Source organism: Pseudomonas sp. UBA6699, from assembly GCF_002454615.1.
In the GTDB taxonomy this organism is placed as follows: Bacteria; Pseudomonadota; Gammaproteobacteria; order Pseudomonadales; family Pseudomonadaceae; genus Aquipseudomonas; species Aquipseudomonas juntendi.
The window spans coordinates 1-54,649 of record NZ_DKJF01000100.1 but is presented as its reverse complement, the minus strand read 5'-3'; the positions used below and the strand labels follow the sequence as shown (position 1 = coordinate 54,649).

The 54,649-nt window shown below is 57.9% G+C and carries 59 protein-coding genes and 5 pseudogenes (1 of these 64 cut by a window edge); 35 read left to right on the top strand and 29 right to left on the bottom strand.

What is annotated here, in order from left to right; genetic code table 11:
• The 7 genes and pseudogenes from ccmI to B3361_RS19375 all read left to right on the top strand — a co-directional run.
• Window positions 1-232: the final stretch of a c-type cytochrome biogenesis protein CcmI gene (ccmI, locus tag B3361_RS19405; RefSeq protein WP_054904660.1), read on the top strand. The gene continues 965 nt to the left of window position 1, outside the view; 232 of the gene's 1,197 nt are visible here — the last part of the coding sequence; the start codon falls outside the window, past its left edge; it ends in the stop codon at window positions 230-232.
• A gap of 12 nt (window positions 233-244) precedes the next feature.
• Window positions 245-661 (top strand): hypothetical protein, encoded by a 417-nt coding sequence (locus tag B3361_RS19400; protein ID WP_054881300.1) that lies wholly within the window; start codon window positions 245-247, stop codon window positions 659-661.
• Window positions 662-780: 119 nt separating this feature from the next.
• Window positions 781-936: pseudogene (locus tag B3361_RS19395) on the top strand (2-hydroxyacid dehydrogenase); the annotation flags it as partial.
• A gap of 104 nt (window positions 937-1,040) precedes the next feature.
• Window positions 1,041-1,829, top strand: coding sequence for a PhzF family phenazine biosynthesis protein (locus tag B3361_RS19390; RefSeq protein ID WP_054904658.1), 789 nt, complete (start codon window positions 1,041-1,043; stop codon window positions 1,827-1,829).
• A 163-nt stretch (window positions 1,830-1,992) separates the two neighbouring features.
• A complete protein-coding gene (locus B3361_RS19385; RefSeq protein ID WP_054904680.1) occupies window positions 1,993-2,400 on the top strand; it encodes a GFA family protein in 408 nt (135 codons plus the stop codon).
• Window positions 2,401-2,545: 145 nt separating this feature from the next.
• Entirely contained in the window at window positions 2,546-2,884 is a 339-nt protein-coding gene (locus B3361_RS19380; RefSeq protein ID WP_009681945.1) for an FKBP-type peptidyl-prolyl cis-trans isomerase, read from the top strand.
• A gap of 10 nt (window positions 2,885-2,894) precedes the next feature.
• Window positions 2,895-2,999, top strand: a pseudogene (locus B3361_RS19375) (histidine phosphatase family protein); the annotation flags it as partial.
• A gap of 178 nt (window positions 3,000-3,177) precedes the next feature.
• On the opposite strand, the gene B3361_RS19370 reads toward B3361_RS19375, so the two are convergent.
• From B3361_RS19370 to B3361_RS19360, 3 genes are all read right to left on the bottom strand, one after another.
• Window positions 3,178-3,906 carry an aspartate/glutamate racemase family protein gene (locus B3361_RS19370; RefSeq protein WP_054904657.1) on the bottom strand — a complete coding sequence of 243 codons (729 nt, stop codon included), beginning with the start codon at window positions 3,904-3,906 and terminating at the stop codon, window positions 3,178-3,180.
• Window positions 3,907-3,922: 16 nt separating this feature from the next.
• Window positions 3,923-5,455 (bottom strand): NCS1 family nucleobase:cation symporter-1, encoded by a 1,533-nt coding sequence (locus tag B3361_RS19365; RefSeq protein WP_054881305.1) that lies wholly within the window; start codon window positions 5,453-5,455, stop codon window positions 3,923-3,925.
• Between the two features lie 469 nt (window positions 5,456-5,924).
• A complete protein-coding gene (locus tag B3361_RS19360) occupies window positions 5,925-6,374 on the bottom strand; it encodes an Lrp/AsnC family transcriptional regulator (RefSeq protein WP_154211520.1) in 450 nt (149 codons plus the stop codon).
• A 133-nt stretch (window positions 6,375-6,507) separates the two neighbouring features.
• Between B3361_RS19360 and B3361_RS19355 the strand changes: the two genes are divergently transcribed.
• A complete protein-coding gene (locus B3361_RS19355; protein WP_054904655.1) occupies window positions 6,508-7,407 on the top strand; it encodes a DMT family transporter in 900 nt (299 codons plus the stop codon).
• A gap of 136 nt (window positions 7,408-7,543) precedes the next feature.
• Window positions 7,544-8,470: a class I SAM-dependent methyltransferase gene (locus tag B3361_RS19350; RefSeq protein ID WP_054904654.1), complete on the top strand. Its 927-nt coding sequence runs from the start codon at window positions 7,544-7,546 to the stop codon at window positions 8,468-8,470.
• Window positions 8,471-8,589: 119 nt separating this feature from the next.
• Here the strand turns inward: B3361_RS19350 and B3361_RS19345 are convergent, their stop codons facing one another.
• From B3361_RS19345 to gcl, 9 genes and pseudogenes are all read right to left on the bottom strand, one after another.
• Window positions 8,590-10,614, bottom strand: coding sequence for a mechanosensitive ion channel family protein (locus B3361_RS19345; RefSeq protein WP_054904653.1), 2,025 nt, complete (start codon window positions 10,612-10,614; stop codon window positions 8,590-8,592).
• Between the two features lie 146 nt (window positions 10,615-10,760).
• Window positions 10,761-11,762 carry a sulfate ABC transporter substrate-binding protein gene (locus B3361_RS19340; RefSeq protein ID WP_009682682.1) on the bottom strand — a complete coding sequence of 334 codons (1,002 nt, stop codon included), beginning with the start codon at window positions 11,760-11,762 and terminating at the stop codon, window positions 10,761-10,763.
• 220 nt (window positions 11,763-11,982) lie between these two features.
• The gene (locus B3361_RS19335; protein ID WP_054881310.1) at window positions 11,983-12,804 is read right to left on the bottom strand and encodes an ion transporter; all 822 of its coding nucleotides are present in this window, start codon (window positions 12,802-12,804) and stop codon (window positions 11,983-11,985) included.
• Window positions 12,805-12,848: 44 nt separating this feature from the next.
• The gene (locus B3361_RS19330; protein ID WP_054881311.1) at window positions 12,849-13,721 is read right to left on the bottom strand and encodes an urea transporter; all 873 of its coding nucleotides are present in this window, start codon (window positions 13,719-13,721) and stop codon (window positions 12,849-12,851) included.
• A gap of 185 nt (window positions 13,722-13,906) precedes the next feature.
• On the bottom strand, window positions 13,907-15,322 hold the full coding sequence (gene pyk, locus B3361_RS19325; RefSeq protein ID WP_054904652.1) for a pyruvate kinase: 1,416 nt from the start codon (window positions 15,320-15,322) through the stop codon (window positions 13,907-13,909).
• Window positions 15,319-16,593 carry a glycerate kinase type-2 family protein gene (locus tag B3361_RS19320; protein ID WP_054881322.1) on the bottom strand — a complete coding sequence of 425 codons (1,275 nt, stop codon included), beginning with the start codon at window positions 16,591-16,593 and terminating at the stop codon, window positions 15,319-15,321. Before B3361_RS19320 ends, pyk begins: the two co-directional genes overlap by 4 nt.
• A 173-nt stretch (window positions 16,594-16,766) precedes the next feature.
• On the bottom strand, window positions 16,767-17,660 hold the full coding sequence (locus B3361_RS19315) for a 2-hydroxy-3-oxopropionate reductase (protein WP_054881313.1): 894 nt from the start codon (window positions 17,658-17,660) through the stop codon (window positions 16,767-16,769).
• A gap of 158 nt (window positions 17,661-17,818) precedes the next feature.
• Complete coding sequence (gene hyi, locus B3361_RS19310) at window positions 17,819-18,601, bottom strand: hydroxypyruvate isomerase (protein ID WP_054881314.1); 783 nt, start codon at window positions 18,599-18,601, stop codon at window positions 17,819-17,821.
• A gap of 53 nt (window positions 18,602-18,654) precedes the next feature.
• Window positions 18,655-20,430: pseudogene (gcl, locus tag B3361_RS19305) on the bottom strand (glyoxylate carboligase).
• A 256-nt stretch (window positions 20,431-20,686) separates the two neighbouring features.
• On the opposite strand from gcl, the gene B3361_RS19300 reads away from it, so the two are divergent.
• Window positions 20,687-21,127, top strand: a complete 441-nt coding sequence (locus B3361_RS19300; protein ID WP_009683941.1) for a GlcG/HbpS family heme-binding protein — start codon at window positions 20,687-20,689, stop codon at window positions 21,125-21,127.
• Between the two features lie 128 nt (window positions 21,128-21,255).
• On the opposite strand, the gene B3361_RS19295 is transcribed toward B3361_RS19300, so the two are convergent.
• On the bottom strand, window positions 21,256-21,867 hold the full coding sequence (locus B3361_RS19295; RefSeq protein WP_009683940.1) for a TetR/AcrR family transcriptional regulator: 612 nt from the start codon (window positions 21,865-21,867) through the stop codon (window positions 21,256-21,258).
• Between the two features lie 132 nt (window positions 21,868-21,999).
• Here B3361_RS19295 and B3361_RS19290 point away from each other — a divergent pair.
• The 5 genes and pseudogenes from B3361_RS19290 to B3361_RS19270 form a co-directional block, all read left to right on the top strand.
• Window positions 22,000-22,458, top strand: a pseudogene (locus B3361_RS19290) (DUF808 family protein); the annotation flags it as partial.
• A 442-nt stretch (window positions 22,459-22,900) separates the two neighbouring features.
• Window positions 22,901-24,004, top strand: coding sequence for a tyrosine-type recombinase/integrase (locus tag B3361_RS19285; protein ID WP_081741864.1), 1,104 nt, complete (start codon window positions 22,901-22,903; stop codon window positions 24,002-24,004).
• 3 nt (window positions 24,005-24,007) lie between these two features.
• Window positions 24,008-25,825: a site-specific integrase gene (locus B3361_RS19280; protein ID WP_182336534.1), complete on the top strand. Its 1,818-nt coding sequence runs from the start codon at window positions 24,008-24,010 to the stop codon at window positions 25,823-25,825.
• Window positions 25,812-27,695 carry a hypothetical protein gene (locus tag B3361_RS19275; protein ID WP_286920325.1) on the top strand — a complete coding sequence of 628 codons (1,884 nt, stop codon included), beginning with the start codon at window positions 25,812-25,814 and terminating at the stop codon, window positions 27,693-27,695. Before B3361_RS19280 ends, B3361_RS19275 begins: the two co-directional genes overlap by 14 nt.
• Before the next feature lie 4 nt (window positions 27,696-27,699).
• The gene (locus tag B3361_RS19270) at window positions 27,700-28,167 is read left to right on the top strand and encodes a hypothetical protein (RefSeq protein ID WP_027615280.1); all 468 of its coding nucleotides are present in this window, start codon (window positions 27,700-27,702) and stop codon (window positions 28,165-28,167) included.
• Window positions 28,168-28,437: 270 nt separating this feature from the next.
• Here the strand turns inward: B3361_RS19270 and B3361_RS19265 are convergent, their stop codons facing one another.
• A complete protein-coding gene (locus tag B3361_RS19265; RefSeq protein WP_027615279.1) occupies window positions 28,438-28,899 on the bottom strand; it encodes a helix-turn-helix domain-containing protein in 462 nt (153 codons plus the stop codon).
• 119 nt (window positions 28,900-29,018) lie between these two features.
• Here B3361_RS19265 and B3361_RS19260 point away from each other — a divergent pair, with 119 nt between their 5' ends.
• The 4 genes from B3361_RS19260 (at window position 29,019) to B3361_RS19245 (ending at window position 30,990) form a co-directional block, all read left to right on the top strand.
• Window positions 29,019-29,423 carry a DUF6957 family protein gene (locus B3361_RS19260; protein WP_097156141.1) on the top strand — a complete coding sequence of 135 codons (405 nt, stop codon included), beginning with the start codon at window positions 29,019-29,021 and terminating at the stop codon, window positions 29,421-29,423.
• Window positions 29,424-29,472: 49 nt separating this feature from the next.
• Window positions 29,473-29,943, top strand: a complete 471-nt coding sequence (locus B3361_RS19255; protein WP_154211524.1) for a hypothetical protein — start codon at window positions 29,473-29,475, stop codon at window positions 29,941-29,943.
• 2 nt (window positions 29,944-29,945) lie between these two features.
• Window positions 29,946-30,320: a hypothetical protein gene (locus tag B3361_RS19250; protein ID WP_154211525.1), complete on the top strand. Its 375-nt coding sequence runs from the start codon at window positions 29,946-29,948 to the stop codon at window positions 30,318-30,320.
• Window positions 30,321-30,420: 100 nt separating this feature from the next.
• Entirely contained in the window at window positions 30,421-30,990 is a 570-nt protein-coding gene (locus tag B3361_RS19245) for a hypothetical protein (RefSeq protein ID WP_154211526.1), read from the top strand.
• A gap of 236 nt (window positions 30,991-31,226) precedes the next feature.
• On the opposite strand, the gene B3361_RS19240 is transcribed toward B3361_RS19245, so the two are convergent.
• The gene (locus tag B3361_RS19240) at window positions 31,227-31,514 is read right to left on the bottom strand and encodes a DUF3892 domain-containing protein (RefSeq protein ID WP_154211527.1); all 288 of its coding nucleotides are present in this window, start codon (window positions 31,512-31,514) and stop codon (window positions 31,227-31,229) included.
• A gap of 231 nt (window positions 31,515-31,745) precedes the next feature.
• On the opposite strand from B3361_RS19240, the gene B3361_RS19235 reads away from it, so the two are divergent.
• On the top strand, window positions 31,746-33,968 hold the full coding sequence (locus B3361_RS19235; protein WP_182336532.1) for a hypothetical protein: 2,223 nt from the start codon (window positions 31,746-31,748) through the stop codon (window positions 33,966-33,968).
• A 293-nt stretch (window positions 33,969-34,261) separates the two neighbouring features.
• Window positions 34,262-35,401: a glutathione-independent formaldehyde dehydrogenase gene (locus B3361_RS19230; RefSeq protein WP_154211832.1), complete on the top strand. Its 1,140-nt coding sequence runs from the start codon at window positions 34,262-34,264 to the stop codon at window positions 35,399-35,401.
• Between the two features lie 92 nt (window positions 35,402-35,493).
• On the opposite strand, the gene B3361_RS19225 is transcribed toward B3361_RS19230, so the two are convergent.
• From B3361_RS19225 to B3361_RS19215, 3 genes are all read right to left on the bottom strand, one after another.
• Entirely contained in the window at window positions 35,494-35,742 is a 249-nt protein-coding gene (locus tag B3361_RS19225; protein ID WP_154211833.1) for a hypothetical protein, read from the bottom strand.
• Between the two features lie 77 nt (window positions 35,743-35,819).
• Complete coding sequence (locus tag B3361_RS19220) at window positions 35,820-36,284, bottom strand: hemerythrin domain-containing protein (RefSeq protein ID WP_154211834.1); 465 nt, start codon at window positions 36,282-36,284, stop codon at window positions 35,820-35,822.
• A 93-nt stretch (window positions 36,285-36,377) separates the two neighbouring features.
• Window positions 36,378-38,132, bottom strand: coding sequence for a glycoside hydrolase family 15 protein (locus tag B3361_RS19215; RefSeq protein ID WP_154211855.1), 1,755 nt, complete (start codon window positions 38,130-38,132; stop codon window positions 36,378-36,380).
• Between the two features lie 340 nt (window positions 38,133-38,472).
• Between B3361_RS19215 and B3361_RS19210 the strand changes: the two genes are divergently transcribed.
• Window positions 38,473-38,613: a hypothetical protein gene (locus tag B3361_RS19210; protein WP_016711387.1), complete on the top strand. Its 141-nt coding sequence runs from the start codon at window positions 38,473-38,475 to the stop codon at window positions 38,611-38,613.
• A gap of 27 nt (window positions 38,614-38,640) precedes the next feature.
• Here the strand turns inward: B3361_RS19210 and B3361_RS19205 are convergent, their stop codons facing one another.
• Genes B3361_RS19205 through B3361_RS19195 form a run of 3 tightly spaced genes read right to left on the bottom strand, consistent with a single transcriptional unit; the run spans window position 38,641 to window position 40,115 of the window.
• Window positions 38,641-39,084 (bottom strand): DUF421 domain-containing protein, encoded by a 444-nt coding sequence (locus B3361_RS19205; RefSeq protein WP_104886485.1) that lies wholly within the window; start codon window positions 39,082-39,084, stop codon window positions 38,641-38,643.
• A gap of 9 nt (window positions 39,085-39,093) precedes the next feature.
• Window positions 39,094-39,600, bottom strand: coding sequence for a hypothetical protein (locus tag B3361_RS19200; RefSeq protein WP_154211835.1), 507 nt, complete (start codon window positions 39,598-39,600; stop codon window positions 39,094-39,096).
• A gap of 11 nt (window positions 39,601-39,611) precedes the next feature.
• On the bottom strand, window positions 39,612-40,115 hold the full coding sequence (locus B3361_RS19195; RefSeq protein WP_154211836.1) for a CinA family protein: 504 nt from the start codon (window positions 40,113-40,115) through the stop codon (window positions 39,612-39,614).
• Window positions 40,116-40,268: 153 nt separating this feature from the next.
• Between B3361_RS19195 and B3361_RS19190 the strand changes: the two genes are divergently transcribed.
• Window positions 40,269-40,430 (top strand): hypothetical protein, encoded by a 162-nt coding sequence (locus B3361_RS19190; protein WP_166524990.1) that lies wholly within the window; start codon window positions 40,269-40,271, stop codon window positions 40,428-40,430.
• A gap of 53 nt (window positions 40,431-40,483) precedes the next feature.
• Here the strand turns inward: B3361_RS19190 and B3361_RS19185 are convergent, their stop codons facing one another.
• The gene (locus tag B3361_RS19185) at window positions 40,484-41,341 is read right to left on the bottom strand and encodes an SDR family oxidoreductase (protein ID WP_154211837.1); all 858 of its coding nucleotides are present in this window, start codon (window positions 41,339-41,341) and stop codon (window positions 40,484-40,486) included.
• A gap of 196 nt (window positions 41,342-41,537) precedes the next feature.
• Between B3361_RS19185 and B3361_RS19180 the strand changes: the two genes are divergently transcribed.
• The 9 genes from B3361_RS19180 (at window position 41,538) to B3361_RS19140 (ending at window position 47,281) form a co-directional block, all read left to right on the top strand.
• Entirely contained in the window at window positions 41,538-42,062 is a 525-nt protein-coding gene (locus B3361_RS19180) for a hypothetical protein (RefSeq protein WP_004573937.1), read from the top strand.
• A 32-nt stretch (window positions 42,063-42,094) separates the two neighbouring features.
• On the top strand, window positions 42,095-43,168 hold the full coding sequence (locus tag B3361_RS19175; protein ID WP_154211838.1) for a M42 family peptidase: 1,074 nt from the start codon (window positions 42,095-42,097) through the stop codon (window positions 43,166-43,168).
• Between the two features lie 216 nt (window positions 43,169-43,384).
• Complete coding sequence (locus B3361_RS19170; protein WP_238784008.1) at window positions 43,385-44,332, top strand: alpha/beta hydrolase; 948 nt, start codon at window positions 43,385-43,387, stop codon at window positions 44,330-44,332.
• Window positions 44,333-44,387: 55 nt separating this feature from the next.
• Complete coding sequence (locus B3361_RS19165) at window positions 44,388-45,485, top strand: catalase family protein (RefSeq protein WP_154211840.1); 1,098 nt, start codon at window positions 44,388-44,390, stop codon at window positions 45,483-45,485.
• A 116-nt stretch (window positions 45,486-45,601) separates the two neighbouring features.
• Entirely contained in the window at window positions 45,602-45,895 is a 294-nt protein-coding gene (locus B3361_RS19160) for a DUF6555 family protein (protein ID WP_178126197.1), read from the top strand.
• A gap of 38 nt (window positions 45,896-45,933) precedes the next feature.
• A complete protein-coding gene (locus B3361_RS19155) occupies window positions 45,934-46,092 on the top strand; it encodes a hypothetical protein (RefSeq protein WP_166524991.1) in 159 nt (52 codons plus the stop codon).
• A gap of 16 nt (window positions 46,093-46,108) precedes the next feature.
• Window positions 46,109-46,333 (top strand): DUF2188 domain-containing protein, encoded by a 225-nt coding sequence (locus B3361_RS19150; RefSeq protein WP_154211841.1) that lies wholly within the window; start codon window positions 46,109-46,111, stop codon window positions 46,331-46,333.
• Complete coding sequence (locus B3361_RS19145; protein ID WP_154211842.1) at window positions 46,330-46,764, top strand: DNA methylase; 435 nt, start codon at window positions 46,330-46,332, stop codon at window positions 46,762-46,764. The genes B3361_RS19150 and B3361_RS19145 overlap by 4 nt, the downstream gene beginning before the upstream one ends.
• Window positions 46,765-46,846: 82 nt before the next feature.
• Window positions 46,847-47,281: a response regulator gene (locus B3361_RS19140; RefSeq protein ID WP_054902863.1), complete on the top strand. Its 435-nt coding sequence runs from the start codon at window positions 46,847-46,849 to the stop codon at window positions 47,279-47,281.
• Here B3361_RS19140 and B3361_RS19135 read toward each other — a convergent pair.
• Window positions 47,278-47,694 carry a low affinity iron permease family protein gene (locus tag B3361_RS19135; RefSeq protein ID WP_054902862.1) on the bottom strand — a complete coding sequence of 139 codons (417 nt, stop codon included), beginning with the start codon at window positions 47,692-47,694 and terminating at the stop codon, window positions 47,278-47,280. The two genes, B3361_RS19140 and B3361_RS19135, sit on opposite strands and share 4 nt — an antisense overlap.
• Window positions 47,695-47,860: 166 nt before the next feature.
• On the opposite strand from B3361_RS19135, the gene B3361_RS19130 reads away from it, so the two are divergent.
• Window positions 47,861-49,204, top strand: a complete 1,344-nt coding sequence (locus B3361_RS19130) for a cation:proton antiporter (protein WP_154211843.1) — start codon at window positions 47,861-47,863, stop codon at window positions 49,202-49,204.
• Between the two features lie 59 nt (window positions 49,205-49,263).
• Here B3361_RS19130 and B3361_RS19125 read toward each other — a convergent pair.
• Both B3361_RS19125 and B3361_RS19120 read right to left on the bottom strand, forming a co-directional pair.
• A pseudogene (locus B3361_RS19125) lies at window positions 49,264-49,458 on the bottom strand (general stress protein); the annotation flags it as partial.
• 225 nt (window positions 49,459-49,683) lie between these two features.
• A complete protein-coding gene (locus tag B3361_RS19120) occupies window positions 49,684-50,082 on the bottom strand; it encodes a response regulator (RefSeq protein WP_154211844.1) in 399 nt (132 codons plus the stop codon).
• Between the two features lie 267 nt (window positions 50,083-50,349).
• Between B3361_RS19120 and B3361_RS19115 the strand changes: the two genes are divergently transcribed.
• Complete coding sequence (locus B3361_RS19115; RefSeq protein ID WP_286920320.1) at window positions 50,350-50,628, top strand: hypothetical protein; 279 nt, start codon at window positions 50,350-50,352, stop codon at window positions 50,626-50,628.
• Window positions 50,629-50,685: 57 nt separating this feature from the next.
• Here B3361_RS19115 and B3361_RS19110 read toward each other — a convergent pair whose 3' ends face one another.
• From B3361_RS19110 to B3361_RS19100, 3 genes are read right to left on the bottom strand one after another with little or no spacing between them, the layout of a single operon-like run.
• Window positions 50,686-52,011, bottom strand: a complete 1,326-nt coding sequence (locus B3361_RS19110) for an SDR family oxidoreductase (protein WP_154211845.1) — start codon at window positions 52,009-52,011, stop codon at window positions 50,686-50,688.
• A 32-nt stretch (window positions 52,012-52,043) separates the two neighbouring features.
• Window positions 52,044-52,277 carry a PLDc N-terminal domain-containing protein gene (locus B3361_RS19105; RefSeq protein WP_154211846.1) on the bottom strand — a complete coding sequence of 78 codons (234 nt, stop codon included), beginning with the start codon at window positions 52,275-52,277 and terminating at the stop codon, window positions 52,044-52,046.
• A 13-nt stretch (window positions 52,278-52,290) separates the two neighbouring features.
• Window positions 52,291-53,493, bottom strand: coding sequence for a zinc-dependent alcohol dehydrogenase (locus B3361_RS19100; RefSeq protein ID WP_154211847.1), 1,203 nt, complete (start codon window positions 53,491-53,493; stop codon window positions 52,291-52,293).
• Between the two features lie 279 nt (window positions 53,494-53,772).
• Between B3361_RS19100 and B3361_RS19095 the strand changes: the two genes are divergently transcribed.
• The gene (locus tag B3361_RS19095) at window positions 53,773-54,084 is read left to right on the top strand and encodes a hypothetical protein (protein ID WP_238784009.1); all 312 of its coding nucleotides are present in this window, start codon (window positions 53,773-53,775) and stop codon (window positions 54,082-54,084) included.
• 127 nt (window positions 54,085-54,211) lie between these two features.
• Here B3361_RS19095 and B3361_RS19090 read toward each other — a convergent pair whose 3' ends face one another.
• Complete coding sequence (locus tag B3361_RS19090; protein ID WP_286920318.1) at window positions 54,212-54,619, bottom strand: NUDIX domain-containing protein; 408 nt, start codon at window positions 54,617-54,619, stop codon at window positions 54,212-54,214.
• Window positions 54,620-54,649 lie beyond the last annotated feature (30 nt).

The following is a 54,649-nucleotide window of genomic DNA, read 5'->3' as shown; positions in this document are numbered from 1 at the left end:
TTTGGCGGCCAAGCGGGTGACAGTGGCGCAGTTGCCGATCGAGGTGGAGCTGTCTGATGCGGACGCGATGATGCCGCAGATGAAACTGTCCGACTTTGCCGAAGTCCAACTGATGGCACGTGTGTCGCGTGCTGGCCAGCCGACCCAAGGTGAGTGGATCGGCCAAGGTGCACCCCTGTCCAGCGCGACTAAGGCTACCCAACACCTGACCATCGACAGCCCCGATCCGTAAGAGAGCAATGCCATGCACAGCGCCGTCCGCCTGACCCTGATTACCCTGGCCCTGGGTTTGTCTGCGTGTACGACGCAGCAGCCATACGAGCACCCCGAGCCGCCGATAGAGCGGGTGCCGCCCCAGGGGCCGGTGGTCAAGCCATTGCCCGGCGGCCAGCCTTCTACCCAGCCAGGCAAGCCGGCGGCCATTCCCAAGCCGATGCCGCGCACCTCGGCCAGCTTCGCGCCACCGCCGGGTGGTGCCAGCCACTGGGATCCGAAACTGGGCGTCTATGTGCTGGATAAACAACCCAACACGTTCTACCGGCAGCGGACCTACTACCGCTTCGACAATGGTTGGAGCTGGTCGCTGAGCCCGAATGGCCCTTGGCAGGAAACCGACAGCAGCGGGGTGCCAGGTGGGTTGGGGCGTGCATTCGCGCAGTAGCGCTTTTCCAAGACCCACGCTCCGCCGGGGTACCCGTACAGTACAGTTCAACCCGCAAATAGCGATTGACTGTACTGTAGTGTGAGTCCGCATAATGCCCCTTCGCGAACGGAGGTGGCATGCACAAGACAGTCCTGGTACTGGCGGAAACCGTCGATGATTACCTGCCTTTGCTGGAGCAGGCCGGTTACCGACTGATCCGTGCCCCATCACCCCAACAGCGGGCTGATGCCATTGGGCGCCACGCCAAACACACCCAGGCCCTGGTGCTGCGCAAGCTGCAGACATTCTTTGCCGGTGAGCCGGTATTGACGCCGGTACGCCCGTAACCCTATTCAGACATCTGCCTGGCAGCGCCCAGGCAACAAGGAGCGTGTGCATGCAACTCGAGATCTTCCAGGTCGATGCCTTTTCCGCTGAGCCGTTCGGCGGCAACCCGGCAGCGGTGATTCCCCTGCAAAGCTGGCTGCCGGACGATGTACTGCAACGCATTGCCGAAGAGAACAACCTGTCGGAAACCGCCTATTTCGTGCGCAATGGCGAAACCTACGACCTGCGCTGGTTCACCCCGGCCGTGGAAGTCGACCTGTGCGGCCACGCCACCTTGGCCTCGGCCTACGTGCTGTTCGAACAACTGGGCGAGCAGGCGCAGGTGCTGCGTTTCAATACCCGCAGTGGCGAACTGCGCGTCAGCCGCGGTGCGGACGGCCTGTTGGCCATGGACTTCCCGGCCAAGCAGCCACTCGCCGAAGACATGCCGCAGGGCCTGCTGCAAGCGCTGGGCCTGAGCCAGGCGCAGGCGCTGTACCGCAGTGACGACTATTTGGTGGTGATCGATGACGCATCGCTGCTCGATACCCTGAAGCCAGACTTCGTTGCACTGTCGGCCTTCGATGTGCGCGGCATTGCCGTGACTGCAGCAGGGCGTGGTTTTGATTTTGTCACCCGCTGGTTCGGCCCCAACGTGGGTGTGAACGAAGACCCGGTGACGGGTTCGGCGCATACCTCGCTCGCGCCAGTGTGGGCCGAGCGGCTGGGCAAGCAGGTGCTGGCGTGCGAGCAGGGCGGGGCGCGCAAAGGGCAGTTGCTGTGTGAAGTACCGGGTAATGGCCGGGTGATCATCAGCGGGCGGGCGGCGTTGTACCTGCGCGGAACTGTCTATATTTAACAGGCTGACACCGTCTGCCTGTAGGAGCGGCCTTGTGTCGCGATCGGGCCGCAACGCGGCCCCTCGATTTTCGCGTTGATGCGTCAATCCGGGGGCTGCTTTGCAGCCCATCGCGACACAAGGCCGCTCCCACATGGCCCAACCCCTGTTCAAGGAGCCAGCCATGGCCCTGGAAAAACACGGCACCTGCCTGTGCGGCGCCACCCGGCTTACCGTCACCGTCGACAATACCCACATCAGCGCCTGCCATTGCAGCATGTGCCGCAAGTGGACCGGTGGCCCGCTGCTGGTGGTTGATTGCAGCAAGCCCCCGTTGATCGAGGGGCGTGCACCCAGCGTTTATGACTCGTCGGACTGGGCACAGCGTGCTTTTTGCGGCCAGTGCGGCACGCACTTGTACTACCGGCTCAAGGCCAACGACTTCCATGCCATACCGGTCGGCCTGCTCGAGGGCGACCAGGACTGGGATTTCAACATGCAGATTTTCGTCGAAGAGAAACCCGCCTGGTACTGCTTCGCCAACCAGACCAAGGAACTGACCGGCGAGGAAGTCTTCGAGCAGAACAGCTGATTCAGGCCTGCGCCAGCAGCCACTCGGCAAACATTTGGGCGGTGTGCTGTGGTCGAAGCGCCAGCACGAAACACCACGCGCGCTTGCCAAACCGGTGCATTCCTGAGAAAAGGGCGGCTTTGTTTTCAAGCGTTGGAGTATGCCCGTGAGCCAAGAACTGCAGATCATCGAACTGGTCGAGGGGGACGGCAAAGCCGCCGTCAAAGGCGCCCTGATAACTACCCAGTACACCGGCTGGCTGGCCGATGGCAGTGAGTTCGATTCGTCCTGGTCGCGCGGCAAGCCGTTCCAGTGCGTGATCGGCACCGGCCGGGTGATCAAAGGCTGGGACTTGGGCCTGATGGGCATGCGCGTGGGCGGCAAACGCAAGCTGCTGGTACCGGCGCACCTAGGCTATGGCGAGCGAAGTGTGGGGGCGATTCCGCCGAATTCGGCCCTGACCTTCGAGATCGAGTTGCTGGAAGTGCTGACGCGGGATGATTGAGCGGCCGTGGACGCTGGTGTTCCTGCGCCATGCCGAGAAACCGGGCGAGGGCTTGGGCCAGTTGAACTGCCAGGGCCCCAACCGTGCGCTGGACCTGGCCACGCTGCTGCCCGACATGAGGGTTTTAGTCCTTGGCTGTGGCAGTGCAGCGGTTGGCCCAGGTGATGTGTTGGCCTGTGCCGGCCTCTTCGCGGGCACGCCCGCTCCCACAAGATAACCACAAGCCTGAAGGCTGTGGGGGCCCTGTGGGAGCGGGCGTGCCCGCGAAGAGGCCGGTACTGGCAACTAAAGGACTAGCGGCCGAACCGCATCGGCCAACCCACCACCTTCTTCACCCGCGGCGTGGCATAGGTGCGCACCTTGGAGGTACTCAACCCCATACGCACCAGCGACTCGGCAATGGTCACCGCCGCACTCACCCCATCCACCACCGGCACCCCGGTACGCTGGCGGATCTGCTCGTCCAGCCCGGCCATGCCGCCGCAACCCAGGCAAATCGCCTCGGCCTTGTCTTCGCGTACGGCGCGTTCGGCCTGCTCCACAATCGCCTGCACAGCACGCTGTGGGTCGGCTTCCAGCTCCAGTACCGCCAGCCCGCTGGCCCGCACCGAGGCGCAGCGGTCATACAGGCCAGAAAGCTTCAGGCGGTCTTCGATCAGCGGTACGGTCCGGTCCAGGGTCGTTACCACCGAATAAGCATGGCCCAGGTACATTGCCGTGCTGGCAGCGGCATCGGTGATGTCTACCACCGGCACATTCAGCAGCTCCTGCAGGCCTTCGCGGCCGTGTTCGCCATAACCGGCCTGGATCACGGCGTCGTAGGGGCCCTCGTAGGCCAGTACCCGGTCCATCACCGCAATGGCTGCCAGGTAGCTTTCAAAATTGCCTTCCACCGATTCGGCGCCGAACCAGGGGGTGAGGCCGACGATTTCGGTGCCGGGCGCGGCTACCGTACGGGCCAGTTCGGCGATGGCCTCGGTGATGGCTGCGGTGGTGTTGACGTTGGCGATCAGAATACGCATGGGCAGTCTTCCCTGATTAATGGCTGCTGTGGTCGACGGCGATGCACTCGCCGCTGACATCGTGGTACTGGCGGTTGCGCGGCGCGATCAGCAGGTAGAGGGCGGCGGCGATGCCGGCTCCTATCAGCCAGGAAAACGGCGCCACACTGTGGAAGTTGGGCACCAGGGCCAGCACGATGGCCAGCAGTGCGGCCGGCACGAACGCGGCCACGGCGCGCAGGTTGATGCCTTTGCTGTAGTGGTAGGCGCCGGCCGGGTCTTCGCTGTACAGCTGCGGCACGTTGATGCAGCCTTTGCGCAGCAGCCAGTAGTCGGACATGATCACCCCGTACAGCGGGCCGAGCAGGGCGCCCAGCCCCGACAGGAAGTACACGATCACCAGCGGGCTGTTGTACAGGTTCCACGGCAGGATCAGCACCGCCACGGTGGCGCTGATCAGCCCGGCACGGCGGAAGTTCAGGTGGCGCGGCGCCAGGTTGCTGAGCACGAAGGCCGGGGCGACGAAGTTGGCCATGATATTGACCGCCACGGTGACGATCAGGAATGCCAGGCAGCCCAGTACCAGGAAGGGAGTGCTGGGAATGGCCGCGACGATTTGCGTGGGGCTGTCGATGACCTGCCCGTTGATCTGGAATTGCGCACCGCAAAGCACCACGGTGATCACCGCGAACACCAGGATGTTCACCGGCAGCCCCCAGAAATTGCCGACGCGGATGGTCTTGCGGCATGGCGAGGAGCGGGCGAAGTCGCAGAAGTTCAGCACCAGGGTGCCGTAGATCGCCAGCCACAGGGCGCCGCCGGCGAAGATGTTGCGCCACATCTCGTAGCCGGTCAGGGGCTCGGCCACCGACCAGGCGATACGCGCGTCAGCCTGGGCGTACATGAACACCGCCAGCGCTGCCACGGTCAGCAAAATCACCGGGCCAGCGAAGCCTTCGTAGCGGCGTACCATTTCCATGCCGTAGGCAAGAATCACCAGCTGCACCAGCCAGATCGCCACGAAACACACCCAGCCCAGGCTCGACAGGCCAAGAATGCTGTCGTGATCGTAGGCGGCCATGTGCGGCCATACGGCGGTAAGCAGTACCCGCAGCACGACCGAGGCCAGGTAAGTCTGAATGCCGAACCAGGCGATGGCGATGATCGCCCGGATCAGCGCCGGAAGCTGTGCACCATGGATACCGAAGGCGATGCGGCTGATGACCGGGAACGGCACCCCGGTTTTTTGCCCCATGTAACCGGACAAGTTCATGAAGAAGTACACCAGCGCGGCGCCAATGGCCAACGACAACAGAATTTGCCAGCCACCGAGGCCGAGGGCGAACAAGCCCATGGCGAATGAATAGTTGGCAATGTTGTGCACATCGTTGGTCCACAACGCGAAGATGCTATAGCCACCCCAACGCCGGCCTTCGCTTCGCGTGGGGGCAAGGTCGCGGTTATGCAGGCGTGGGCTCAAGGCCAGTTCGGGGTGCTGGCCGGCAAGGGTGGAATTGGGGTGGGTGCTGACGACGGATTGTTCAGGGGCAAGATCGAGGCTGCTACTCATTCCGGCGGGCTCCTGATGCACATGGACTGCGATGAGCGGGCATGCGCACGGGCTCGCCATCTCGTCGATGCAGCGTTGGCATCACAGGGTTGTAGGCGCGGCGGCCGGTAATGGGTCGGCGCCGCAGATTATTGTGTATTTATGTTTTGTTTAAGTTGTATACAAAACATAAGCACACAAAAGCCATTTCTGTGCCAGATAGAATCCAGTTCTTGATAGTGTTTTTTTCAGGATTGAGTCAGGTGTGGGATAACTAGCTGAAATACAGGCGTTATAAATTGACCATTTGAACAAGTTTATTTTTTGGTTTGCAGGATAACTTGATCAAATGGTCAAAATTAGTTGTTGTGCGGGTGTAACGTATTGGGGCTCCGCTTGGAGAACTGCACACAAAAATGGCACTTAAGGTGACATTCTTGTGTACAAAAAATAGTCAGTCGTTCCCTTTCCCTGCTGGCCGGCCCCTCAGTCAGGGTTGTACTGGCCCCATCGGCGGCAACCGCCGTTTGACCGGGCTCTTCTTGATGATTGCGGTGTTGGTCTCGGCCAACACATTGATGCGGTCTAGCAGGGTGTCCAGCTGCTCCATCGAGCGCACATGCAGCCTGGCGATGAAGCAGTCCTCGCCGGTGACCTTGTCGCACTCGGTGAATTCGGGGATGGCAATGATCTCCCGCTCGACTTCCTGCAATTGCCCGGGCAGTGGGCGGATACGCACGATGGCTTGCAACTGGTAGCCGAAGGCACGTGGGTCGACATTGACCGTGTACCCGCGCAACACGCCACGTTCCTCCAGCCGGCGCAAACGCTCGCCGGCGCTGGGGGCAGACAGCCCACTTACCTGCGCCAGGGCCTTGAGCGAGCGGCGTGAGTCCTCCATCAGCGCGTTGATCAACAGTTGGTCGATGGCGTCGGTCATGTGCACCTCAAAGGGTAGGTCGCGGAATTTGCCTTGATAGTAAAGGCAAAACTATGGCTTTGCCTTGCTAATCGGCTGGAAGGTTGCACGGGGCCCCCTGCATACTGGTGCCATCGACGAGAGGAGGTGTGGAATGGACAATTCATTGCGCCGGGGGTCGCTGGAAATGGTAGCGGCCATGCTGATTTCCGGGACCATCGGCTGGTTCGTGCTGGCGTCCGGCCTGCCGGTACTGGAGGTGGTGTTCTGGCGCTGCGTGTTCGGTGCCGTGACCTTGCTGGTCATCTGTGCCGCGTTCGGCTTTCTGCGCCCCGGCGTGATCAGCCGCCCGGCGCTGCTGCTGGCGATGGCCAGCGGCGTGGCCATCGTCGGCAACTGGTTGCTGTTGTTTGCCTCGTATTCGCGGGCGTCGATTGCCATCGGTACCGCGGTGTACAACGTGCAGCCGTTCATGCTGGTGGGCTTGGCGGCGTTGTTTCTGGGTGAAAAAATCACCTTGGCCAAGCTGAGCTGGCTGAGCGTGGCGTTCCTCGGCATGCTGGCCATCGTCAGTGCCCATGGCGCCGCGCAGGGGGGTGGCGAGGACTACCTGCTGGGCGTTGCCCTGGCGCTGGGTGCGGCGCTGCTGTACGCCATCGCGGCATTGATCATCAAGCGGCTCAGCGGTACGCCGCCGCATCTTATCGCGTTGGTCCAGGTGAGCACCGGCGTGGTGTTGCTGGCACCCTGGGCCAAGCTGGGCGGCCTGCCGGGTGAAATGCCGGCGCTGGCCAGTTTGCTGACATTGGGGGTTGTGCACACCGGCCTGATGTATGTGTTGCTGTACAGCGCCATCCAGCGCTTGCCCACGGCGTTGACCGGGGCGTTGTCATTCATCTACCCCATTGCGGCGATCCTGGTCGACTGGGTGGCCTTCGACCACCGCCTGACGCCGCTGCAATGGCTGGGGGTGGCGTTGATCCTGCTGGCGGCGGCAGGGATGCAGCAGGGGTGGTGGTTCAGACCCAAGCCGTTGGTTATCAAGGGCCATTGAGGCCGCTTCGCGCCCTATCGCATGCAAGCCAGCTCCTACAGGTACTGCACAGGGCTTGAAATTTGTGCGCTAGCTGGTTTGCCTGCGAAGCGGCCTCAGCGGGTAGAATGCCGCTTTTGCCAGCCTGCGACCCGTCATGACATCCCCAATCGCCATCCTCGAGCAACACCTGCTCGCCGCCCTCGACCCTGCCCCGCAGGAAACCCGCCGCCTGTTCCACGGCCGCGGCCGCTGCTGGGCGGGCCTGGAGCAGATCACGGTCGATTGGCTGCAGGGGGTGCTGTCGGTCGCCCTGTTCCGCGAACCGCCCGAAGGCCAGCTGGCCGAGCTGGAGACGATGTTGCGCAACCTGGCCGAGCGCCCACAGTGGACCGGCCAGGCCATCATCATCCAGCACCGCTACCTGCCTGACAGCCCGGGCCAGTGGTTGCTGGGCGAACCCTGCCAGCAACGCGAAGTGGTCGAGGACGGCCTGACCTACCTGCTGGACCTGGGCGTGCGGCAGAACAACGGTCTGTTCCTCGATATGCGCTATGGCCGCCGCTGGGTGCGTGAGCAGGCGGCGGGCAAGCGGGTACTGAACCTGTTCGCCTACACCTGCGGCTTTTCGGTGGCAGCGGTGGCCGGTGGGGCCGAGCAGGTGGTGAACCTGGACATGGCCAAGTCGGCCCTGGCGCGCGGCCGGGACAATCACCGCCTCAATGGTCACGACGCCTCGCGGGTGGCCTACCTGGGGCATGAGCTGTTCAAGTCCTGGGGCAAGGTACGCAAGTACGGCCCTTATGACCTGATCATCATCGACCCGCCGACTTTCCAGCGCGGCAGCTTCGTACTGACCCAGGATTACGCGAAGATCCTGCGACGTTTGCCGGAGTTGTTGAGCGCGGGTGGGACGGTGCTGGCGTGCGTGAACGACCCGGGGATCGGGCCGGAGTTTTTGATCGAGGGGATGGCCGAGCAGGCGCCCTCGCTGGGGTTTGTCGAGCGGCTGGAGAACCCGCCGGAGTTTCCGGATGTGGACCCGGCGGGCGGGCTCAAGGCTCTGGTATTCCGCCAGGTGTGATGTTGCTTGTGGCGGCCCATTCGCGGGCTTGCCCGCTCCCACAGGTACTCCACAGCATTAGGATGTGTGGTGATCCTGTGGGAGCGGGCAAGCCCGCGAAGAGGCCGGTAGTGGCAACGTCAAGCCCCCAGAGCCTGCACAGGCAGCGGATACACCTGGGCAAAACTCACATTCTCAGTCTGGTCCACCCGCTTCTTCAGCCGTTCGTTGAACGCCCGGCTCACCGCATACTGCCCACCGGAAATGGTGCGGAACTGCGCCGTCAGGACAAACCCGTTCAAGTCCATGCGGTCCACACCGAAGACCTGCAGCGGCCCCTGCAAGTTGATGCGCAGCAGGGGGTCTTCGCTGATCGACTGGCCTACCTCATGAATCAGCGCCAGTGACGCGTCCACATCACTGTCATAGGTGAACTGCACCGAAAAGAACGCATAGGCGAACTGCCGTGACTGGTTGGTAACCGCCTTGATCTGGCCAAACGGCACCGAATGCACGAAGCCCTTGCCATCGCGCAGGCGCAGGGTGCGGATGGTCAGGCTTTCTACGGTTCCGGCATGGCCGGAGTCCAGCACTACCCAGTCGCCGATGGAAATGGTGTCTTCGATCAGGATGAACAACCCGGTAATCACATCCTGGACCAGTTGCTGCGAGCCGAAGCCGATGGCCAGGCCGATCACCCCGGCACCGGCCAGCAGCGGCGCTACGTTGATGCCCAGGTTGGCCATGGTGGTGATGGTGCAGATCACGATCAGGATCACTTTGATGGCGTTGCGCAGCATCGGCAGAATGGTCCGCACCCGCGTGCTTGGCTGGCGGGCATTGCGGCGCCCGGCAGCTGGCTTGAGCGCTTCCTGGATCGCCGTATCGAGCACCACCCACAGCAGCCAGGTGACCAACAGGATCAGGCCGATGCTCGACAGCGAGTTGCTGATCGCCTGGCCCAGGCGGTTGCTGAGGGCGAAGTCGATCACCGAGAACCCCCAGATGCGCCCCAGCAGCTCGATGAAGGCCACTGCCATGGCAATGCGCAGCAGGGCGTGGGCGAGGCTGCGCAGCAGTTCCTTGTAGGGCCGCACCCGCTGCGCCGGGTCGCTTTCGCGGGGGGCCAGCAAGTGTTGCAGCAAGGTGCTGAGGAACAGCGTCGAGACCAATAGCACGGTGGTCAGCAGCGCATTCTGCAGGGCTTTCTGGCTTTCGGCACCGGCACCTATCAGGTTGACTGCCGAGACCAGGATCATCAGCAGGATTGGCAGGTACCACAGTGTCGAGAAAATGCGCAGGGTTTCCTGCACGGCGCGGTGTTGTACCCGGTCCTTGTACGCGCGGTTGCGGATCAAGTGGGCGACCGGGCGCCGCAGGCGGATCACCAGGCTGGCGAAGATGAAGGTGGCAGTCAGGCCGGTGACCACCGCGACGCTGGCGGTGATGTTGCCGCCAAGCTGGCGGGCGATCTGCGGGCTGGTCAGGGCGTCGCTCCAGGCGGCAAGGAAGCCGATGAGGAACAGCGGCCGTGGTGCCAGGCGCTTGATCACCGCCACGCCAGGGCGTTTATGGCCAGCGTCGAACAGGGTGATCAGGCAGAGGATGATCGACGTCGAGAACAGCCCGCTGCTGGTCGCATAGGCCAGGCTCAGGCCAAGCGCGCGTGCCACGGAGGGGTCGAGGAAGCGGCTCACATAGAGCGTCACGGGCAGGCTGGCCAGGGCTGGCAAGGTGTAGGGCAACAGGTACCCCAGCAGGCCACTGACGCGTTTGTGCTCGCGCAGCCAAGGGCGGCGCGACACCCGTTTGGCGACCCAGCGCCCACCACCGCCAAGCAGGCCGAACGCGGCCCCCCAGGTGAGGGTCAGGAGCAGGAAGTTGCCCGCCAGGTGCAGTGAGTCACTGGCCGAATGGCGGTCGACCAGGCGCTCCACTTCCTGGGCGGCGCGGTCGGTGCGCAGGCGCCAGGCGTCAACCAGGTGGGCGTCGAGGTCCATCTGCCGGGCAGCGCTGTCCAGGCCATCGGCCAGGGCGCCCAGCAGGCCGCCTTGCAAGACCGGCTCGGGTTCGGCGGGTTGGTCCTCGCTGGGGGCGGGGTCGGCAGCCAGCAGGTGAGTGCTCAACAGGCAGCCGAGCAGCAGGGTCGAGAGGAAACGCAGCACTGGAGTACTCCTTGGGCCGGGGTGAGCGGGGCAGGGTTACTCAAGGAACGGAGGCTGCAGGGGTGGGAAAGTTCGATTTGGGTGTGTTGTCCGGCCTGGCCTGTTCGCGGTTAACGCTGCGAACAGGCCAGGCCCGCATGAATCGATTACTGCTTGTCGGTATAGATCTGGTCGAACACGCCACCGTCGTTGAAGTGGGTCTTCTGCACGGTGCGCCAGTCACCAAAGGTCTTTTCCACCGACAGGAAGTCGACTTTCGGGAAGCGGTCGGTGTACTTGGCCAGCACGGTTGCATCGCGTGGGCGCAGGTAGTTGTTGGCGGCAATCTCCTGGGCCTCTGGCGACCACAGGTACTTGAGGTATTCCTCGGCCACGGCCTGGGTGCCTTTCCTGGCCACCACCTTGTCGACCACACTCACCGGTGGCTCGGCCTCGGCCGACACGCTCGGGTAGACCACCTCGAACTGGTCGCGGCCAAACTCGCGGGCGATCATTTCGGCTTCGTTTTCGAAGGTCACCAGCACGTCGCCGATCTGGTTGGTCATGAACGTGGTGGTCGCGGCCCGGCCGCCGGTATCCAGCACCGGGGCCTGTTTGAACAGCTTGCCAACGAAGTCCTTGGCCTTGGCTTCGTCACCGCCCTGCTTGAGCACGTAGCCCCAGGCCGACAGGTACGTGTAGCGGCCATTGCCCGAGGTTTTCGGGTTGGGCACGATCACCTGCACGCCGTCCTTGAGCAGGTCGGGCCAGTCTTTCAGGGCTTTAGGGTTGCCCTTGCGCACGATGAAGACGGTGGCCGAGGTGAACGGCGCGCTGTTGTTCGGCAGCCGGGTGACCCAGTTGTCCGGCACCAGCTTGCCATTGTCGACCAGGGCGTTGATGTCGGTGGCCATGTTCATGGTGATGACGTCGGCCGGCAGGCCATCGATCACCGCACGCGCCTGCTTGCTGGAGCCGCCGAAGGACATTTGCACGTTGACCTTCTCGTTGTGCTCGGCCTGCCAGTGTTTCTGGAAGGCTGGGTTGTAGTCCTTGTAGAAGTCGCGCATCACGTCGTAGGAGACGTTGAGCAGGGTAGGGGCGGCCTGGGCGATGTTGCCCAAGGCCAGGCCTGCGGCGAGCAGCGAGGCGGTGAAGAGTCTTTTCACGTTGCTTCCTTGTACTTGGCGGTGATCGAGGCAGATTGCCAGCGACTATAGCGGGTGGATTTGTGCGGGTTAAAGAACAAAAAATGCTTTGGTTATGCCGTTGCCTGCTCTGGCCCTTTCGCGGGCATGCCCGCTCCCACAGGGTGGACCCCACACAGTCAAGGCCTGTGGTGATCCTGTGGGAGCGGGCGCGCCCGCGAAAGGGCCAGTACAGGCAACATCAAAGCTTGGGAAACAACCCATTCCCACAGCGAGAGCAAAACGCCGCCCCATGCTCATGTGTCTTCTTGCTGCAAGTCGGGCAATCATGCTGCAACTGCTCCCCACGCATTGCATTCGCCAGTTCGGCGGTAAAGATCCCGGTCGGCACGGCAATGATCGAATAACCGATGATCATCACCATCGACGAAATTACCTGCCCCAAGGGCGTCTTCGGCACGATGTCGCCAAAGCCCACGGTGGTCAGGGTGACGATCGCCCAGTAGATGCCCTTGGGAATGCTGGTGAAACCGTGCTCCGGCCCTTCGATCACATACATCAGCGTGCCGAACACCGTGACCAGGGTCGATACCGTGACCAGGAACACGATGATCTTCTGCTTGCTACCGCGCAGCGCGTCGATCAGGTAATGGGCCTGCTTGAGGTACGGGCTGAGCTTGAGTACGCGGAAGATCCGCAGCATGCGGATGACGCGGACGATCAACAGGTATTGGGCGTCGCTGTAATAAAGCGCGATGATCCCCGGCACGATCGCCAGTAAATCGACCAGCCCATAGAAACTGAAGGCATAGCGCAGCGGCTTGGGCGAGCAGTACAGGCGGGTGAGGTACTCGGCCAGGAAGATCGCGGTAAAGCCCCATTCGATACCGGCCAGCAGGCCGGCGTAGCCCTGGTGGACTTCGTCGATGCTGTCGAGGATCACTGTGACCAGGCTGGCCAGGATTATCAGCAGCAGGATTTTGTCGAAGCGCCTGCCAGCGACGGTGTCGGTCTGGAAGACCATGATGTAAAGCCGCTCGCGCAGGCTTGCAGGGTTGTTCATTGGCTCATTCCGTAGTGCGATGGGCTGAGCCTAGGGGCTGTGTTTCAGCTGTGCAAGCGGCTGGCGTCGCGCTGCTTGGGCTGGGCCAGCTGGCAGCCCAGGTGCATCAGCCAGCAGGCGGCGACGAAGGGTGCGGTGAGGCCGGGCAGCGGCAACAGCTTGAACAGTGATTGCAACAGCAACGCCAGGGCAATTGCCAGCAGTGTGACCCATGGCTTTTCACCTTGCCTGCTGAAGGCCAGCGCCGCCAGCGCGGCGTTGAAGCCAGCCAGACCCATCCACGCTGCTTGCGCCTGGTCTGTGAGCAGCGCCATGCCGCCCCCGATGGCCGAGCCAATTACCGCCCACATCGCCGCATAGGGTTGGGCGATGAACATGCCGACGATGATCAGCAACCCTGCCAACGGCTGGTCGAGCAGGAAGATCTGCCCTATGCCGCGGGCCAGGGCGTACAGCGGTTCGGCTTCGACGAAGCCGGTCATCGAGGGTTCGGCGAGCAACAGCGTGCCCCAGCCCAACAGCACGAACGGCGCGGTATAGGCAACCAGCAGCTTGCCGCCGCGCTTGCGCCATTGGTGGGTGATGATGCTCGAAAGGCCGCCAGCGGCAATGATCAAAGGCGGCAGGATGGCCGACCAGGGCAGCACGGCGCTGATCAGGATGCCGATGAGTACGCCGTTGTAGCAGTACAGCCCGGCCTGACGGTCGGCACGGTCGTAGCCGCGGCGCTGGGCAGTGAGCAGGCCGGCGAGGGCACCGAGCAGGGCGCCGCCGAACAGGTCGGGCGCAGTCAGCAGGATGGCCAGCAGGCAGCACAGGCCGCACAGGGGGTTGCGCAGCAGCAGCACCTGGCTGAAGCCGTTGAGTAACGCCGTGGCCCAGTCGGGGCACGGGTTGGCGAAATGTTTGCTGTACATGGGGCAGTCAGTGAGGTGGATGGGGAGCGGTGGGCCTCTTTGGGCCTCGGTTTTCCGCGATTCTTTGCTTCACCACCGACCCTGTGGGAGCGGGCTTGCCCGCGAAAGGGCCAGCAGGGTCAACGAAGTTGCCTGGACTGACGCATTCGCGGGCACGCCCGCTCCCACAGGGGCTATGCAGTGGCTTAGATCAGTGTTTCGATCCGCAGCGTGTTGGTCGACCCAGGTTTGCCGAACGGCACCCCGGCAGTGATCAGCAGTGTGTCGCCCCGGCTGGCCATGCCTTGTGCCTGGGCAATTTCCAGGGCCGTGGAGACCACCTCATCCACCTGGCGCAGGCGGTCATTGACCACCGAGTGCACACCCCAGGCCACGCTCAGGCGCCGCGCGGTGTTCAGGTTGGGCGTAAGGTTGAGGATCGGTGCCCGTGGCCGTTCACGCGAAGCGCGCAGGGTGGAGGCGCCCGACTCGCTGTAGTTGACCAGCACCGCCACCGGGAGGATGCCGCTGATACGGCGGATCGCGCAGCTGATGGCGTCCGACACGGTGGCTTCGGCCTTGGGCCGGCCGACGTCGAGCTGCGCCTGGTAGTCCGGGCCGTTCTCGACCTGGCGGATGATCTTGCTCATCATCTGCACAGCCTCCAGCGGGTAATCCCCCGAGGCGGTTTCGGCCGACAGCATCACCGCGTCGGCACCCTCGGCCACGGCGTTGGCCACGTCGGTGACTTCGGCACGGGTCGGTGCCGGCGAGAAACGCATCGATTCGAGCATCTGCGTGGCCACCACCACTGGCTTGCCCAGCTGGCGGCAGGTGCCAATGATACGCTTCTGGATCTGCGGCACGCTTTCGGCCGGCACTTCCACGCCCAGGTCCCCGCGGGCCACCATGATGGCGTCGGCCAGTTCGGCGATGGCTTGCAGGTGCTCGACTGCCGACGGTTTTTCGATTTTGGCCATCAGGTAGGCGCGGCCGCCAATCAGCTGGCGCGCTTCAACGATGTCCTCAGGGCGCTGCACGAACGACAGGGCGACCCAGTCCACGCCCAGCTCCAGGCCAAAGGCCAGGTCGCGGCGGTCTTTTTCGGTGAGCGGCGAGAGGTCGAGCACCGCTTGCGGTACGTTGACACCCTTGCGGTCCGACAGCTCGCCACCGTTCAGCACTTCGGTGTCGATTGCGTCGCTGTGCTTGGCGGTTACCCGCAGGCGCAGCTTGCCGTCGTCCAGCAGCAGGTCCATGCCTGGCTCCAGGGCGGCGATGATCTCGGGGTGCGGCAGGTTGACCCGGCGGTTATCGCCCGGGGTGTTGTCCAGGTCCAGGCGCAGGGCCTGGTCGCGTTGCAGCTGGACCTTGCCTTCGGCAAAGCGGCCTACCCGTAGCTTGGGCCCTTGCAGGTCCATGAGAATACCCAGGGGGTAGTTCAACTGCTGCTCGACTTCGCGGATCCACTGGTAGCGCAGGGCGTGGTCGGCGTGTTCGCCGTGGCTGAAATTGAGGCGGAAGATGTTCACCCCCGCTTCGACCAGTTGGCGGATGTCGTCGATGCCTTCGATCGCCGGGCCGAGGGTGGCGAGGATCTTCACTTTTTTATCAGGCGTCATGATTGGGCAGTCTCGAGGATCAGGATGGCGCGGAAGTCGTTGACGTTGGTGCGGGTCGGCTCGGTGACGATCAGTGCGTCCAGCGCGGCGAAGTAGCCATAGCCGTTGTTGTTGTCCAGCTCATCGCTGGCCGACAGGCCCAGGGCTTCGGCGCTGGCGTAGCTGCCTGGGGTCATCAGCGCGCCGGCATTCTCTTCCGAACCGTCGATACCGTCGGTGTCACCGGCCAAGGCGTACACGCCCGGCAGCCCTTTCAGGCTTTCGGTGAGGCTGAGCAGGAACTCGGCATTGCGCCCGCCACGGCCATTGCCGCGCACGGTCACGGTGGTTTCGCCACCGGACAGGATCACGCAGGGCGCCTTCAGCGGCTGGCCGTGCAGCACGATCTGCCGGGCGATGCCGGCATGCACCTTGGCCACTTCGCGCGATTCGCCTTCCAGGTCGCCGAGGATCAGCGGGCTGAAGCCTGCCTGGCGCGCTTTGACTGCGGCGGCTTCCAGCGACTGCTGGGGCTTGGCAATCAGCTGGAAGTGGCTGCGGGCCAGGGCCGGGTCGTCGGCCTTGACGGTTTCCGAGGCCGGGTTGTTGAGCCAGTCGATCACCGCTTTTGGCGCTTCGATGTTGTAGCGCTTGAGAATGGCCAGGGCATCGGCCGAGGTGCTCGGGTCGGCCACGGTGGGGCCGGAAGCGATTACCGTGGCGAGGTCGCCGGGTACATCGGAGATGGCATAGGTGTAGACCGTGGCCGGCCAGCAGGCCTTGGCCAGGCGCCCGCCCTTGATCGCCGAGAGGTGCTTGCGCACGCAGTTCATCTCGCCGATGGTGGCGCCGGATTTCAGCAGTGCCTTGTTGATCTGCTGCTTGTCGGCCAGGGTCAGGCCCTCGGCGGGCAGGGCCAGCAGGGCAGAGCCACCGCCGGAGAGCAGGAATATGACGCGGTCTTCTTCATTGAGGTTGCTGACCAGTTCCAGCACGCGCTTGGCCACGGCCAGGCCGGCGGCATCCGGGACCGGGTGGGCGGCTTCGACCACCTCGATTTTCTGGCAGTTGGCGCCGTGGCCGTAACGGGTGACGACCAGGCCGGAGACTTCGCCCTGCCAGCTTTTCTCGACCACTTCGGCCATGGCGGCTGCGGCCTTGCCGGCGCCGATGACGATGACCCGGCCGCTACGGTCGGCGGGCAGGTAGGGTTCGAGAACTTGACGGGGGTGGGCGGCGGCGATGGCTGTGTCGAACAGGTCGCGGAGAATTTTTTGCGGATCGACCGACATGGCAGGCTCCCAATTATTGTTGTTCTGCACAATCAAAAACGCCCCTGGAACTGCCTCCGTGCAGGCCGAACCAGGGGCGGTCTCCACAGCTGCGAGCTGCGAGCTGCAAGCAAAAGCAGATCTGCTCTCGCTTCTCGCTTGTCGCTTGCCACTTGAGGCTCACAGCTTGAAGCTTATTTCTCGTCGCGGATCGAGAAGTTGGCCATGTGCTCCAGGCCCTTGATCAGCGCCGAGTGGTCCCAGTTGCCGCCACCCAGGGCTTGGCAGGTGTTGAACACTTGCTGGGCATTGGAGGTGTTGGGCAGGTTGATGCCCAGCTCCTTGGCGCCTTGCAGGGCCAGGTTCAGGTCCTTCTGGTGCAGGTTGATGCGGAAGCCCGGGTCGAAGGTGCCCTTGATCATGCGCTCGGCATGCACCTCGAGGATTTTCGACGAGGCAAAGCCACCCATCAGCGCTTCACGCACCTTGGCCGGGTCGGCGCCGTTCTTGGCGGCGAACAGCAGCGCTTCGCTGACAGCCTGGATATTCAGGGCGACGATGATCTGGTTGGCCACCTTGGCGGTCTGGCCGTCACCGTTGCCACCCACGCGGGTGATGTTCTTGCCCATGGCCTGGAACAGTGGCAGGGCGCGCTCGAAGGCGTTCGGGCAGCCGCCAACCATGATGCTCAGGGTGGCGGCCTTGGCACCTACTTCGCCACCGGACACCGGGGCGTCCAGGTAGGCAGCGCCGGTGGCCTTGATTTTTTCGGCGAAGGCTTTGGTGGCGGTAGGGGAGATCGAGCTCATGTCGATCACCACCTTGTTCGGGCCCACGCCTTCGGCCACGCCGTTGTCACCGAACAGCACGCTTTCCACTTGTGGGGTGTCCGGCACCATGACGATGATGAACTCGGCTTCCTGGGCCACTTCTTTCGGGTTGGCCAGGGCCACTGCACCGGCGGCGATCAGGTCGGCTGGCGCGGCGTCGTGGTGGGTGGAAACGAAAATGCTGTGCCCTGCTTTTTGCAGGTTCTGGGCCATGGGCTTGCCCATGATGCCGGTGCCGATGAAACCGATTTTAGCCATGAGAATATGCCTCTTTGTATTTGTGGTGTCTCAAGCTGTGGGAGCGGGCATGCCCGCGAAACAGGAGACTCGGTGGATGGCACCGGCTATGCCGGTGTTCGCGGGCAGGCCCGCTCCCACAGGGTTTCGTGTTTCACAGGGCGCTAGCGTTCAGCCGTTCAGATTGCGTTATGGGTCTTCAGCCAGCCCAGGCCTGCTTCGGTGGTGGTCAGCGGTTTGTATTCCGCGCCCACCCAGCCCTGGTAGCCGATGCGGTCCAGGTGTTCGAACAGGAAGCGGTAGTTGATCTCCCCGGTGCCTGGCTCGTTGCGCCCGGGGTTGTCGGCCAACTGGATGTGGTTGATCAACTTCAGGTTGGCTTCCATGGTCCGGGCCAGGTCACCTTCCATGATCTGCATGTGGTAGATGTCGTACTGCAGGAACAGGTTGTCGCTGCCCACCTCGGCCTGGATTTCCAGGGCCTGCTGGGTGGTATTGAGGTAGAAACCAGGGATATCGCGGGTGTTGATCATTTCCATGACCAGGCGGATGCCGGCGGCCTGGAGTTTGTCGGCGGCATACTTGAGGTTGGCGACGAAGGTCTTGCGTACGTCGGCACACTGCAGGCCTTGTGGGCGAATACCCGCCAGGGCGTTGACCTGGGTATTGCCCAGCACCTTGGCGTATTCGATGGCCTTGTCGACCCCAGCGCGGAATTCTTCGACGCGGTCGGGGTGGCAGGTGATCCCGCGCTCGCCTTTGGCCCAGTCACCGGCTGGCAGGTTGAACAGCACCTGGGTCAGGCCGTTGGCGTCCAGTTGCTGCTTGATTTCAGCCGCGCTGTAGTCGTACGGGAAGAGGTATTCGACGCCGCTGAAGCCAGCATCGGCGGCAGCCTTGAAGCGGGCCAGGAAGTCCTGTTCGGTGAACAGCATGGACAGGTTGGCAGCGAAGCGAGGCATAGGTGTCTCCTTGCGGTGAAGGCCCCCAGGGCATGCCTGGGGGCGTCAGGCGATCAGTCCAGCATCGAGATGGCGGTTGGCGCGTCGTTGCCGACCAGCGCCAGGTCTTCGAATTCGTTGACCGAGTTGATCTCGGTGCCCATGGAAATGTTGGTGACGCGCTCGAGAATCACCTCGACCACTACCGGTACGCGGAACTCTTCGGCCATCTTCTGCGCCTTGATCAGGGCAGGGGCGATCTCGGCCGGTTCGAACACGCGCAGGGCCTTGCAGCCCAGGCCTTCGACCACGGCCACGTGGTCAACGCCGTAGGTGGCAGCGTCGGTCGAGTTGATGTTCTCGAACGCCAGTTGTACACAGTAATCCATGTCGAAGCCACGCTGCGCCTGGCGGATCAGGCCCAGGTAGGCGTTGTTCACCAGCACATGAACGTACGGCAGGTTGAACTGTGCGCCCACCGCCAGCTCTTCGATCATGAACTGGAAGTCGTAGTCACCCGACAGCGCCACGACCTTGCGCTGCGGATCGGCCTTGACCACGCCCAGTGCCGCAGGGATGGTCCAGCCCAGCGGGCCGGCCTGGCCGCAGTTGATCCAGTGGCGTGGCTTGTACACGTGCAGGAACTGCGCGCCCGCAATCTGCGACAGGCCAATGGTGCTGACGTAGCAGGTGTCCTTGCCGAACACCTGGTTCATTTCTTCGTACACGCGCTGCGGCTTGACCGGCACATTGTCGAAGTGGGTCTTGCGCTGCAGGCTGGCCTTGCGCTGCTGGCAGTCTTCCAGCCAGGCCTTGCGGCATTTCAGCTTGCCAGCGGCTTGCCATTCGCGGGCGACTTCCAGGAGTACGTCCAGCGCCTTGCCAGCGTCGGAAACGATCCCCAGGTCCGGGGTGAACACGCGGCCGATCTGGGTCGGTTCGATGTCCACGTGGACGAATTTGCGGCCCTCGGTGTAGACGTCCACGGAGCCGGTGTGGCGGTTGGCCCAGCGGTTACCGATACCGAACACCAGGTCCGACTTGAGCAGGGTGGCGTTGCCGTAGCGGTGCGACGTCTGCAGGCCGACCATGCCGACCATCTGCGCGTGGTCGTCCGGGATGGTGCCCTAGCCCATCAGGGTCGGGATTACCGGTACGCCGGTCAGTTCAGCGAACGCCACCAGCTTGTCGCTGGCGTCGGCGTTGATGATGCCGCCGCCGGCGACCAGCAGCGGGCGCTCGGCGTCATTGAGCATGGCCAGGGCTTTTTCGGCCTGCACGCGGGTGGCGGCAGGCTTGTTGATGGCCAGCGGCTCGTAGGCGTCGATGTCGAATTCGATTTCGGCCATCTGCACGTCGAACGGCAGGTCGATCAGCACCGGGCCTGGGCGGCCGGTGCGCATTTCGTAGAAGGCTTTCTGGAAGGCGTAAGGCACCTGGCCTGGCTCCAGCACCGTGGTCGCCCACTTGGTCACCGGCTTGACGATGCTGGTGATATCGACAGCTTGGAAGTCTTCCTTGTGCAGGCGCGCACGCGGGGCCTGGCCAGTGATGCAGAGAATAGGAATGGAGTCGGCCGAGGCACTGTACAAGCCGGTGACCATGTCGGTGCCGGCAGGGCCGGAGGTGCCGATGCACACACCGATGTTGCCCGGGTTGGCGCGGGTGTAGCCCTCGGCCATGTGCGAGGCACCTTCGACGTGGCGAGCGAGGACGTGATCGATGCCACCGACTTTCTTCAGGGCCGAGTACAGCGGATTGATGGCAGCCCCCGGGATGCCGAACGCGGTATCTACACCTTCACGGCGCATGACCAGAACGGCTGCATCGATTGCTCTCATTTTGCTCATGGTTTGTGCCTCATTGATTTTGTAATTGTATACAACTTGCTTTCCGATAGAGTGTATTCACGCCTGGCGCTGTAGGTCAATGGGTTTTCATCGGTTCACTTGGCTTTCCTCAGAGCGCCCATGAAAACGGGAGTTTGCGTGATCGCATACGATCATTTCAAAATATTGTATACAAAAATAATCTTCGTTGTGTTCTATTTGTTCATCGGTTTTCAACTGCCCTCAGGGCTTCTCACAACAAGAAGAGGACCTTTTCATGAACGCTTTGAACCTGAAAGTCGCCGTTGGGCTGGTAAATGCCGCGCTGGCGGCGGGCCGCAAGATCAATGCGGCGCCGCTGACCGTGGCGGTGCTGGATGCTGGCGGCCACCTGCTGGCGCTGCAGCGCGAAGATGGCGCCAGCCTGATCCGCCCGGAAGTGGCCACCGGCAAAGCCTGGGGTGCGATAGCCCTGGGCAAGGGCTCGCGCTTGCTGGCGCTGGATGCGCAGCAGCGGCCGGCGTTTTTTGCCGCGCTGAACGGAATGGGTGAACGGCCGGTAGTGCCGGCGCCGGGGGGCGTGCTGATTCGTGATCAGGACGGCAAGGTACTGGGTGCTGTCGGGATCAGCGGCGATACGTCGGATATCGACGAACAGTGCGCGATCAGTGCGATCGAGGAGGTGGGGTTGCTGGCGGATGCCGGAGTAGCGGCGTAATGCTCAAGATAGCCGGGGCCGCGTTGCGGCCCTTTCGCGACACAAGGCCGCTCCTACGGGGAATCGCGTAACCCTGTAGGAGCGGCCTTGTGTCGCGAAAGGGCTGCAAAGCAGCCCCACTGGCCCTGTCAGGCCAGCTCGGGCTCACAGCCCTTGAGCACCATGCGGATGATGGTCTCGGCTGCTGCGTCATAGTCGCTGTCGGCCAGCTTGGCCTTGCCGGTCACCGCAGAAATCTGCCAGTCGAAATCGGCATAGGTCTGGGTGGCCGCCCAGATGCTGAACATCAGGTGGTGCGCGTCTACATGGGCGATCTGCCCGTTGTCGATCCAGCGCTGGATGCACTCGATGTTGTGCCGGGCCTGCTCGTTCAACTGCGCCACCTGGTTCGGTGACAGGTGCGGGGCACCGTGCATGATCTCGCTGGCAAATACCTTGGAAGCATGGGGCAAGTCGCGGGAAATGCGGATTTTCGAGCGAATGTAGGCGCTCAGCACTTCTTTCGGGTCACCGTCGGCATTGAACGGCGTGGACGCCTGCATGATCGGCGCGATGATGCTTTCCAGCACCTCGCGGTAGAGGTTGTCCTTGGACTTGAAATAGTAATACACGTTCGGCTTGGGCAAGCCGGCCTTGGCCGCAATATCGCTGGTCTTGGTGGCCGCGAAGCCCTTGTCGGCGAATTCCTCGCTGGCTGCGCGCAGGATCAATTCCTTGTTGCGCTCGCGAATGGTGCTCATGGTCAGGGATCTTCCTCGTGTCTGGCCACCTCTAAGAGGGATCGGGCATGGTAGCACCGGGCCCGACGGGCGCTCAAGGCAGCGGCTTTGGGCTAGAATTCTGGGCATTTACTCATTCGGATGCAGGCAAACATGGCAGGAAGCAGTCTACTGGTACTGATCGACGATATCGCCACGTTGCTGGACGATGTTTCGCTGATGACCAAAGTGGCAGCAAAAAAAACCGCAGGCGTGCTGGGCGATGACCTGGCGCTCAATGCCCAGCAGGTGACGGGTGTGCGGGCCGATCGTGAACTGCCGGTGGTGTGGGCGGTGGCCAAGGGTTCGTTGATGAACAAGGCCATTCTGGTACCGGCGGCCCTGCTGATCAGCGCTTTCATCCCTTGGGCGGTCACGCCCTTGCTGATGCTGGGCGGCGCGTATCTGTGCTTCGAGGGCTTCGAGAAGCTGGCGCACAAGTTCTTGCACAGCAAAGAAGACGACGAGGCGCAAAAGGCTGCGCGCAAACAGGCTGTGGCCGATGCCAATGTCGACCTGGTGGCGTATGAGAAAGCCAAGATCAAGGGGGCTGTGCGTACCGACTTCATCCTTTTTGTCTACCATCCTAAAGTGCACAATACGGCTTCCTTCCCTACCTTTTAAGCAGCTCCCCCGTTCCACACGGAGGCCATCCCTCACCGCCTTTCCAATGCTCCGCTGCTATAGCTAGGGCAAGGCTCGATGCTCAAATCTGCTGGCGTGTTAAGAGGCAGCTCGAAGCAACACACTCCAAATCCCTTCCTATCCTGCGCTTGGTGCGATTTTGCGAGAGCACCATGCTTGATGGCTGTTATCCATCTACCAACTGCTTGGAAGCGACCCCTCGTTGCGCTGATTACTTGTCTTTTATTTGCCTTGGGCAATATATGAATAATTAATCAATAATTAAATTAAAATTGCTGGTTATATTTATTGTTGTGTCAGTAAGAAAATGTTCTAAAGTTAGGTGAATTATTTCTTGCGATGGCGTAGGCTAATCTTTATCGTTTGCGCCATGAAGATTGTTAATATCAGAACGCAAGGTAAGTTAAAGTTATGTCCAGTGCTGTTTTCCAAAGATGGAAGTATTGCAGAGCTACCAAGTTCTTATTTAAAGGCTAAGGCTGAAACTAATAAGCATCCACTTCCGGTAATCCTTTTATATGCCGATCATATCAAGGGCTTTTGTGAGCATCTTGAGGGTTTAGGTGTTTATCAGGGGTATACTGTTGATGATATTTTGTGCGGTATTTCTCGCACTGTAATAAGTGCATATTTGGTCTTGCTTAAAGGTCAAGGGCTCGAAGCTGCCTATATTAGGCTGCGGGAAACAATTATAAAGGGGCTGTTTGTCTGGCTCGCGTCGAGCGAAGGTGGTCGAGTTAGGAAAAGTAGTGGCTTCGAAAATACAGGGCTAGACACGCCGAAACCGAAAAGGAAAAGGCCAAGGTATGTCACTCAAGAGCAAGTCTGTAAGTTACTTGAAGGGATGTATTGGGAATCGCACCGATGCGCCGTCCACACATTATATGATCTGGGTCTGCGTGTATCAGAATTAATAAGGATTACTAAGGATGACATAGATGAGTTAGAAGGGTTGCCAGCTGAATTGGCTTACCTTCCTCTTACGGTGCGAGGAAGTAAAGGGCGCGCGGGAGTTCCAAAGGAACGAACTGTAATAATTACTCGTGCGATGTATTCTAGAATCAAGAAGTACCATAGTTCTTCCCGTTATCGGTTTGCGTATTGTAAGGATGCTAAGCCTGCGTTTTTGAATTCTTTTGGAAAACCGATCACCGTCAAGGGAATTCAGAAGCTCATAGCCGACACTGCCAAAAGAGTTGGATTTAAACCAAGAACAGTGAGTCCTCACCGATTGAGGCATGGTACGGCTCTCACTTTCCTAACTGGAGAGCTTGGTGATGATCACGTTCAAAAGTTGATATTAATTAAGGAGCAGTTAGGTCATGAGTTTTTGTCCACGACCAATATTTATGCAGGCGTTTCTCCTATGCTGTTTGTTGATGAGCTAGGCGTTAAGTACGTAAAGCCGAGATATATTGAGGCCAGCAAAATTTATCAAGCGACCTATCTGTCGCGTAGCAAAGAGAAAAAATGAGCCGTGACCTACTCTGTATTTGAACATAGCCTGCCTATTGCAACTCAAGATAATCCTTTGGCTGAAGTTCACGCAATCTTCGATGCAAGTATAGCTAGGTACACTGTTCCAGCTACTAAATCAACGTACAAGGGGGCGAAAAGTCTAGTCATAAACTTTCTAGCTTCCGATGTCAGATTTGCAGGCAAAGTGATACGCGTAGGGCAGGAGATAGACCAATACTTTTTGGTTCATCTCAAAAACCACATGGATTTTCAGCCCTACTCTTCGTCATACCGGGCGACAGTTTTATCCGCTGTGCGCGGAGTTCTCTCATATGCAGTCGTGAATTCATTTTATGATTACCGGAGCTTTTTGGATGTAGTCCTTGATCCTACCTTCCGGGAAACTTCGACGCGGAATTCGTTCTCAGAGAGCGAGTTTCAGAGTTTCGATAGGGCGCTCGATGAAGAAATCACCTTTGTCGAAAGCAAGCTTATGTCGGGATACATACCTACCGGATGTGGACGGCCCCCGGATTTTGTCGGTACTCGTTTTGCTCCAGGATGGAGCGATGATGAAAACAATTTGAAATGGTGGTTCGAGAATAAGCTTGACTGTGAGCCTTTTGTTTACTCTAAAACCATGAGTCATGCTCAAAAGAAATTCTACATGGCTGCAAAGAAACATGGCGGAACAAGAGTTCTCTTCCTTCGATGGGGTGTGATTATGGGGCTTGATGCTTATGTGATTATGCCTTTTTTATTCAAGCTTGTAACTTGGACAGGCTTAAATGCAACCCCTGCGCAATCTCTTAAGACAACTGACTACATCAAATCTCATCCTCTAACCGGTAAGCCTTGTATCTATTACTGGAAAGGTAGGGGGCAGGGTGATACAGATCTGCATGAGGGTCTCTTGACCGGTAATTTAGATAAAGTCAGTGCTGAAAAGCAAGATGTCATGCCTCTTGAGGTTAAGCAGTCTAGTAAAATTGAAGAAATCTGGAATCGAGTTCTTGATATCACAGGGTCTATTCGACCTGAGGTTGTTGATGGTGAAGAAGACTACCTGTTCATTTATATGCCTACACATGGGCCTGCATCGGGGCAGGTAAGAAACTTGCTCCAGCCTAATAGGTATATGTTTGAATGGTGCCGATATATGGTTGATAAATATGGCTTGCGAGATGATCATGGTGAGGCTCTTGAAATTAACATCTCCCGGTTGCGGCCATCATTAGTGTCCAGGCTTTTGGGGGCGGGAGTAGACATTTCCGTAATTCAAGCGATTCTTGGACATAGCGATGTTGTTACTACAATGAGATACATTGCTGCGCATAATTTTGCTCCGAAAGCTAGGCGAGAGCTCCACAAGTGCCTTTCTAATATTCGAAAGAATAGGGAGGAGCAAATTAGGCATCCCAAAGAAATTGCAATGAAGAAAACTAATAATCCGGCAATTATTTTTTCTACTGCAACAGCGCTTTGTCTCGATGTGTATAACCCGCCAGCCCGAATTAAGAAGGCAACAGGGTGGGTAGAAGGGCAGGCATGCACAAATTTCAATATGTGCTTGAGATGTTCGAAGGTTGTCATTTTGGAAGAGCACTTGCCTAGACTATTTGCAATGCAGCGGGGTTATAAGTTTGCATTAGAAAATGGTGCAGGTGCTACAACGCATCGCGCTGTACTCATCCAGAATCTTAGTGTTCTGGATGGAATTCTAGGGGAGAACAGTGACTTTTCTGAAGAGGTTCTTTGCATGGCAAATCAGCAGTCTAAAAATCTCGAAGTTTACACGGATCCTTTCTTGGTGAGGGGGAAACATGAAAGAGGCTGAAGTACAATTTCTACTTGATGAGGCCAAGAAGGGAGCTTGTTGCGAGCTCGTCGCAAATATCAGGGTTTCGTCGGTCTCGTTAGTCGGAGATCTTGTCTGGGATTTTGTAGCGGATACCAAAGAACGAGCGCGTTCTATTGATGCGACACGGTTGAGGATAAATTGGGGTGAGCGTCAAATCAGTCCTAGGATTGTTGCCGAGTTGCAGGCAATATTTTTATATTACCTCAAAATCCCATCATGGTTTCGTGGGAAAAGGAACTTGAAGGCACAAACAGTTGTTCCTCGGGCAAAAGTAATCCTTAGGCTGCTGGAAAAGTTTTTGGTTGCAAATGATATCCTTTCTTTGGATGTTTCTCTGGCTGATATCACAGAGGCGGATGTCGAGTCTGCTCTTATTGGTTATGGTGGGAATCGGAGTGAGCTCAAGCCAGTTTTGAACCTGGTCTTTAGTGCTGCCGCTGGTCAAATAATTGGTGGGGTCATGAAATTTGACGCCAAAACGAATCTTCGTATCAAGGAGATTCTATCTAAACCCAAGCAAGACGTAGTCCCTGAGGATACGGGTGATGGGAGGGAAGTACGATGGTTGACTGACGAGCAATTTGCTGAGGCTAGTTATTCGTCATTGGCGCGAGTGAAAGATTTTTTACTTCGAATGGGGTTGCCGCTACTGAATGAGGACGTATACGAATACGCACCTAGTGATGCAATCGCAAATCACGACATGAAGTACCTGTTCGGACAGTATGTGGAATATCGTGCTGCTTATGCCGGTGTTGGTCGAAAAAGCTATATTGAAAAGAGATTGAGGCGTCATGGTACTTCAATCGGTGAGATTGCCGGTTATTTGCAAGAGGTTAATATGGCCTCGCAATGTGTTGTCGGTTTATATACTGGTGGTCGCTTTTCAGAGCTCACGAGTTTGAGAATGGGGTGTCGGAGCAAAGCTGATGGTTATAATGTGGTCACTGGAAAAGTATTTAAGACTAAGTCTGCTGCAGATTTGAGTGATGAAAGCTGGGTGGCTATTGATGCAGTTATTGATGCGGTTGAGGCATTAGAGGCGCTCGCGCCTATTAAAGGTAGTAGCTACCTGTTTTCACAAAATAATCTGATGACAGGGGCTGATATGGACAATGGGGCAGAAGGGAAGAAAGGTTACTCATATTCAGGTTTTCATGTTGCCATGAAGAAGTATTTCACTAAAATTGATCGTGGTGAGACGTTCGCGGGTTGGGTTTTTAACTCCCATCAATTTAAGCATTCACTTACGCGGCAAATGATCAAAGCAAACCTAGGTATGCCGTATATTAGTTATCAGTTGAAACATGTGTATGATCAAGCGCTAAGTCTGCCATCAGAGGCTACTATGGTTTATGGTAACAGTGCTGCGTTACTTCAGTCTCAAATGGCAGGTTTCTTCCTGTCGGAATTTAAGAAGCAGAAGGTTGAGAAAATCTTCTCCCCTAAATCGGTTGTCTCAGGAGGCGGCGCTCGTGAATTCGCCCAGAGGAGGCAGGATTATTTCGAAGGAATGATGGGGGCTGGTTTTACAAAGCCTGAGATTATGGGTGAACTGGGCAGGCTGACTGACGCGGTTTTTGCGAATACTGCACTTGGCTATTGTTCAGGCCGGAAAGATGATCCAGGCGGATCAGAAGGTGCGCCATGTATAGGTCAGTTGCGGTGTAATCCAAACCAATGCAAAAATGCGGTGATTACTGATGAGCATATTCCTGGATGGAAGGCTGTGAGAGATCACAATATGGAAATGCTGAATGATCCTCGGTTTTTCTATGGTAAAGAACAGTTTGAAGCAGCTGTTGCAGAAGCCAACGGTGTAATCGCGTCGCTTACTGTGGGTTAACTTCATGTCAGCATTTGATTCAAAGAACTCTGAAGACTTCGAATTGGTGACTTTGGCAATCACAGCTGCTTTAGCGCAGATCGAGAAGGATGCCAAACTTCCTGCTACGCAATCCAGTCTAGCTAAGCAAGCGAAGGTTCACCGAAATACCATACGAAACCGATCTAAGGATAACAGTCTGATTGAGGGGGGGCTAGGGTGGCCGCTTTCAGAGCTCGAAAGGATCAAGCGGGAAAGGGCGGTCGGTGCGGTTGTTAGTGCTAATCTTGAAAAGTCTGATAAGGATCGTATTGCACATCTAGAAAGTCAGTTGGAGATTGCTCGTCGGAAGGCTGGGCATTGGTTTCATCGTGTAATTGATATGAAGCGAGATCTCGAAAATCTTGATGTCATGAGGCAGCGGAATGAAACCCGCATAAAAATTTTGACAGAAGAAAATAATCGGCTCAGGCAGCTCAAAGTGGTAAAGTGAGGCTGTTGTAAATAAGTAATGCCCCGGCAGGAGCGTGTCGACTGTTTAAGGTGGTAATGAACAGGTCTAGACTAGCGGGAGTAAAGCACCTATGGGCCTGCCACCACCCTTCACAAATGGCGGTCGCTTGGCTTGAAAATAAGCAACCCACTAAGACGGCCATTCGCAGTTCCCATCCCGGCTTCCTCACCTCGCAGTTGTATTACACTTGCATCTCTGTAGCTAGGGTAGGCACTAAGAGCGGTGGCTTCTCCTATGCTGCTCTGAACATCAGCCCTTTGATGCTTGGTGCCACAACCGACGCAACGTCGACTCAGGCATGCCCAGTTGCCTTGCAGCCTCAGCTTGGGTGAGTCCTTTTGCCTTCAGCTCTTGGACTGCTTCCAGCTTTTCCCTTGCTCCTGAAATGTTCAGAGGAGTCAGCCGTTCCGGCTCGGCAGGGACAGCGGCATCAGCGAGATCCAGCGCCTCTATCTCAGCGAGGGAAGCGAGAAGTATTTCTCGAGCCGTCCGTTGGTGGTGCGAAGCAATGGTGAGAGCGACCAAGGTCACTGCCTCAATCTCTAGTCCTGCGGCGAGCTTATAGCCCGTATCCAAGGTCACAGAGCTCTTGGCCAACTCCAGGTTACTAACAGTCCGCTGATCCACGTGCTTGGCCATCGCGGGCTGAGATATCCCTTTGCGCAGGCGCAGTACCTGTAGCGCTGCCGCGAAGGACTGACGGAGCGACATTACGAATCCCCAAAAACCAAGAGGTATGCCCCGTTTGCCTGCCGCCAAACAAACGTCTATAGTTGTTGTTTTGGCGGTCGCGCGGCTTAGCCAGCAATTTATGGGAAATAGAACCGGGGATGTGCTTGATGGATGACCCGTTCAGCGACGGTCTGATGGGGGAGGGAGGCATTGATCTGGTGGGCTCTGAACTGCCACTCGATGACTTGCTCCTCGCAGCTCGAGAACACTTCAAGTGGATGCCTCTTTGCGTTGTCGAGGAGTGGGTGATCTTGGATGCCATCCTCACGGAAGATGAGCAGGCCAAGGTATCTGCGGCAGGATGTCAGCCCATGTTCTTGTTTGCCCACAAGGTCGTGCATGACGAACAGCGCCGTTTCGAGCCTGGCGATTGGGTGCGGTCGACAATCGCTAGAACCTTCAATGAAGGCTACCTCTTCGAGACTAGAAACACCGTCTACGTGCTCAAAGGGCCAGGACAACGCAAGTCGTCTTCGCTGCAAGGCATCTTCTCAATCTTCTAGGTGTCGCGGCCCCCGCTTGTGACGACTCGACTGTTTCAGAGATCAAGATATGTTCCGTTCTCACCAAGCTGACATGGCAGGCATCCCCGGTATGTTCGGCGACGGGCTGATGCATTGGCATGGCGTTTCCCGAGCTCTCGCTACCCACTGGTACCACGTGAGCGTTCAGCGTCTCCATGAAGGCCAATTCAGGAATTATGAGGAGATGCTCAACGATGAGGCTCGGCTCGTTGAGCTGCTGTTGGCTCAAGATGAGAGCCTGGTTGTTCGGGAAGTCCAAGCCGTCACACCCGCATGGATGAACAAAGGCGATGGCTGGAAGATGCAAAAGCTGAGGTCTCTCTCCATGGGCTTCAGCGTGGATGAACTGCCGGTCTCGATCCTTGAGGTTGAGGGCGGTGAGGTTTACATCGACTCGCATGAACCAGGCCTCAACGTCGATTCCCTGACCGGGCTGAAAGAGCTGTATCGCAGTCGTGTCTCGACTTCCGCTACTGTTGCAGGGCTTGGGGGGAATTAACCATGACAGAGAGCAGCGAAGTGGAAGTCGACTTCTACGTCAAACGCTACTCAGATTTCGACCTGCTTCGGATTGCTCGAGCGGTCGGGCAGGGCTTCGAAGAAGAGGTCACGGCGGTTCTTGTAAATGTCCACATCAGTAGGCACAGCGCGGTTGGCGTCGTGTTCGGGCATACCAGGAAGGGGCCGCATGGGCGATACGCGGATGGCCACCTTATTCAAACCTCCGACATCCTCGCTGCAGCCAAGGAGGGGAGGTTTTGGGTCATTACCACGATCCACTCCCGATACGCGATAGCTACATTCCAACGCGATGGTGGGCGGCGTAGCTTCAACGAATTCCGGCGCCTGGTGGGTAATCGGTACTCCAACACCTAATCGCGGGAATCAATTTTTCGAAATGAGCCAAGGGTATGGCTGGTTCATGCCCTAGGTATCCCTGTGCCTGCAATATAGGCAGTTAAGCAAGGAGCTGTAAGTGACTAAGTTCGACTACCTCAAAATATCGGGATGCTTGGAGGAGATCCGAGTTTTCGAGCATTTTTCTGACGTCGTTCAAGTGATTATGCGAGTGGATGGAGTGGTCATCCCGAACTTTAAAATTCCATTGGCTATCTATGAGGAGCTTGAACAGGGTAGTCAGGTCGAGTTTTACGCGCTTGTGCAGAATTCGAAGAATAAAATCAGGAATATCGCAGTTGTCTATGCTATTCGGACTGCGAGCGGTAGGCTGTTGTCAGTGCCAAGTATGCGTTATAAGGTTCAGATTAATATCTTAATAACAGCAGCGATTATGGCTGCAATAGCTTTTGTGGCGAGCTTCATAGGTTTCGCATATTTGGTAGATTTCTTGTTCAGTGGTGGTCGTATGTCTATTTCCGGCCAAGGAACTCTCGCTACTTGGTTGGCATCGATCACAGGGTTAGCGGTTGGCGCTTTCTTTGCCGGTACAGGGGTGTATTTGTTTTACAAAACCACTGTGCTCGATACATGGCAGTCGATTGCGCCAGCTCGGGTGGTGGAGAGGTTCAGTAAGCTTCACCGATAACCAATGAGCGGGCCGCTTCGCGGACGGCTGGCGTGAACCAAATCCCGCCCAAGGCGGGTTTTGGCCCTGTCGGGCTTTCACCCTCCCGTCTGCGCGCTCCGCTTGCCGGATCTCTGAGTTCCAGCATGGTCTCGCATAGACTTGCTGCTGGTAGCAATGCAGCTAGTCGGGCTCCGCATGAATGAAGTTACTACTCATCAATGTAGAGCCCAGCCTGGTAGCTAATTTATGTAGAATTAGCCCAAGGGGCATTGGTTCAAGGAGAGCAGGTTGTTGTTCCATTGCCCATCAGCATAAGTTCGCAGATAAGCAGCCTTGCCGTTTTCCCTAACTACGCCGATGTAAGCCTTCTTCCCACTAGCCGGGTCTTGGACATAAAAAGTATTCGATTTAGCATCGATGCTTTGAATCACCTGTTCCCTTGTCCATTTCCAACCCGCAGTTGGATTACCCAAGTGGGTGATGTGCTCGTGAGCACTGTTCACGTTAGGTTTTGTAACGCATGTCACAGCTACGTCTGCCATTGCGAGTTCCTTTCGTAGGGTTTTTAATGCGCGTAGAGTCGCGCCACTACCTTGTAGTAACTTTCGGCTATGCATGTCAATGGTGCGGCGGGTGTAAAAAATGACGCCAAATTGTTGGCTTCAGGCCCGAAGATATTCATAAAGCCCTTCGCTTCTTGCCTAGAGTGGGCTAGTCTCTTCGAGTTGAGGAAAGATTTTTGACCGTTTGTATTCGTCAAGTCAAGGACAGTCATGTCAGCGCAGAAACTCCCTCCCGAATCCGAAGTGGTAACGTGGTTGCAGCAACTTATAGAGCAAGAGGAGCTCTTGGATACGATCCAGGGTCAGGAGGCTGTCCTGTCGCTGGCAGATCTAGGTAGTGAAGAGTGCTTCTTGCCAGCCTTTAGTATCGACTACATCTCGCGACGAACCTCCGCTGAAGCGGCTAGGCATGTGCTTGGTAGGCTTAGCCTATTGGAAATAATATCGATTAATAAAAGCATTTCTCTTACTACTGGTGAAGTGCTACGCCCAGACATCCTTTGTTTCAATTCAGAGACCAAAACTCTTGTGGTTTTTGAAGTGAAGCGTGCGAGCGAAACAGAGCGTCAGACTGTCACAGAACTTGCGGGATATGAGCAAGAGCTTCGAAACATGTTGCCATTCTTGGGGCATTTCGATGTGTGCTTCGTAGTTGTCGCCTCAGATTGGTCAACTCTTCTGGTTCACGCTGTAGGTAGCATGAATGCTTGGTCAGGAAAGCAGTGCCTGGCACTTCGACTCACCAGCAATGAGTCTGGATTTGGCCTGGTTGCGCACTTGCCGGAAGCCTGGCACCTGACGGGTAGTACGAACCTTCCCCCCGAAGCGCTGACGTCAATTGACCTTTACCTTGCTTACAAAGGCATAGATCAATTAGGAGATGAGCTCTCCTTGAATGATCGTAGGGGCTTCGTTGAGGACGATGAGCGTTGGCCCCCTAGAGCTGTTCTTTCAGCTATGGATGTGATCGCTAGGGCAGGGGATCGGGCTGGATCACACGGATTTATGATGCTTTGGCGTGACGTCCACGGATTTGGGAGGGGTAGGTGGTGCATTACGCTTACCGCCATCGATCCCTATGCGATGTATGCGTGGTGTAGAGACCATGGTCTACCTCAACGAGAATCCGAAGCTGGAGCGTTCATTCACAACCGTAGAGGTGACCTTCTAGGGCAGACGCCCACCACTGTTTATGACATTGCGAAAGCTGCGTTTCCTTTGTTGGAAGAGCATTTCGATCCGGAGTTTTGCGGCGATTTCCAGTGGCATCTCAAGACTCGACAATACCGTCATAGGGTTGTGCCTACGAGATTCGATTTCTGGGGGAGCTTGGGGCAGCATGCTCGGGACTTTGTTTGCAACTCGGCAGTCAGACAGAACTACATGCCATTCGTAGGGAGGAGTCAGCTGGACTGGACAGATCCTGCGGTTGGAATGACCTTGGTGGCGAACCTCTCGCTTGGAGTGCCATTCTCAGGAGGTGTGATTAAGTGCAGCGATGCCTTCCTCGCTGGTCGTGTCCTCGGAGAATTAGCGGTCGCTGCGTTCAATGCGTCACCCGATAAAGAACATGCCGCCAAGATAGAGCCAATGGTTGAGTGGGCACAACTTGAAGCACTCCGATACGCCATCGAGATGAAGCAGATGTACGATATCACTGAAGAAGTCGTCACGCCAATGCCCCACCTGTCCAACGAACCCTCGAAGCGGTTTGAGTCCGTGCAGAATCTGGCTCAGTGGGTCAGCGAAGACCTAGTCAGCCAACGCCACCCATTTCATCAGGCTTGTTTTGATCTTGGCTATTGCAATTCATCTCTTTTTAAATTGCGGGAGGAGGGGAGCATTAGTCACATCGAACCAAATGAAGCAGCCAAGCTCATTCGAAGCCTACTCGTTGCCGTGTTAGCTAAAGCTGAGGGAAGTCAAGGACAGACGTTGCATTCTCAAAGATACCTTCGATTTATGGCGTTCCTAGAGCCGCATCTCATTCCGGGTATGGACTTGGCGAGTGGGGCCGCTGTTACCGAAGTTTTGAGAACTATTGATGATGAAGTGCTTGTGTCAGGGTTTCCTGATGAGATCGTAGGAGGGTTGGATTCAATCATCCCTGTCGTTTTTCACACCACCAGGCCTCCGCATCCTGGGAAAGTGGACTGGGAGTGGTTGAAGGCTGGTGTGAAAGCTCTATACGAAGGAGGGGATCATTGTCCCGCTGTCATTTTCAGCCAGAATGGGATGATCGGTAGCGGTCGTTTGCAGGAGCCTTTCCGGCTGGTGTCGCCGATCAGTGACCCAGAGGGGGAAGTCTATGTAATAGACGAGTCGTCTGCATTGAGCATCGCGATCAAAATGACGTGGGATGAGGTAAGAGAGTTTCATGCCAAACGAAGCCAGGGAAATTCGCTTCCTTCTTTAGATAAGAATGCCGTCTAGGCCTCATCGAGACCTTGAGCAATATAACGTATGAGATCTAGCGCGGACGTTTACTATCAGCAATGCTATAGATGATGGTGGCTCCATCGATGTCAAATCCAGTGTGCAATCTGGCACTGTATTCAGAGTCTCGCTTCCAACCTCATAGCTCACGCGATCCCTGTTCCGGTGGGAGCGACAGCATTTAGCGCCACCGGTCTGCCTCTACAATCAACACGCTGAACGTACTGACGCTGGATTCACCTGAACAGAGTAGGGCGCTTTTCCGTCGCCCCTGACTTTGGGAGTTCAACATGAAAGCCATCGTGTACAACGGCCCACGTGACGTCGCGGTCAAGGATGCTCCTGACGCAAAAATCGAGAAGCCCACCGACGTACTGGTGCGTATCACCACGACCAACATCTGCGGTTCTGACCTGCACATGTACGAAGGCCGCACGTCTTTCGAGACAGGTCGAGTTTTTGGCCATGAAAACCTCGGCGAAGTGATTGAGGTGGGCGCCGGAGTCGACCGGGTCAAAATTGGTGATCGCGTCTGCCTGCCATTCAACATCGGCTGCGGGTTCTGTGAGAACTGCGAAAAAGGGCTCACGGGATTCTGCCTGACAGCCAACCCCGGTTCTGCCGGCGCCGCTTACGGCTTTGCTGAGATGGGGCCCTACCAAGGCGGTCAGGCGGAACTGCTCCGCGTTCCGTATGCGGATTTCAACTGCCTGGTGCTGCCTGAGGACGCCCAGGAACGAGAAGATGACTACGTCATGCTCTCGGATATTTTCCCAACTGGTTGGCATGCAACTGAGCTGGCCGGACTGCTTCCTGGTGAGAGCATTGCGATTTACGGCGCAGGGCCTGTTGGCCTGATGGCGGCGCATTCGGCAATCATCAAAGGCGCGTCCCAGGTTTTCGTCATCGACAACCAGCCGGATCGCCTACAGCTTGCCGCGCAGCTTGGGGCAACTCCCATCAACGCAGTCGAGCAAAAAGCAGTGGAAGAGATCATGAACCTTACCCACGGCAAAGGCACCGACCGGGGCTGTGAGTGCGTCGGTTACCAGTGCTGCGACAAGCATGGCCATGAAGCGAACTACCTCACCATGAACAACTTGGTCGCTTCAACCAAGGCCACTGGCGGAATCGGCGTGGTTGGGGTGTTTGTGCCAGAAGATCCTGGAGCGAAAAACGAACTGGCGAAGGAGGGCAAGATGGCCTTCGACTTCGGTGCGTTCTGGTTCAAGGGCCAACAGATCCGGACAGGTCAGGCGAATGTAAAGGCCTACAATCGCCGTCTGACAGAGCTTATCCATCATGGGCGCGCCAAGCCCTCGCAGATCATTTCCCATCGTTTGAAATTGGCCGAAGGCCCAGATGCCTACAAGCACTTCGATGCGCGGGATGATGGCTGGACGAAAGTGGTTCTCAAGCCTGCTGCGTGATCCGCTCTCACTGCTTCCAGGGACGGAAGCTTGGTGAGAAGGGCAACCTGCATGTTTTAAAGGCAACCCTTCTCCTGCTTGTCAAGGCGTTATCACCCGGCAATTTCCAGTTGCGTGTTCTTCCGCCACCCTCGCAGATTCATCGCACAGAGGCAGAACTGTAGGATGATCAGAGCCCAGGCATGTGCTTGCCAGCCCCACACAGCCCAAAGCACATTGCTTGCGATGAAACAGCAGAATCCTATCTTTCTTTTACCCGGACGGCGCGAACCGATGCACCAGGCTGCCAGCACGGTCATCACCATGGCGGGCCATTCGAGTAACCCAATCCAATATTCCATGAAACCTTCCAACTGATAATGGGTATCTGAAGCTGATCACCTGCCAGCTTCTAAAGAGCTGGCAGGTGATGGCTCCACTAAGCGGCTCGGCGCTCGCCCTTGAGCATCTTTTTCTGCATTTCCATTGTTTGCCCAAGCTCCTCGAGGGTGTCCTTGCTGAGCAGCTTCTTCGCCGTGGGGAAGAGCTCGGCTTCTTCTTCCTCGATGTGATGCTCCAGTAACTCTTTCATGACCTTGACTCTCCCGGCGAATTCGACGGTGCCGGTTTCGGTATGCAGGAGGTCGGGTAGGACGAGGGCGTCGACAGTCCGGTGTTCCTCCTTGGCCTCGTAGTACATTTTCGCTTCTTCCTTGCCACCCGCTTCCTTGATGGCCGGATAGAGAATTTCTTCTTCGAGCGCGGTGTGAATCTGCAGCTCCTGCTCGATCCTGTGGAGTAAATCGGCCCGCTTTTTCACCGCTCGCTCGGTGGTGGTCGACAGCTCTTCGAGCAGCCTCTTCACCAGCTTGTGGTCTTGAATCAGTAAGTCGATAGCGTTCATGGCGTTACCTCATCACGGATTGAAAGAATGGAGAACTTGCCTGTGGTTGAGTAGCCGCCAAGCGAGACGGTTCAACGCAGATGATGTTTGGCGTCATCGTTCAGGATGGCAGCCCCCGATGGCCATTGCGGCTCTGAGGGCTGCCAGGTGGGTCAAACCCTGCGGAAGGTTGCCCAGATATTGTCCAGTCTGCGGATCGATCATCTCCGAGTAGATGCCTACACCGTGTGACAGCCCTTGCAAAGCGTCTGCATGGGCGGCTTCGGCGCGATCCTGGTTATCCAGAATGGCCCAGGCTTCGATAAGCCAAAATGTGCATGCCAGGAAGCAACCTTCCTCTTCCTGTGCATCGGTGTAGCGATAATGGAAAGCGCCGGCCCCCAGATCATGATCAATGGCTTCCAGCGTGCTGCGTAGACGTTCCTGGCTGGGGTAACCGAACCTGACGGCCAGTGCCAGCGAGGCGTCCAGTCGGTCGCTGCCTGGATAGAACAGGTATGCCTGACGCTCTTCGCTCCAGCAGTGCGCCTCGATCCATTGCTGGATGCGCTGTCGCTCGCGATCCCAGCGTTCCCGGCATGTGGTGGGAAGGTGACCGCCATCGGCCAATTCGATGGCCCGGCTCAAGGCTTGCCAGCAACTGATCTTGGACATTGTGTAATGCTGTTTTTCCGGCAATTCCCAGATGCCAGCGTCTTCCTGCCTCCAGCAGTCGGCGCACTGGTCGGCAAGTTTGGACAGGATTGTGGCGCTCGGCGAGTCGAGAATGTTGCCGCTGTCGATGAAGCAACGGGCGGTTTCGAAAATGTCGCCGAACACGCCATGCTGCAGTTGGTCGCGCGCGTCGTTGCCAACCACTGGAGGCGAGTTTTTGTAACCAGGTAGATCGACAGGGCGCACGCAATCACCGATTGCACCGTCCAGGGTATAAAACACCCGTGGCCCATGTTCATCCAACCGGCGCAGTAGCCAAGTGAATGCAGCCTTGGCTTCTGGCTGCGCGCCGATGCCCAGAAATGCTTCGATGGTGTAGCCGGCGTCGCGTATCCAGGCGAAGCGGTAATCGTAGTTTTTGCTGCCGCCAATCCGTTCGGGCAGGGATGAGGTCGCTGCCGCCATGATCGAGCCACTTGGAGAGGACAGCAGGAGCTTGAGGGCCAGCGCATTGCGGACGACCTGGGTCTGGTGCGGGCCGTCGTAGACCAGCCCCTTCGACCATTGGCACCACTCCCGGTGCGAGCCGTCGATGCGTTCATCGATCAGGGCCAATGGCGGTACCACCAGAGGCTCATCACGTCCTGCGATGATGGCAACCACAGAGCGTTGTCCTGCTGCAAGGCTAAGGACAGCACGAACACCCATGTCATCCTCCCGTTCGATTTGCACCTGATGGTCGTGCAGGAACATGCCGAGTATTCGGCCCGCATGAAAAACGCAGGCATTGTCATTCGGCGCCACGTAGGGGCTTACCGTGTCGGCTTGGGTTCCGAAGTCGATGGCGATGTCGAAGTCGACCTTACCCTCGATACCTTCGATGCGCCTGGCAAGTTCGGCCCAAGGTAAACGCCCTGCGGGGCCACTGTTCAAGGACTCGGTCAGCCGCGCACGACCCTCGTGGGTGATGAAGAGTGTCTCGAGGACGTTGCTGCCTGGCAGGTAGCGCCGCTCAGCAACGAACGGCTCGTTGGGGGTAATGGAAAAGTAGCCTCCTGTTTGCGGAGCCAGCAGCTTGTCGAACAGGGGAGGTGAATCCATGTGCGGCACACACCACCAGTCGATGGAACCGTCCAGACCAATCAGTGCCACGGAACGCCCATCCCCGAGTGCACCATACTGCTCCAGGGGCAACCAGCCACCCTCATCTCGCTCAGGTGCACCCTGTTGAGCTGCTACCGGTTCTCTTTCCATCGGTGTGCCTTCGAGATCATGTGTTCTGATTCCGACATGGCTATCTGGCGTCTGGTTCGTCTTATGTGAGCGTTGCGCAAATAGAGGGAATTTAGGATTGGCATGAATATCTCATGTAAAGCGGGACACAAGGGAGCTTTGTGCCCTCGCATTACCCTGCAAGGAACAAGAACAAAAGGGGGCTTACATGAGTTGTCTGATTTGCGCTGGGCAAGCTGAGTCCGTCGAATGCACCGGTGGATGGGAAGAGCGACGCTGTTCTAAATGCGGCTGTTACCGAATGTCCCAAGCGCTCATTCTGGTGATGATGGAAGAGGGTCAGATTTTTGATACCGAGCGGATGCGGGCCTGGCTGGTATCCCGGCGCGAACTGATGCCCATCCCTACCATCGACCATAGCCAGGCGATATTTGCACTCTAAAAGGCCTGAGAGGTGGAGCTCCGTGCCTTATTCGGCAGGAATGATCGAAATCTTTCCATTGCGTTCGACGATAGCGAACTTTACCTGCTCAATGTTCTCGATGCCTTGGCTGTCCCGCGCTGACTCAAGGATATCGTCCTCCGTGAGTCGTGCGCGACGCATGCGGTGATGCAGGAAGCGCCCATTTTCAACAACCAGGGTAGCGTGCCCATCCAGAAACCTGGCCAAGGGCTTGGAGTTGAGCTTCGCGAGTGAAAGGCCGACGTCCAAAACGATCAGCGTGGCAATTACCAGCATGGCATTGGTGAATGAAAAATCCTCGCCCAGAAGTGCCTGCTGGGTGGCTTCCCCAATGATCAGCAACAAGACGAAGTCAAAGGTCGTCAGGTCGGCCAGTGAGCGCCGTCCGGCTACGCGAAACAGCAGCATAAGTGCGACGTACATCCCGGCTGCGCGGAGGATCGAATCCATGACGCACTCCTAGGGGTAAAGGAATGTGGAGAAGTGAACGGCGCTTTCAGGGCCAGCCCTGACGCTGCCCTCCAGCGTCCCCACGTGCTCACTTCGAAGAGTCAAGTACAAGGTGGCCACGCCATCTTGGTGAGTACCCAATTGGAACAGCATGGCCTGTCCATGCGACATCGATCGTTGCGGCTCCGGTTGCAAAGTCTCGATACTGGCGTCCCGGAGCAATGATCCCTCGAGTTGCACCTCCACCGGCTGACCAGGGGTACCCTGAACGGTGATGAAAAGGCTGTCTGTCGTGCCGCTTCGGCTGAGGCGCTGATACTCAACCCGTACCCGGCCATCCTGGCTCACCACCTCGGCATCGCTCAACGGGCCATTACCGAACAGGCCGGCCAGGGCAAGCAATACGATGGCCACGAGCACGTACCACCCCACGCGCTCGAAGCGCCAGACGCGCTGCTGCAGGGAAATGTTTTCTTGAACAGGGTGACGTCTGGATAGCAGTTCATCTTCCGACATGATCACAGCCCTCAGGCGCGCTCGCCGCGTAACCAGCGCTGGTGATAGTGGGCAAGCCGGGTCAACCCGAACAGGGCGCCTTGGCGCATGACTTCAGGCCGCTCGCCGAAGAAGCGTTGAGTGCGCGTGAAAACGGCAATTGGCTCGCCGGCGAAGGCCCACGCAAAGCACATCGTCCCCGGTGGTATCCCGGATTCGGGCGCCGGCCCGGCTATCCCGGTGGTGGCGATCACCACATTCGCATCGCTGTCCCTCAAGGCGCCCAAGGCCATTTCCCAAGCTACTGCTTCGCTGGTCAGGCCGTATCGTTCGATGGTTTCTGCGCTGACCCCCAGCAGCCGCTTCTTGGCGCTGGGTGAGTAGACGACATAGCCGCTTTCCAGCACCTCTCCGGTACCCGGTACCGCCGCCAACAAAGCCACAAGGCAGCCTGCAGTGCACGATTCTGCTGTGCTCAAAATCAGTTTGTTGTTTTTGAGATAGCCGAGGGCGGCCAGTACAGGGTCGTTTTCCATTCCAGAATCGACTCGCTTGTTTTGCGGTGGACGCGAGCCTGGGGTAATTGGTTCATCGCCCCTGTTGCCCGCCCATCTCCTGAAGTGTCACTGACCTGAACTTTGCCCCGTAGATTGGCTTCCCTTGTTCAAAGGCAATGGGAGGAGAGCAACATGAAGAAAGTGAGCGACAGCCAAAAAGAAGGTGCGCAGACAAGGCCGAATGGAGAAGAGGAGCGAGACAACGATGCTCATCGTCCGGATGGATCCACCGGCACATCACATGACTCGACAGCGCAAAAAACGGCCCGTGATCACGATCAGCACAAACGCTGAAACTGCCACGCAAAAAGAGGGTCAGGCTCGCCAGCACGGCGAGCCTCTTTTCACTAGAGGATCGGTTTGCCGCCAGTCACTGCGTAACGTGACCCACTGATATAACTGGCCTCGTCGGAGCCCAGCAGCACGTAGATCGGCGCGACCTCCACCGGTTGACCAGGACGCCCCAGTGGTGTTTTCGAACCGAAGTTCTTGACCGCTTCATCTGGCATGGTGGAAGGAATTAGAGGCGTCCAGATAGGCCCTGGCGCAACGCTGTTGACCCGAATGCCTTTCTTGCCGAGCAGCTGAGCCAAGCCAGCAGTGAAGTTAGCAATGGCCCCCTTGGTCGTGGCATAGGCCAGCAGGCTGGGTGATGGATCGTCGGAATTGACCGAGCTCGTATTGATGATCGAACTGCCCTTGGGCATGGAAGGCAGTGCTGCCTGGCAAATCCTGAAGATCGCGGTGATGTTGGTATCGAAGGTCTTCACCCATTCATCATCGTCGATTTCCTCCAGGGTCTCGTGGGACATCTGGAACGCCGCGTTGTTGACCAGGATGTCGATACGCCCGAACTGGCCGACTGTCTTTTCGACGATGTCGTAGCAGTGCTGTTTCTGCGCCAGATCTCCGGGCAACAGCAGGCATTGACGGCCGGCGGACTCAACCCAGCGTGCGGTTTCTTGCGCGTCTTCATGCTCATTCAGATAAGCGATGGCGACGTCGGCACCTTCACGGGCATAGGCAATCGCTACTGCCCGCCCAATGCCGCTGTCAGCTCCGGTGATGAGTGCGATCTTGCCTTCGAGTCGATTATGGCCGGTATACGACTGCTCACCACAATCCGGGTAGGGCTCCATCTTGCGCTGTGAGCCGGGGACATTCTGAGGTTGCGAAGGGAAGGGTGGGGTGGGGAAGTCTCGCATGGTAGAAGCTCCTGCAGTTGAGAACGTTCATACCGGTTCGAAAGGCCCGACCTTCTTGTGTTGGTTTCAATCTGCGGTTGGTACGACGAGCGGTGCGGGATATCAGTCCGATTGAATTTCATGCTCCATCGCCTGCTCTACCGGACTCAGCTCCAGGCTCATCTCGTCGCTCGGAGCCCAATTCCCGGAGTAGCGAGTGCCTCGAATCATTACCCCAGCGACCCCAGAGCACGAGATCAGCGAGCACAATGCCAGGATGTTTGGCTCTCCCAAGGAACGTCTGGATTTTTACCGGCGTGAGATCCAGTACGAAACCAGCATCCTGGCCAACCGCACGGACGCCTACCTGGCGGCGCAGTCATTCCTGGTCATCGCCTTCGTCTCCTCCATGGGCAACCTCAATCAAGGATGGGGCGAGATGTTCACCCTCATCGTGCCCGCGTTTCTCGCCTTGCTCGGGGTACTCAGTTCGCTCAACGCCTGGCCTGGCATCCGGGCGGCGTACAACATCATCGATCACTGGCAGCTCAAGCAGAGCCACCTGCTTCGCAGCGAGCCGTTGATGGGGTTGGCCTACGACGAATCGCCGCTGTTCTGTGAGGCGGAAACCTCGCGTGCAGGGCATCGAAAGTCATTGCTGTTCTCGCTGCGGACGCCATGGATCTTTCTGGTGTTCTGGGTGCTTTTGGGTAGTTACTCGGTGTACATCCAGCTGGCCTGAACGCGTTTGCGTGCAAACATGGAGGTAACGTTTTGACGACTGAGGCATTACTGACCGAGCTCCTCAACGCCCGAGGGCCGGGCGGACAAGAAGATGAAGTACGGGCCATTTGTCTGCGCGAGCTGCGCCTATTCTGTGATGACACGCACATCGACCCTGCTGGCAATGTGGTGGGGGTGATTCGTGGGGGCCGCACTGGAAGCCCAGAGGCAGCCATACGCGTTATGGCCCATCTCGATGAGATCGCGATGATCGTCAAAAATGTGCTGGAGAACGGCACCCTGGAGGTGCTCGCTCTAGGTGGTTCGCAACCGATAAGCTTCGGCGTGTGCCCTGTCGATATCCTTGGCGATGAACACATCCTGCCGGGTGTATTGTCCTACGGCTCAATGCACAACAGCGGTCGGACTTCTAATGGAAGAGACGTGCTGGCAGGAAATGTTCAGTGGAAAGATGTCTACATCGTCACGCGCAAGAGCCAGTCGGAACTCCAGCAACTTGGCGTTCGGCCTGGTACTCGAGTCGTGCTCAGTCAGCACTGGCGTAAGCCCTTCAAGGTACATGACTGTATTGCCGCTCACTTCCTCGACGACCGAGCTCCGCTGAGCGCTGTCATTCTCTGTGCGAAGCTGCTGAGCGAACGGCGAGAAAAACTGAAGCAGGACGTTTGGTTCGTGCTTACGACGCTGGAGGAAGAGTCGAATGCCGGCGCCATGTATGCAGCTTCCCGGCTGCCCGGCGACACCACAATCGCCGTCGAGGTAGGCCCTGTACTTGAGGAGTATGGCACGGAGCTTTCGGCCAGCCCGATCATCAATACCGGCGACCAGAAGGGATACTACAGCCGCACCGTGGTGCAGGGCCTAATCGCCGCTGGCCTAAAGGCCGGCTTTAAGCCCCAGTCGGCATTGCTCGTCGATTTTGCATCCGATGCAAGCGCGGTGATGAGCGCCGGGATCGATGCCCGGGCTGGTTGCATTGCGATACCGACCGAGAATACCCATGGCTTCGAGATGGTGCTTCTGGAGGGGATTACAGCCTGCGCCGCAACACTGGTCGAATTCATGCTGGATGCCCATCTGTCCGACATTTCAAGAACTGGCTGAACGCCATTGGAGTAGGACGCCCAGAGGTTAAGACAGGCGAAGAAACCTTCGCCCTCGCCTTGGGAGTGTCCTATGCAAAAGTGCCATTGGGTAGCTGCGGTTTCGGTCTTGGGGGTCTCGATAGCGCTGGGCGGTTGCGCCCGCGATCCAGAAAAGCGCTCGGTCTCCGAGCTTGCTGTGATTGGCACCGAAAGTCTTTTGCGCACAGATTCCGACATGCAGAAGCTGCTGAACAAGTTTGCCAGCTTCGATGCCAAGGCCATCGAGAAGACCACTCCTCAGGAGGCTCGTCAGCAGCCGACCATGGCCGCTGCTGTGAAGGACGTGCTGGAAGATCAGAAACGCAGTTCGAGCCCCGAGTCATTGGTGCCCGGCGTCACCACGCGGGAAATCTCGATACCCAGCCCTTCTGGCTCCATGCCGGCCACGGTGTATACGCCGCCAGGCAATGGCCCTCACCCAGCGGTGCTGTTCTTCCACGGCGGCGGCTGGGTGATCGCAGATCGGAAAGTTTACGATGGCGGCGCACGCGGGTTGGCCAAGCAAGCCGATGCCGTGGTGGTATCGGTCGATTACCGTCTGGCGCCAGAGCACAAATTCCCCGCTGCGCATGACGATGCCCTGGCGGCTTACCGTTGGCTGGCGAGAAACGCCGCCTCCGTTGGCGGCGATCCAGAGCGCCTGGCATTGGCCGGCGAAAGCGCAGGCGGCAACCTCGCCGTCGCTACCGCAATTGGCGCCAGAGATGCTGGCCTGACAGCACCCAAACACGTCCTTTCGGTGTATCCGGTTGCGCAGTCGAGCACCGATACCGCTTCCTACCTCAAGTACGCCGATGCCATGCCGCTGAACCGTCCCATGATGCTGTGGTTCATCGGTCAGGTCACCAGCTCGCCTGCGGATGTGCAGGATCCACGTATCAACCTGGTGAAAGCTGACCTGCATGGCTTGCCCCCGGTGACCATCATCAACGCGGAAATCGATCCGCTGCGCGACGATGGCGCCCAGTTGGAACAGGCGCTACGCACAGCCGGTGTGGCGGTAGATCGCAAAGTCTATGACGGCGTGACGCACGAGTTCTTCGGCACTGCCGCCGTCGTGAAGAAGGCTGAGGACGCCCAGGCCTACGCGGGTCAGCGCCTGAAAACTGACCTCGCCAAATAGAGCGCACGCATGCGTTAACGCCAATCAGTGCCCTTGAGGCAGCCGGAGAATCCTGATGAATAACCAACCGGATACACCCGTTGCAATTATGCCGCTGCGCTTCCAACCCTCATTCGAGCAAATTCCGGATGACGAAGCTGAGACGAGCAGGGAGTTGGCTGAAACCCTGCGGCAGATCATGGAAACCACGTTCAAGGACAACGGCCACGCCAACCGGAGTGTCCATTCCAAGGGACACGGATTGCTGCGCGGTCAAGTGACCATCCTCGAAGGACTGCCAGCGGAAATGGCACAAGGTGCCTTTGCCAAGCCCGGTACGCTGCCGGCCTATCTCCGGTTTTCCACCAACCCAGGGGATGTGCTCGATGACAAGGTATCGACCCCGAGGGGCTTGGCACTCAAGATCGTGGGTGTCGAAGGCTCCCGCCTGCCTGGCAGTGAGGGGCAGGTGACCCAGGATTTCGTCACCGAGAATGCCAAAGCCTTCACCTCGGCAACGCCCAAGGCGTTCCTGAAAACGCTGAAGATGCTCGCGAAGACGACGGACAAGGCACCTGGCATGAAGAAGGCACTGTCAGCCGCACTGCGGGGAGTGGAATCGCTGGTCGAATCGGTGGGCGGCGAAAGCGCTACGCTGAAGAGCCTCGGTGGCCATCCCCAGACGCATATTCTGGGCGAGACCTTCACCACGGTGGTGCCGATCCTCTACGGCCCTTATTACGCCAAGCTGGCCATTGTTCCTGTGTCGCCCTCGCTAACCGAGTTGACTGATCTCAAAGTGGAGCTCAAGGGCGACCCGGACGGGCTTCGCCATGCCGTCGAGGCGTTTTTCAGGCAGAACGGCGGCATCTGGGAGCTGCGTGTGCAGCTGGCCACTGACATCGAGAAGATGCCCATCGAGGACGCATCAGTGAAATGGTCGGAAGCGTTGAGCCCCTACGTGACAGTTGCCAGGGTAGAGGTCGAACCACAGGCCGCCTGGGATGATGAAAAGGTACGCGACATCGATGATGGCATGGCATTCAGCCCCTGGCATGGGTTGGCTGCGCATCGTCCCCTGGGAGGCATCATGCGGGTGCGCAGGCCCTCATACGAAATGTCAGCGCAGTTTCGCGCTACGCACAATGGGTGCCCGATTCACGAACCGCGTTGAATTTACGCAGTTGGCACATTTTCCATCCATGAGCGATGTGCATGCCCCCTGGCAATCCAATGGAATTATCTCTTCTACGGCTTGCTCAATAGCGTATGAACTAGGGAGCGGATCTTGTGCCAGCACTTCAATTGTACGTAATCGAGTATGACCTGCACGGTGACCATCGGACGTTCATCATCCGCTTGGAAAAAATGGACAACGCCGTGGCTTGGCACTGGGCCAGTTGCGATGCCGGCGTTGGCATCATCCCAAGATTCAGTCAGCAGAAAATCAAGTTGGTCAGTCGACCGATGGCCGAGCGCTATGGCATCGCTAAGGTGAATTGGCGGCTCGCCGGCGATGGCCCTGAATTCGTAGCGCAACCTATCGATGTCAAAAAATTCTCGGGGATTGCTGAAGGTACTTGAAGCCCGGCGCCCCGATCCATCTGCTTTGAGGTATTGCCATGCAGTCGAAAACCGAAGGCTCCGAAGAAAAAGGGCCAAGCGATGTGCCCTTCATTAACGATCCGGAAAAGCCCACGTCGCCGCCACTCAATGACGCTGATGCAACGGAGGCAGCCGAGGCAGAGGAAGACATCCAAGATGACGGCGAATCCATTTAACCAAGAGGAGCACACGATGGACAATTACCACCTCAGCCCGACATCAGAAGGATGGGAATTGAAGAAAGCCGGTGCTGAACGCGCCTCCAAACGAGCGTCGACGAAGCACGAGCTCGTCAGCGCCCTTGCGGATTTCTTTGATGGCAAGACGGCTTCGGTGAAGATCCATAAAGCGGATGGCACTATCGAAGAGGAACGCACCTACCCACGATCTGCTGATCCGCGCCGAAGTAAAGGTTGAAGACTATAACTGCCTGTGACCTCGGCATTGAGGTCACGGATGCCCTTGGCGTGTTCAGATGGTTGTTGGCCAGCTTTCTCATGGGGAAGCGCATCCGCGCCACCGTAGCAGTGCAGGCGTACCGGATGCTTGTCGATCAGCAGGGCCTGGATACGCCGATTAAGCTTGCCCAGACTTCTCATTCCACACTGGTCAAACTCCTCGGCCAGGCCGGCTATGCGCGCTACGATGAATCCACTGCCCGACGACTGCATGATCTTGGCAACAAGGTAGAAGTGGAACTGGCTGTTCAACTTGAAGCACTGCAGGAAGAATCAAATGCTGAGGGATTCAAGCGCTGGCTACTGAGTTTCGAGGGCGTAGGCCCAAAGACCGTGGAGATTTTCATGCGTGAAGGCTTGGCCCATTTGACGAAGTTGGAAGGCCATTGAGCATGGGTGGCCTTTAGCCCCCATCGACGCATGTCCGGATGAGTGAAACACTCGAAAATCTAACCATGGACTGGAGCAGGTGATGAAGCTCGACATCGAAGGTTTGTCGCTGTCAGGTAAGACGGTAATTGTGGTAGAAGACGATCCAACGCTTCAGACCCTGTTGGTGGACATCCTGATCGAGTTGGGCGCCACCTGCGATGCGTTCGATAACTCAGAAGATGCCTTGATTCACTTGATGGGACTCAAGAGCGACTGCTCGTTGATCGTTGTCGACCACGGTGTTCCCGGAAGCATCAAAGGTATGGAGTTCATCTCCATGGCACACGAAAGGTGGCCTGGATTACCCGCCATTCTGACCTCTGGCTACCAGCTTGATGCTTCTCAAGTCACACCACCCGTTACCTACCTCTTCAAACCGTGGTCGATAGACGAGCTCGCTCAAGCTATTAGCCAGGCGCTTCACCCTGCAAATTTACCTTCAACTCTCCCGCCGCTCGACCAACAAGGACTCTAGCGCTGCAGGTTATCCCGAGCACCATCGTCCGTGTGATGCTCAGCAGGCGCCTGATGGTGGGGATCACATTCGCTGCCCATCGCCTGATATTCCTTGCGAAGTTTATGGATTTCCCGGTTATCGAGCGCTTCGAGATCCAATACCGACTGCTCCGCAGATTTCGTAGCGCGGATCAGTTCGTCGAGCTTCACGTGGATGATGTCGTTGTCCCGGTTCTGGGTGTTCTGGATCAGGAAAACCATCAGGAATGTGATGATGGTGGTCGACGTGTTGACGATAAGTTGCCAGGTATCGTTGTAGTGAAACCAGGGCCCAGAGGCAGCCCACATGGCGATCAACACCACGGCGATCAAAAAGGTGCTCGGCTTACCGGCGTGGTTGGCGAGCCATTGGCAGAACTGGGCGAATTTCATGACGTAATCTCCACTGCGATCTATAGGGTTTGACCGCAGTGAAGGGCTGAAATCTTTTTTTACATTTACCTCAGGTATTGGGTGAACCCACTAAGCGCAGCGGAACGACGTGGCGTGCCGGAAAGTCAAAAAAATACTCGAAAACTTTCCCAAGGCCTCTGCGCAGATGACCTTCATCGTCTGGTTCGCCATGCTGGGCGCAGTTTTGCTGCTGCTCGCACTCTCATCCTCCTACCTGCGCTGGATCCCTGTGACCTCGTCTGTAGTGTGCCTTGCCCTGGGTATCGGCCTGGGTGCATCGGGGCTAGGTTTTCTTCAGCTGGACGTGAGCAAGTCGAGCGGGTGGATGGAGCACCTTACAGAAGTCGCGGTGTTGTTTTCGCTGTTCTTCAGTGGCTTGAAATTGCGCCTGCCCTTGCACGATCGCCGATGGTGTAGCGCCTTTTTCCTAGCGGGGCCGGTGATGGTGATCTGCATCGGTGGAGTAATGCTGGTGCTGCATTACGGCCTGCACTTGGGGTGGGGAGTCTCGCTAATGATCGGGGCGATCCTCGCACCCACTGACCCCGTGCTCGCAACCCTGGTGCAGGTGGTTGATGCCCAAGACGATGATATTGTCCGTTTCAGCTTGTCAGGTGAGGCAGGGCTCAACGATGGCGTGGCATTTCCTTTCGTCATGCTTGGACTGTTCCTGCAACAGGACAATGGCCAGGCCTGGTTCAGTGACTGGTTGCTCAAGGACATGCTGTGGGCAGTAACCGCAGGCCTGTTGCTTGGCTACTGGATGGGGCGCGGCTTGGGCAAGCTCACGCTGTTCTTGCGTCTGCGCAACGACGACAGCACCGTCTCGCCCAATGACTATCTGGCCCTTGCCCTGATTGCGTTGGCATACGTGAGCGCCGAGTCGATACAGGCCTATGGGTTCCTCGCGGTGTTCGCTGCGGGCCTCGGTTTACGGCAGGCGGAGGTGCAGACCGCCAATAGCCCGGAAGAGCCGGCTGCTGAACATCTGGTACAGCCTGTGGTTGGTCACCAGCACGTGGCGCCGGAGCTAGCCGTCAAAGGCGATGTGAAAGGGCTCGACGACTCGCAGGTCGCAGCGGGGATCATGTTGGGTGACATGTTGGCTTTCGGTAGCCTGATTGAACGGGCAATGGAAGTGTTTCTGGTGACCCTGCTCGGGGTAGTGCTCATTGAGCATTGGGACTGGCGGGCAGTGCTGGTTGCCGGCGCTTTGTTTTTTGTCATTCGCCCCATCAGCATCCTGCTGTTCCCGGCTCGAGGCATGCTGGATATCCGTCAGCGAGGGCTTTTAGGGTGGTTTGGAATCCGAGGCATCGGCAGCTTCTACTACCTGTTCTATACCCTGAATCATGGGCTGCTTCCCACCTTGGCCGAGCAGAGCATCAATCTGGTGCTGTCAGTGGTGGCGTTAAGCATCGTGCTGCATGGGTTGAGTGTCCAGCCGCTGCTTGCCAGATACGAAGCATGGAAGGAGAAGGTTCCCTGATGGCTGTTCAACAGAAAAGTGCCAGGGCAGCTATTGCCCTGGCACTGAATCACCGCCAGTTAGCGGTTCTCGCTACCGCGACCGCCGCCGTGGCTGTTTTGCCCGCCTTTACGGCCCGCCTCGGAGGCACGCTCACGGTCGTTGGCAAAGTTGCCGCCTGAGCTCTGCCCGCCTTTGCGACCTGCATCCGACGCTTTCTCCCGATCATTGGCGAAATTGCCAGGATTGTTCTGAGCAGTACCACCTTGATGGCCACGATTGGTTTGGTTGTTAGCCATGATCTTTCACCTCATGTCGTCACACAGGAAAGTCTGTGTTCAACTCGGACGTCCTCGGGCGGGGTGTTGACTCAGTGGGTTTTGGCCAAGGCCGACGGATTGCGCGAAAGAACCGGTGCAGGCGTGTGTGGCGTCCTTAAGCTTTGTTCGCGAACGTTTGGGGAGGATCAAGCTCGCATCCCGTCTGCAGACGCCGAATTTTCAGCCTCCGCCGGCGTGGTTAAGCTGAGTGCAGAGCAGTTCCTGGAGCTGGGTTATTGGCCACGGCTTAGGAAGGAACCGGGCACCTGGCGGCAACACTCTCCCTGCAAATTCGAAGTATCCGCTCATGACAATGATGCGCGTCTTAGGTTTTTGCTGGCTTGCCATCCATGCAAGATCAACCCCATTGAGTAAACCAGGCGTTTGCACATCCGTTATCAGCAGCGTCCAATCTTGCTTCGTCAACGCCTCATTGCCGACATCGGCAGTCGCCACCGCTGTCACCATGGCCCCCCATTCTTCCAGGTACAGGGTCAAAAGCTCTCGAATCATGGGTTCGTCCTCAACGATGAGAACGGTTGGGCGGGTTATTTTGGAAACGCAACGCAGCTCTTTCATAGGGGTACTCGGACATGCGGCTGCAGGAAGGGAGGGACATCCAAGTCTGCTTGCTTTCTTCCAGCAAGACGTAGCAGCGCGCCATCACTACGACATCGCCAGCGTTCAAGAAATTCACTCCAACTTGAGGCAGTGCCATCCATTCCCATCCGTGAGCGGATCTATAACGGGGGCGACCATCTGGACGCATCCATGCCGCTGACACCGCCCTACTGAACCTCTGCAGTCTGCGTGACTCAACCCTCCATCAGCCTATGAGGCCTCCTGATGCGAACGCTCGAGAAAAACCTGTCTGCCGCCCAATTGCTGAAGCTCAATTGTTTGGCGGTTTGGTATCGGGTGCTTGAAGACAGGGCATTGCGCATGGCGTCGCCTGACGACTATCACGAGGAATTGCTTCGCCAAGCCGATGAGAAGGATCGTCAAGGGATTATCTGCTGGCAGGAATGGCGCGATCTTCGTCTGGAGGCTGACGCTGCTTACCTGCGAGCGGTAGCAGGGGAGGACTATCGCCCAGTTAAACCCACGAGCTCGTCAGCAGAGTAGGGATCGAACGTGATCTCGCCATGAAACCACGCTCATTCCTCTGTAAGCAGACCTTCTCTATCTATCCCCGCGTCGTGAATGTGTGAGTGTAAAACCCACAAGGATTCCCAGCGCCGCTGCGCCAATCAGCAGCGGCGTTTTGTCTTTTGGCTTCCGCCAGCCTCCGTCGATACCCCGCCTGCCACTTGGAGGCTCATAGAGGTTGCCTGATGATGCTTCGGCCATGGGGCTACGAGTTATCCCCCAACGCGTCAGCCTCCCTGACAACAGAGGCAGCCCTGGTATCAGGTAGCTGGCCAAATGCGCGAGGCGCGCCGCAGCGCCAACCGTGGTGTGAGCACGAGGCGAGATTGCGCAGGCCACCATAGCCTTCGCCACCCTTTCGGGATCGTATACGGGGCCTGGCGGTGTCAGCGCATGCCCGGTGTAGTTACCGCCGTCTCGGAAGCCTGGTGTGTCCATGACTGCTGGATAGATATCGCACACATGGATGTCGGGAAATTCAGTCAATTCGCCCCGTAATGCCTCGGTCAGTCCACGCAAGCCGAATTTGCTCGCCGAATAAGCGGCTGCATAGGGTTGGGCCAGCCAGCTGCCCAGCGACAGCGTGTTGATCAGAATGCCGCTGCCCTGCGCCTTGAAGAAGGGAAGGGCGACGTAGGCCCCCCGCAGGTAACCGATCAGGTCGGTCTGGATGACCTGTTCGTGTGCCTCCAGTGGGGTGTCCTCGAAGTTGCCGACCGCGCCAACCCCGGCATTGTTGACCCAGACATCGATTCGCCCATGTCCAAAGTCTGCGGCCTGAGCGGCAAGCGCTTGAACCTGGTCGCTGTGGGTGACGTCGGTCGTGATCGCTATGGCATCCGTACCACAATCGGTGCATTCATCCAGGACGTCGAACAACGCCTCTTCGTCGCGTGCGGCGAGTACCAGGCGAGCACCTTTGCACGCAAAGGCATGCGCGGCGGCTCGGCCTATGCCGCTGGATGCGCCGGTGATGACCACGACCTTGCCGCGCAGATGCCCTTTGAGCGGAGCGCCACGGTCAGGCGCTTCTCGTTTCGCACTCGAGGCGCTGGGGTCAAGGGGGGCAACGGTTTCGCTGGCTTCGATCCGCGAGAGCTCAAGAGAGGTGCCATCGATCAGGGTCAACGTCAGCCCTTCGACCGTGCCTGCCTCCCGGTTTGGAAATACGGGCTCACCTTCGGCATCCAGGCTGTCGTAGATGAAGCGCGTGCCTTCGAGCCAGCCCACGGCGGTGAGAAGCTCAGGGCCCAGGTAATATTTCCCGTCTTGAAAGAAGCCTGGAAACTGATGAGCGCGCTCCACGTTTTCCACGCGGTAGCGTTCGCCTGATTTCATGCCTGTCGCTTGATCGATCATGTTCAAACCCCTGTAGGTGGCGCTGGAAAATGTCAGCCTTTGCTGTGCTCGTCGGAAGTGGGCCCAGTGCCTCGCTTGATGCCTCGCGGGCCGGCAACGCCCCAAATACCCAGGCCAACCAGCGGTAGCGCGAGGATCAGCAGGGCCCAGGCAGCTTTGACAGCATCGCTTTTGTCACTTCTGAACACGCTGACGATGGCCCACAGATCGATGAGTAAGAGAATTGCCGCCACGGCAATCCAGAAGTAGCTGGCGAGACCGTTCATGTGCTTGCCTCCTTTACACGTAGTCAGGGCCCAAGGTGCCCGCTGCCGCGCCTGGCACGAGGATGACCTTGCGGCAGTTGTCCTGCTTCTGATCGAACATCTTGTAGCCCATGGCCGCTTCTTCGAGGGCCAGGCGGTGGGTGACGATCAGCTCTGGTTGCAGGCGTCCTGCTTCGATGTGTTCAAGAAGTTCAGGCAAGTATTTCTGCACATGGGTCTGGCCCATCTTGAAGGTGAGGCCCTTGTCGAAGGCATCGCCGAACATAAAGGCGTGGATGAAGCCGGCGTAGACCCCCGGCACACTGACAACGCCGCCGCGACGCACCGCAGCAATGCTCTGGCGCAGCGCCTTGCCACTGCTGCCTTCGATCTTCAGCGCCGTCATCACCGTTTCGGCAGTGCTGCCCTTGGCCTCGAAACCGACCGCATCAATCACCGCATCGACGCCGCGCATGCCTGGCGTCTGGCGGATGATGCTGTCGGCGGGATCGTCGTCTTGCTCGAAGTTGATCGGTATGACCCCGTAGGCCTCTTGTGCGTAGGCCAGGCGATAATCGTTGTCGTCGATCATGAAGATGGTCTGAGCGCCGAGCATTCGCGCACAGGCGGCGCTCAGCAAGCCCACTGGCCCGGCACCATAAATCGCCAGCGATGAGCCCTGGCCAATCTCGGCATTGATGACCGCCTGCCAGGCGGTTGGCAGAATGTCCGAGAGGAACAGCACCTTGTCATCGGCCAGCTCGGTGGGCACTTTGAACGGGCCGACGTTGCCCTTGGGCACCCTCACGTAATCCGCTTGGCCGCCTGGGATACCGCCATAGAGATGGCTGTATCCGAACAGCGCGGCGCCCGGGGGAATGCCCTTCTTGTTGATGATCGCACCACGACCTGTGTTGGTGGTTTCACAGGCAGCGAACAGGTCGTGCTGGCAGAAGAAACAGCTGCCGCAAGCGATCACGAAGGGAATCACTACGCGGTCGCCGACCTGCAGATTGGTGACGGCACTGCCGGTATCTTCGACGATGCCCATGAATTCATGACCGAAGATATCGCCCGCTTCGGTTTCTGGAATTTTGCCTCGGTAGAGGTGCAAGTCAGAGCCACAAATGGCCGTGGCGGTGACCCTCAGGATGATGTCGTCTTTCTGCTCAATGATGGGATCGGGGACGTTATCGACCCTGACGTCGTGTGCTCCGTGGTAGGTCAGTGCTCTCATGAATGTCAGCTCCTGCAGCCGCGTATTTCGTGATAGGTATGCAGGGGAAGCCATGGCGGACAGCAAAGTTCAGACCAACAAGGCAGGCGGTACTGATTCCCTGCCTATCCGAAAGTTGGCTGAACCATTCGGATCACATCGATATCAGAGCGATCTAAATGGAGGTGCTGGGACGTATCGATGGCCATCCATCATAACCGGCTGTTCGCAAGTGCTAGCTGAGAGAATCCCACGCTCGGGGGCTCCAACCGTTCCGCTATAAAGCTAAAGGGGGGTGGCATGCGAATACGTGGTGATGTCTTCTGGAAATGGGCTGACCCCGCGCTTGCCCACCGCAGTCATGATGAAACGCTGGACGACGGAACCGCTATAGAAGTCCAGACGAGGTTGTCACGAACCGGAGCCACCCAGGTTTTTATCGGGGTTTATGCCGCGAGTGGAATGCCCCTTCACGAAGAGGCATTTGCTGCCATGCCGGGCGAATCGATGAATCGTGCGCTGGCTTGGGGGATAGGACGGGCCAAAAGCATTGCCAATGAGCCAAATAGGAAAGCCATTAAGCGACCGCCATTCAGTACGATGGGGGAGTAGGCAAAGCCCAGCCAAAGCCAGAAAATTTCTCCTTGTACCAATACTTTTCTTGGGACGGGCAAGTTTTCTGATCGATACTCATCAGTGCTGCTGCCCATCGAGCATCAAGCTCCTTGGCTGATTCACGCTATTCGTTAGCGGTGATTATTCCTTCTCGTCTTAGCAGGTCTACGTTTGTTGGCTTGACTGAGGTTTGGGTGATCTCCTGGATCGTGAACCAGCGACACTCCACTATCTCGTGCGAAGGTCGAGGCATCATGCTGGCCGGAGCGGCCATTCGGTACAGCCAGTGCTCTTCCGCTTGGAGCACGTGATGCCCCAAAAACTGAGCGTCAGTCAGTTCTAGGCACGTTTCTTCCTGTAGCTCACGACGTGCCGCTTCAAGCTGCGTTTCGCCAGGATCGATTTTCCCGCCAGGGAGTGACCACTCAGGCGCCTCCTTGCGTACAAGCAATACCTTTCCTGCCTGCAGGCAGATGACGGTGGAATGTGTCGGCGCTGATTGAACATTGACCCACCCTGCCGATTGAACCATGACCCAGGGCTGCTTGCCGATTTAGACCCC

What these genes read in the sequence shown, in the direction of transcription:
- B3361_RS19170 (WP_238784008.1), top strand. Translation starts at nt 43,385, where the DNA reads ATGCAGAAGCTGCTGAACAAGTTTGCCAGCTTCGATGCCAAGGCCATC.
- B3361_RS19230 (WP_154211832.1), top strand. Translation starts at nt 34,262, where the DNA reads ATGAAAGCCATCGTGTACAACGGCCCACGTGACGTCGCGGTCAAGGAT.
- B3361_RS19370 (WP_054904657.1), bottom strand. Translation starts at nt 3,906, where the DNA reads ATGCGTATTCTGATCGCCAACGTCAACACCACCGCAGCCATCACCGAG.
- hyi (WP_054881314.1), bottom strand. Translation starts at nt 18,601, where the DNA reads ATGCCTCGCTTCGCTGCCAACCTGTCCATGCTGTTCACCGAACAGGAC.
- B3361_RS19205 (WP_104886485.1), bottom strand. Translation starts at nt 39,084, where the DNA reads ATGGATTCGATCCTCCGCGCAGCCGGGATGTACGTCGCACTTATGCTG.
- B3361_RS19135 (WP_054902862.1), bottom strand. Translation starts at nt 47,694, where the DNA reads ATGAAATTCGCCCAGTTCTGCCAATGGCTCGCCAACCACGCCGGTAAG.
- B3361_RS19255 (WP_154211524.1), top strand. Translation starts at nt 29,473, where the DNA reads ATGTTCCGTTCTCACCAAGCTGACATGGCAGGCATCCCCGGTATGTTC.
- B3361_RS19295 (WP_009683940.1), bottom strand. Translation starts at nt 21,867, where the DNA reads ATGAGCACCATTCGCGAGCGCAACAAGGAATTGATCCTGCGCGCAGCC.
- B3361_RS19275 (WP_286920325.1), top strand. Translation starts at nt 25,812, where the DNA reads ATGAAAGAGGCTGAAGTACAATTTCTACTTGATGAGGCCAAGAAGGGA.
- B3361_RS19270 (WP_027615280.1), top strand. Translation starts at nt 27,700, where the DNA reads ATGTCAGCATTTGATTCAAAGAACTCTGAAGACTTCGAATTGGTGACT.
- B3361_RS19115 (WP_286920320.1), top strand. Translation starts at nt 50,350, where the DNA reads ATGCGAACGCTCGAGAAAAACCTGTCTGCCGCCCAATTGCTGAAGCTC.
- B3361_RS19300 (WP_009683941.1), top strand. Translation starts at nt 20,687, where the DNA reads ATGAACGCTTTGAACCTGAAAGTCGCCGTTGGGCTGGTAAATGCCGCG.
- B3361_RS19220 (WP_154211834.1), bottom strand. Translation starts at nt 36,284, where the DNA reads ATGAACGCTATCGACTTACTGATTCAAGACCACAAGCTGGTGAAGAGG.
- B3361_RS19315 (WP_054881313.1), bottom strand. Translation starts at nt 17,660, where the DNA reads ATGGCTAAAATCGGTTTCATCGGCACCGGCATCATGGGCAAGCCCATG.
- B3361_RS19350 (WP_054904654.1), top strand. Translation starts at nt 7,544, where the DNA reads ATGACATCCCCAATCGCCATCCTCGAGCAACACCTGCTCGCCGCCCTC.
- B3361_RS19155 (WP_166524991.1), top strand. Translation starts at nt 45,934, where the DNA reads ATGCAGTCGAAAACCGAAGGCTCCGAAGAAAAAGGGCCAAGCGATGTG.
- B3361_RS19130 (WP_154211843.1), top strand. Translation starts at nt 47,861, where the DNA reads ATGACCTTCATCGTCTGGTTCGCCATGCTGGGCGCAGTTTTGCTGCTG.
- B3361_RS19225 (WP_154211833.1), bottom strand. Translation starts at nt 35,742, where the DNA reads ATGGAATATTGGATTGGGTTACTCGAATGGCCCGCCATGGTGATGACC.
- B3361_RS19365 (WP_054881305.1), bottom strand. Translation starts at nt 5,455, where the DNA reads ATGAGTAGCAGCCTCGATCTTGCCCCTGAACAATCCGTCGTCAGCACC.
- B3361_RS19330 (WP_054881311.1), bottom strand. Translation starts at nt 13,721, where the DNA reads ATGTACAGCAAACATTTCGCCAACCCGTGCCCCGACTGGGCCACGGCG.
- B3361_RS19385 (WP_054904680.1), top strand. Translation starts at nt 1,993, where the DNA reads ATGGCCCTGGAAAAACACGGCACCTGCCTGTGCGGCGCCACCCGGCTT.
- B3361_RS19120 (WP_154211844.1), bottom strand. Translation starts at nt 50,082, where the DNA reads ATGAAAGAGCTGCGTTGCGTTTCCAAAATAACCCGCCCAACCGTTCTC.
- B3361_RS19090 (WP_286920318.1), bottom strand. Translation starts at nt 54,619, where the DNA reads ATGGTTCAATCGGCAGGGTGGGTCAATGTTCAATCAGCGCCGACACAT.
- B3361_RS19165 (WP_154211840.1), top strand. Translation starts at nt 44,388, where the DNA reads ATGAATAACCAACCGGATACACCCGTTGCAATTATGCCGCTGCGCTTC.
- B3361_RS19400 (WP_054881300.1), top strand. Translation starts at nt 245, where the DNA reads ATGCACAGCGCCGTCCGCCTGACCCTGATTACCCTGGCCCTGGGTTTG.
- B3361_RS19265 (WP_027615279.1), bottom strand. Translation starts at nt 28,899, where the DNA reads ATGTCGCTCCGTCAGTCCTTCGCGGCAGCGCTACAGGTACTGCGCCTG.
- B3361_RS19335 (WP_054881310.1), bottom strand. Translation starts at nt 12,804, where the DNA reads ATGAACAACCCTGCAAGCCTGCGCGAGCGGCTTTACATCATGGTCTTC.
- B3361_RS19235 (WP_182336532.1), top strand. Translation starts at nt 31,746, where the DNA reads ATGTCAGCGCAGAAACTCCCTCCCGAATCCGAAGTGGTAACGTGGTTG.
- B3361_RS19185 (WP_154211837.1), bottom strand. Translation starts at nt 41,341, where the DNA reads ATGCGAGACTTCCCCACCCCACCCTTCCCTTCGCAACCTCAGAATGTC.
- B3361_RS19140 (WP_054902863.1), top strand. Translation starts at nt 46,847, where the DNA reads ATGAAGCTCGACATCGAAGGTTTGTCGCTGTCAGGTAAGACGGTAATT.
- pyk (WP_054904652.1), bottom strand. Translation starts at nt 15,322, where the DNA reads ATGACGCCTGATAAAAAAGTGAAGATCCTCGCCACCCTCGGCCCGGCG.
- B3361_RS19320 (WP_054881322.1), bottom strand. Translation starts at nt 16,593, where the DNA reads ATGTCGGTCGATCCGCAAAAAATTCTCCGCGACCTGTTCGACACAGCC.
- B3361_RS19250 (WP_154211525.1), top strand. Translation starts at nt 29,946, where the DNA reads ATGACAGAGAGCAGCGAAGTGGAAGTCGACTTCTACGTCAAACGCTAC.
- B3361_RS19105 (WP_154211846.1), bottom strand. Translation starts at nt 52,277, where the DNA reads ATGAACGGTCTCGCCAGCTACTTCTGGATTGCCGTGGCGGCAATTCTC.
- B3361_RS19110 (WP_154211845.1), bottom strand. Translation starts at nt 52,011, where the DNA reads ATGATCGATCAAGCGACAGGCATGAAATCAGGCGAACGCTACCGCGTG.
- B3361_RS19195 (WP_154211836.1), bottom strand. Translation starts at nt 40,115, where the DNA reads ATGGAAAACGACCCTGTACTGGCCGCCCTCGGCTATCTCAAAAACAAC.
- B3361_RS19240 (WP_154211527.1), bottom strand. Translation starts at nt 31,514, where the DNA reads ATGGCAGACGTAGCTGTGACATGCGTTACAAAACCTAACGTGAACAGT.
- B3361_RS19100 (WP_154211847.1), bottom strand. Translation starts at nt 53,493, where the DNA reads ATGAGAGCACTGACCTACCACGGAGCACACGACGTCAGGGTCGATAAC.
- B3361_RS19260 (WP_097156141.1), top strand. Translation starts at nt 29,019, where the DNA reads ATGTGCTTGATGGATGACCCGTTCAGCGACGGTCTGATGGGGGAGGGA.
- B3361_RS19285 (WP_081741864.1), top strand. Translation starts at nt 22,901, where the DNA reads ATGAAGATTGTTAATATCAGAACGCAAGGTAAGTTAAAGTTATGTCCA.
- B3361_RS19190 (WP_166524990.1), top strand. Translation starts at nt 40,269, where the DNA reads ATGAAGAAAGTGAGCGACAGCCAAAAAGAAGGTGCGCAGACAAGGCCG.
- B3361_RS19210 (WP_016711387.1), top strand. Translation starts at nt 38,473, where the DNA reads ATGTCCCAAGCGCTCATTCTGGTGATGATGGAAGAGGGTCAGATTTTT.
- B3361_RS19095 (WP_238784009.1), top strand. Translation starts at nt 53,773, where the DNA reads ATGCGAATACGTGGTGATGTCTTCTGGAAATGGGCTGACCCCGCGCTT.
- B3361_RS19150 (WP_154211841.1), top strand. Translation starts at nt 46,109, where the DNA reads ATGGACAATTACCACCTCAGCCCGACATCAGAAGGATGGGAATTGAAG.
- B3361_RS19360 (WP_154211520.1), bottom strand. Translation starts at nt 6,374, where the DNA reads ATGACCGACGCCATCGACCAACTGTTGATCAACGCGCTGATGGAGGAC.
- B3361_RS19200 (WP_154211835.1), bottom strand. Translation starts at nt 39,600, where the DNA reads ATGTCGGAAGATGAACTGCTATCCAGACGTCACCCTGTTCAAGAAAAC.
- B3361_RS19390 (WP_054904658.1), top strand. Translation starts at nt 1,041, where the DNA reads ATGCAACTCGAGATCTTCCAGGTCGATGCCTTTTCCGCTGAGCCGTTC.
- B3361_RS19355 (WP_054904655.1), top strand. Translation starts at nt 6,508, where the DNA reads ATGGACAATTCATTGCGCCGGGGGTCGCTGGAAATGGTAGCGGCCATG.